Origin of the sequence: Streptomyces sp. CC224B, assembly GCF_030010595.1 — a bacterium.
GTDB lineage: Bacteria > Actinomycetota > Actinomycetes > Streptomycetales > Streptomycetaceae > Streptomyces > Streptomyces longispororuber.
The window spans coordinates 1-57,089 of record NZ_JASCXL010000054.1 but is presented as its reverse complement, the minus strand read 5'-3'; the positions used below and the strand labels follow the sequence as shown (position 1 = coordinate 57,089).

The window sequence follows — 57,089 nt, the reverse complement described above, 5'->3', positions numbered from 1 at the left end:
GCGCCCACCACAGGGCACCGGCCCACACCAGCCACGAGCCGGGCACCCCGGGCACCAGCACCCCGCCGAGGCCGAGCAGCATCACCACACCGACCAGGGCGAGCTCCCACGCTCCCATCTGTTCAGGGTGCAGGAACGGGTGCCCGGCCGCAGGTCGGCGGTTCAGGCCCGGCGGGCCCCGGGGGCACGGGGCGCGCCCGCCTCGCGGGCCACCCAGCCGCGTTCGTACGCGTGCCAGCCCAGCTGGAGGCGCGTGGTCACGCCCGTCAGCTCCATCAGGCGCTTGACCCGGCGCTGCACCGTGCGCAGGCCGAGGTCGAGCTGTTTCGCCACGCTCGCGTCCGTCAGCCCCGCGAGTAGCAGCGACAGGACCTCCAGGTCCGTGCCGTCGGGCCCGTCCGCGGCCTCGCGCACCGCGCCGTCCGCGCCGAGGCGCAGCGGCAGCGCGGTCCGCCACACCGCCTCGAACAGGGCCGCCAGCGAGTCGAGCAGCCCGCTCGCGTGCACCACGAGCGCGGCGGGCTCCGCCGCCCGCGACGTCAGCGGCACCATCGCCAGCGAGCCGTCCGCGAGCACCAGCTTCGTCGGGACGCGGTCCACCACCCGCACCCGCTCGGCCCGGCCCATGGCCTCGGCGATGTCGGCGAGCCCCGTCGGCGCGGCGAGGACCTCCCGCTCGACGACCACGCGGTAGGCCACGCCCCGGTGCGCGGCCTGCTCCTCCGCGTGGTTCTCCGCGCCGCTGACCGCGACCGGCCGGCCCGTCACCAGGGCGCACACCTCGCGGCGCGCGCCCAGCTGGAGCTGGAGGAAGCGCTGCGCGACGGCGGCCGTGCCGGTCACCACCTCGACCAGGTCGTGCACGGTGGGCTCGGCCGCCCGCGCCCGGTACTCCTCGGCGAGCAGCGTCGCCGCCAGCTCCGCCCGGTCCAGCTCGTGCCGCCGCTGGGTGAGCAGCGCGCCGAGGGCCACGCCGGGCGGCGCCGCCACCCAGCGCCCGGCCCGGCCCGAGGACTGCGCCGCGAGCCCGTGGCGCTCCAGGCGGCGCAGCGCGCGCTCCGTCTCCGGCTCGGCGAGGGTGAGCCGGCGCGCCAGGTCCGGCACGTCGGCGGCCCCGACCGACACCAGTGCGCGGTACGCCGCCTCGTGCGTCTCGTCCAGCCCTACGGCGGCCAGCATGCGGCCTCCCTCCCCGGTCGTCACGGCGCGTTCCAGCTGGTCCGGCCGTGGTTGGCGGAAACCGGCCACGGCGTGAACACGCCATGGACATCATCACCGCACCACCCGCCCGTCTGCCAGGGTGGCCGGTGTGCCGGGCGGCCCTCCCGTGGGGGGTGGGACCGTCCGGCACGCCCCGCGCCACCCCGCACCACCCGGCCTCGAATTTCCGGATGCGCCGTTTTCGTACGGCCTGTGCGGTGGACAATGAGGGCATGAGCCAGCAGGGGGAGAGGCCCGCCGGGCCCACGGGTCAGGAGGCCGACTGGTGGGCGCAGTTGTACGACGAGGAGAAGGACGACACGGGGCCCGCGGCCGCGGCCGACTCCCTGGACGACCGGTTCGCCTCGGCCGCGGGGACGGTGGCGGGGGACGGGCCCGCGGCCGGCTCCCCGGACGCCCGGGCGGTGCCCGACCCCCGGAGCGGGCGTTCCGCCCCGGCGGTGGAGCCGCCGACCGCCCCCGACCCCCGCGGCATCCGCTGTTCCCCGGCGGCCGGACCGCCCCGCCCGCCGGACGGCACCACGAGCTTCGCGACGGGCCGCTCCCGGGCGGCGTGGCCCGAGGCTGCCGCATCATCCGACGGGGGAGAGCCGGGGGAGCCCGCTCCGGGCCGTGAGGCAGGGGCGGGGGCCGCCCCTGGCGAGGGAGAGCGGGCGGGGCCCGCCCCGGGCGCTGAGGCCCGGGCAGCGGCCCGGGCGGACGGCCTGGATCCGGCTGAGGGCCCCGCCGACGGGGAGGAACAGGCGGGGGCTTCCTCTGGCGGTGGCGGCCGGGGGGAGGTCGCCTCAGGCACTGAGGCCCGGGCCGGGTCCGGTACAGGCGGCGAAGCCGGGGCCGACCCGGGCGGGCGAGGCACTGCCGGGGCCGACACGGCTGGGCGGGAGCCCGCAAAGCCTGCCCTGGGCGGGAGGGGGGCTGCGGAGCCCGGCCCGGCTGGGCGGGAGGCCGATTCGGCTGGGCGGACGACTGACCCGGCTGGGCGGGAGGCCGATCCGGCCGGGCGGAAGACTGCCCCGGCTGGGCGGGAGGCCGCGGAGTCCGCCTTGGGCGGGCGGAAGGCTGGCCGGGCTGGGCGGGAGCCCGTGCCCGTGCCGCGCCAACGGGGCGCCCGCGCCGAGGAGTTGGCTCCGCGGCGCGCCACCTTCGCAGCCCGGCCGCCACGACCTGCCGAAGCGCCCTCGCCGCCTGCCGAACCGCCCTCACCACCTGCCGGACCGCCCCGGCCGCCCGACGGGGCCCCGGCGGGCGAGTCACCCACACCGCCCGCCGACCCCACGGGCGCCGCCATACCGCCCGCCGCCACCGGGCCAACAGCGGCCGAGCCACCGGCGCCCCCCGCAGGACCGCCCTCGCCGCCCGCCGGGCCCTCGGCGGCCGAGTCACCTACGCCGTCCACCGGCTCCACGGCGGCCGAGCCGCCCCCACCGTCCACCGACCCCATGGCCGCCGCCATACCGCCCGCCGTCACCGGGCCAACGGCGGCCGAGCCACGTACGCCGTCCGCAGGGGCACCCTCGCCGCCTGCCGGGCTCCCGGCGGCCGAGTCACCTACGCCGTCCACCGGCTCCATGGCCGCCGCCACGCCGCCCGCCGTCACCGGGCCAACGGCGGCCGAGCCACCGGCGCCCCCCACCAGGCCACCCGCGCCCCCCGCAGAACCACCAGCGCCCCCCACCAAGCCCCCCACCCCCAAGCCGCCCCCTCCCGAGCGCGCCTCCTTCGAGCGCACCTCCCCCGAGGGCACCCTCCCCGAGGGCCCCCCGCGTTCGGTGCCCCCCACCTATCGCGCCCCCGCCCCCTGGGCCCCCGCGGCCCCCTCCGGGCCCGTCAGTTTCCCCTCGGTGTCCCGGCCGCCCGCCCGGGGCCGGGGCGGCGGTGTCCCGGTGGCGGGCGAGGAGGCGGAGGCGGAGGCGGCGTACGTGGGGGACGGGCCGCCGACCTATGAGCCCGAGCCGACCGGGCTGCCCGCCGCCGACCCGGACGACCTCGGCAGCCTCGTCGCCGACACCGTGCTCGACGGCGCCCGCTACGGCACCAGCACGCTGCGCGCGGTGTCCCTGCGCGGGGACTCGGCGCGGTACCGGGGCGAGCCGCGCCGCGACGCCCTGCTCACCGCCCGGTTCGGGTCCGGCGAGGACGCGCTGGTCCTGGTCGCCATGGCCACCGGCGCCCGCGCCACGGCGGGGGCGCACCGCGCGGCGGCGGACGCCTGCGCGTGGATCGGCGGGGCCGTGGGCCGCAGCCACGCGCGGCTCGCGCGGGACATCCGGGCCGCCCGCCGCGGCGACCTGAAGTCCGGCCTGCACCGGCTCACCGACCGCAGCCTCGGCAGGCTCCGCGCCCGCGCCGCCGACCTCGGCGTCGAGCCGGAGGAGTACACCGCGTCCCTGCGCTGCCTGCTGCTGCCCGCCGACCCGCGCTGCCGCACCCGGGTGTTCTTCGGCGTCGGCTCCGGCGGCCTGTTCCGGCTGCGCGACGGCGCCTGGGAGGACATCGAGCCGCGGGTCGCCACCGCCACCGGCGCCGCCGTGGTCGGCTTCGGCTCGCCGCCGGCGGGCACCCCCGAGGGCGACCGGCTCACCATGGACCTGGGCATCACCACGCCCCCGAGCCCGTACGAGCCCGCGCCCGCGCCGCCGCGCGACCCCTTCCGGTTCCGCGCCTCCGTCGCCCGCCCGGGTGACACCCTGCTGCTGTGCACCGGCGGCCTCGCCGAACCGCTGCGCGGCGAACCCGAGCTCGCCCGGCACCTCACCCGCCGCTGGGCCGGGAGCGGCCCGCCCGGCCTCGCCGCGTTCCTCGCCGACACCCAGGTGCGGGTCAAGGGGTACGCCGATGACCGTACGGCCGCCGCCGTGTGGGAGGCGTGAGCGCGTTCCCTGTGAATTCATGGACCCATAGCGACCGAAGGGGTGCGTGAAGACATGGCCAAGCAGAACGTCGCCGAGCAGTTCGTCGACATCGTCGTCCGCGCCGGGGTGAAACGCCTCTACGGCGTCGTCGGCGACAGCCTCAACCCCGTCGTGGACGCGATCCGGCGCACCAAGGGCATCGAGTGGATCCAGGTCCGGCACGAGGAGACCGCGGCCTTCGCCGCCGGGGCGGAGGCGCAGATCACCGGCTCGCTCGCCGCCTGCGCGGGCTCCTGCGGCCCCGGCAACCTCCACCTCATCAACGGCCTGTACGACGCCCACCGCTCCATGGCCCCGGTCCTCGCCCTGGCCTCGCAGATCCCCTCCTCCGAGATCGGCCTCGGCTACTTCCAGGAGACCCACCCCGACCGGCTGTTCCGCGAGTGCAGCCACTACTGCGAACTGATCTCCAGTCCGCGCCAGATGCCCCGCCTGCTGCACACCGCCATCCAGCACGCCGTGGGCCGGTCCGGCGTCAGCGTCGTCTCGCTGCCGGGCGACCTCGCCTCCGAGCCCGCCCCGGAGAAGGCCGTCGAGAGCGCCCTCGTCACCACCCGCCCCACCGTGCGCCCCGGCGACGCCGAGATCGACGCGCTCGCCGCGATGGTCGACGAGGCCGACAAGGTCACGCTGTTCTGCGGCAGCGGCACGGCCGGGGCGCACGCCGAGGTGATGGCCTTCGCCGAGAAGGTCAAGTCCCCGGTGGGGCACGCCCTGCGCGGCAAGGAGTGGATCCAGTACGACAACCCGTACGACGTGGGCATGAGCGGGCTGCTCGGCTACGGCGCCGCGTACGAGGCGACCCACGGGTGCGACCTGCTCATCCTGCTCGGCACCGACTTCCCGTACAACGCCTTCCTGCCCGACGACGTGAAGATCGCCCAGGTCGACGTGCGCCCCGAGCGCCTCGGCCGCCGCTCGAAGCTGGACCTCGCGGTGTGGGGCGACGTACGCGAGACGCTGCGCTGCCTGACGCCGCGCGTCGCGCCGAAGTCGAACCGCAAGTTCCTCGACAAGATGCTGAAGAAGCACGCCGACGCGCTGGAGGGCGTCGTCAAGGCCTACACCCGCAAGGTCGACAAGCACGTCCCGATCCACCCCGAGTACGTGGCGTCCGTCCTCGACGACGTCGCCGCCGACGACGCGGTGTTCACGGTCGACACCGGCATGTGCAACGTCTGGGCCGCCCGCTACCTCACGCCCAACGGCAGGCGCCGCGTCATCGGCTCCTTCAGCCACGGCTCCATGGCCAACGCGCTGCCGCAGGCCATCGGCGCCCAGTTCACCGACCGCAGGCGGCAGGTCGTGTCGATGTCGGGCGACGGCGGCTTCTCCATGCTGATGGGCGACTTCCTCACCCTGGTGCAGTACGACCTGCCGGTGAAGGTGGTGCTCTTCAACAACTCCGCGCTGGGGATGGTGGAGCTGGAGATGCTGGTCGCGGGCCTGCCCTCGCACGGCACCACCAACCACAACCCCGACTTCGCGGCCGTCGCCCGCGCGGCCGGGGCCTACGGCGTCCGCGTGGAGAAGCCCAAGCAGCTCGCGCGCGCCCTCAAGGACGCCTTCGCCCACAAGGGCCCCGCCCTCGTCGACGTCGTCACCGACCCCAACGCCCTGTCCATCCCGCCCAAGATCAAGTCCGAGATGGTCACCGGCTTCGCGCTCTCCGCCAGCAAGATCGTCCTGGACGGCGGGGTGGGCCGCATGCTCCAGATGGCCCGCTCCAACCTCCGCAACGTGCCCCGGCCCTGACGGCCCATCAGTCCTCGGGGTCGGCGCCCCGGACCCCGAGGACGTCCAGCATCGCCCGCGTCGCCGGGCTCGGGTTGAACCGCCCCCACGCCAGGTACTCGACGCGGCGCGGCCCGTCCGCCACCGGCACCAGGGCCAGCTCCGGATCCCCGGCGGCCAGCGGCCGCACGAACGCCGACGGCAGCAGCGCGACCCCGAGGCCCCGCGCGACGAGCCGGGTGATCAGCTCCGCGACCCCGGCCTCGTACGCGACGTCACGGGCCAGGCCCGCGGCGGCGAACGCCTGGTCGGACTGGGCCCGCCCCGGCGTCCCCGCCGCGAAGTCCACGAACGTCTCCCCGGCGATGTCGAGGAGCGTGACCCGGGCGGCGCCCGCCAGCCGGTGACCGGTGGGCACCACGAGCACATGCTCGTCGCGGTCGAGGGCGAGGGTCTCCACGCCGTGCGGCCGCGCGCCCTCGGGCAGGCCGAGGAAGGCGATGTCCAGGTCGCCCCGCCGCACCGCCGCCGCGAGTTCGTCGCTCCCCCCGGCGCGCAGCAGGACCCGCACGTCCGGGTGGCGGGCCCGGTACCGCTGCAGCAGCTCGGGTACGTCGACGGCGGCCGCGGTCACTATGACGCCGACCGCGAGGGTGCCGCGCACCACGCCCGTCGCGGCGGCGGCGTCGGCCACCGCCCGGTCGGCGGCGGCCAGGCACTCGCGCGCGCCGACGAGGAACGCCTCCCCGGCGCTGGTCAGCTCGACCCGGCGGCTGGACCGGGCGAACAGCTTGACGCCGAGCTCCCGCTCCAGGTTCGCGATCCGGTGGCTGAGCGACGACTGCACCACGAGGCAGCGCTCCGCCGCCCGCGTGAAGTTGCGGGTCTCGGCGACGGCGACGACGTACCGGAGCTGTTGGAGATCCATCGCACCATCGTTGTCGTTCATGGCTGCCATCGCAACCATGCTTTGGATTCATGCCGGACCGGCGCCGAGACTACCGCCATGCAGACCTCGACCCCCCGGCCGCCTGGCCCGCCGCGGACCTCGTCCGCGCAGCGTGCCGCGACCGTCGCACTGACCGCCCTCGCCCCGGCCTCCTGGGGCACCACGTACGCCGTGACCACGGAGCTGCTGCCGCCGGGGCACCCGCTGTTCGCCGGACTGATGCGCGCCCTGCCCGCCGGGCTGCTCGCGCTGGCCCTCACCCGCGTCCTGCCGCGCGGGGACTGGTGGTGGAAGGCCGCCGTCCTCGGCGCGCTCAACATCGGCGCCTTCTTCCCCCTGCTGTTCCTGGCGGCCGAACGGCTGCCGGGCGGGGTCGCCGCCACCCTCGGCGCCGCCCAGCCGCTGCTGGTCGCCGTGCTGGCCGTCGCGGTGCTCCGCGACCGGCCGACGGCCTGGCGGCTGTGCTGGGGCGTCGTCGGCGTGGTCGGCGTCGGCTTCGTCGTGCTCGGGCCGGGGGCCCGCCTCGACGCCGTCGGGGTGCTCGCGGGCCTCGCCGGTACGGCGACCATGGCCCTCGGCCTGGTCCTCGCCAAGCGCTGGGGGCGCCCGGCGGGGGTCGGCCCCATGGCCCTGGCCGGCTGGCAGCTCGCGGTGGGCGGCCTGATGCTACTGCCGCTGACCCTCGCGGTCGAGGGGGTGCCGCAGCGGATCGACGCCGGTGCCGCGGCCGGCTACCTCTGGCTCGGCTCCATGGGCGGGCTCATCGCGTACACCCTGTGGTTCCGCGGGATCGGCAGGCTGCCGGTCGGTGCCTCCGCGCCACTGGTGCTGCTGTCCCCGCTGGTCGCGACCCTCGTCGGCCTCGGCCTCGGCGAGTCCCTCGGCCCGCTCCAGACCCTGGGCTTCGTGCTCGCCCTGGCCGCCCTGCTCGCGGCACAGCTCGACTCCCCGCGGGGGCTCCGCCGCGCACCCGGCGACGGCGTACGGGACCGGGATCCGGCCCCGGACCTGGCCCCGCACCCGGACGGCGGGGCGAGCCCCCGAGACCACCAGCACGACACGCACAAGGCCGAAGAAGACCGGCCCCGCGAAGACCGGCCCCGAGACCCGGTAGCGGGAGGGCCGGCGCGATGAAGGCGACCGGGACGACGACCGAGACGGCGACCGAGACGACGGCAGCCGAGACGACGGCAACCGAGACGAGGACCAAGATGAAGGCGACCGAGATGAAGGCGACCGAGGCGGCGACGGCCGGTGCGACGGCGGCCCGGGCGGCGGGGGCGCGTACGCATGCGGCGGAGAACGGGACGGCGGCGGCCGGTGCGGCGGAGGCACGGGCCACGGAGACCGGACCGGCGGGCACCGCCCCCGGGAAGTCGCGGGCGGGGCTGCGGATCGCGGTGCTCGGCGCCAGCGGGATGGTCGGGAGCCGGGTGACCCGCGAGGCCGCCGCGCGCGGGCACCAGGTGCTCGCCCTGTCCCGCAAGCCCGCGAGCGACGATCCGGCCGTGACGCCGGTGGCGGTGGACGCGCACGACCCCGCGGCCCTGCGCGCGGCGCTCACCGCCTCCGGCGCGGACGCCGTCGTCCTGGCCGTGCGGACCGAGCCTGCCGACCGGGACTTCCTCGTTGGCACCACCCGCACCGTCCTCGACGCCGCCGCCCGGACCGGGGCGCGCGTCCTGGTGGTGGGCGGGGCGGGGGTGCTGCGCAGCCCGGGCCGGCCGGACCTGCTGGTCGCCGACGACCCCGCGTACGTCCCCGACGACCTGCGGCCGGTCGCCGCCGCCGGGGTGGCCCAGCTGCGCGCCGCCCAGGAGCACGCCCACGGCGACTGGGTCTACCTGAGCCCGCCGGCCCTGCTGGAGCCCGGCCTGCGGACCGGCCGCTACCGGCGCGGCGGGGACACCCTGCTCACCGCCGCCGACGGCCGCTCCTGGATCAGCGCCGAGGACCTGGCCGCCGCCGTGGTCGACGAACTGGAGAGCCCCGGCGCCGAGCGCCACCTCACGGTCGTCCACCGCGACGGGCCCCCGGCCGCGTGACTCAGCTCCCGGCGAAGTGCTCCCGCACCAGCGTCTGCACCACGGTCAGATCCCCGGCGGCGAGCGCGTCGAGCAGGGCCGTGTGCTCGGCCGCGTCGGCCACCAGGTCCGCGCGCCGGGCGTGCACCGGGCCGGTGACCAGGGGCCACTGGGAGCGCCGGTGGAGGTCGTCGGCGACCTGCACGAGCTGCTCGTTCCCGCAGAGCCCGAGCAGCGCCCGGTGGAAGGCCCGATCCGTGTCGGCGTACCGGGCGCGGTCCCCGGCGGCCGCGGCCACCACGGTCGCCTCGGCCAGCGGGCGCAGCTCGGCCCAGCGCCCCGCGGGCACGGTCCGCGCCAGGCGCAACACCACCGGCACCTCGATCAGCGCGCGGACCTCGGCCAGCTCCCCGAGCTCCCGCGCGCTGCGCCGGGCGACCCGGAACCCGCGGTTCGGGACCACCTCGACCGCGCCCTCGACAGCGAGCTGCTGCATCGCCTCGCGCACCGGTGTGGCCGAGACGCCGAGGCGCTCGCCGAGGACGGGCGCCGAGTAGACCTCGCCGGGCGTCAGCTCCCCGTCGACGAGGGCCGCGCGCAGGGCGTCGAGGACCTGCCCGCGCACGGAGTTGCGCCGCACGACGGCCCGCGGCGGAGGTCCCGCGTGCGGGTGCTCGCCCCGCGTCACCGCCCGGTCGCCCGGCCCGGCGCCGGGCTGCTCCGGCACTCTCGCGGCGGCGCAGCGGGCGGACCCCTCCGCCGCGCCCGCTCTGGCCCGCTCCACTCGCTACCTCCCGCGTCCCACCCGTCACGTATCGGATCGCACCGGACCGGAAACGTACGATCCGGAACATCCGAGCAGCACCCTAGGCGGACCGCCTCCCAGTTGAAACCTCGATCATGTTGGGTAAGGTTAGGCTTACCTGCAATCGATCGTGATTCGGCGGTCCCCGCATGTCCGTTCCCACCCTGGAATCCGGCGCCCGGCACACGGAGCGCGTCCCCGGCCCGCTCACGGGCGCGTACGCCCGCCTGGCCGAGGTGTACCCCGGGCTGCGGATCCAGGAGCTGGCGCCGGACGAGCCCACCCCGCGGGGCGAGGGCTGGATCACCGCCGAGCGGCTCGCGGCGGCCGGGCCCGAGTTCGAGGAGTTCCTGGCCTGGGACGACGCGCAGGTCCTCAAGGACTACGGGCAGCGGGCCCGCCCCGACGTGGTGGCCAGCTTCGCCCTGCACCGCTACGCCTGGCCCGCCTGCCTGCTGATCACCGTGCCCTGGTTCCTGCACCGCCGCGTGCCGCGCTTCCCGGTCGAGCACGTCGCCTACCAGCGCGTCCTCGGCGCCATGGCCGTGCGCCCGACCACCTTCGCCTGCCTCCCGGACGACCCGGCGGCCACGCTGCCCGGCGCCCGGGTGGTGCCGGACGAGGAGACCCTGCGCGCCGAGGTGCGGGCCGCCGTGGCCGAGCACCTGGGGCCGCTCCTCGACGGCTTCGGGCCGCGCATGCGCCGCCGCGGGCGCGCCCTGTGGGCCATGGCGACCGACGAGATCGTCGAGGGCATCTGGTACGTCGCCCACCTCCTCGGCGAGGAGGGGCGGGCCACCGCCGAGCTGGAGCGGCTCCTGCCCGGCGCCACCAAGCCGTACGTCGGCACCGCCGCCTTCCGCGAGCTGACCGGGCCGAACGGCGAGAAGCTGCCGACCCGCGACCGCGCGAGCTGCTGCATGTTCTACACGCTGCGGCCCGAGGAGACCTGCGTCACCTGCCCGCGTATGTGCGACGCCGACCGCGCGGCCAGGCTCGCGGCCTCGTCCGCCGGGGCCTGACGCCGCGCGGCCCCTCGCCGGGTCCACGCCGGGCCCGCTGCCCGCCTCCCTGCCGGGCCCCGCGGCCGCCACCTGATCGGGGTGATCGCGCCCCGCTCACGCCAGATCACTCTTTCGGGCGAGCGCAATCGAACTCAACTCGCCCCGGTGCCGCTGGAGTTCGAGCGATTCCGGGTGTGTCGCGGCCCGCGCCGCCCACTTGGCTCCTTCTTGCCGGAAAACCCCTTGAGCGCCGTCGGGCGTGGGTCACTATGGCGCCCGAAACGCCCCACCGCGACGCAAGGGACCCCAGATGAGACTGACCGACATATCGCTCGACTGGCTGCTGCCGGGCGGCGTCCTGCTGCTGGGCCTGGCAGTGGCGGTGGCGGTGCTCGCACGGGGCAGGAAGGCCCAGACGAAGGCGACCGCCTCCGCCGACGACACGTGGGAGCGCAGCGAGGAGCGCCGCAGGCGCAAGGAAGTCTTCTACGGCACCGCCTCCTACGTCCTCCTCTTCTGCTGCGCGGCCGTCGCCGCGGCCCTCTCCTTCCACGGCCTGGTCGGCTTCGGCCGGCAGAACCTGAACCTCTCCGGCGGCTGGGAGTACCTGGTGCCGTTCGGGCTCGACGGCGCGGCGATGTTCTGCTCCGTGCTCGCCGTCCGCGAGGCCAGCCACGGGGACGCGGCCCTCGGCTCGCGGCTCCTGGTGTGGACGTTCGCCGGGGCCGCCGCCTGGTTCAACTGGGTGCACGCGCCGCGCGGCCTCGGCCACGCGGGGGCGCCCCAGTTCTTCGCCGGGATGTCCCTGTCGGCCGCCGTCCTCTTCGACCGCGCGCTCAAGCAGACGCGCCGCGCGGCCCTGCGCGAGCAGGGGCTCGTGCCACGGCCGCTGCCGCAGATCCGGATCGTACGGTGGCTGCGGGCGCCCCGGGAGACGTTCGCCGCGTGGTCGCTGATGCTCCTGGAGGGCGTGCGCACCCTCGACGAGGCCGTCGAGGAGGTCCGCGAGGACCGGCGCGAGAAGGAGCAGGCGCGCACGCGCCGCCGCGACAAGGAGAAGCTGGAGCGGGCCCAGCTCAAGGCCCTCAGCCGGGGGCGGCGCTACCACGGCCGGGGCGGCCGGCAGGTGGACGTGGGGGCCGTGCCGCACCAGAGCGGGTCCGCGCAGGCCGGCGCGGACCCCGCCATAGCGGCCGCGCCGCAGCAGGAGCAGTTGCCCGTACGGTCGCGTCCCTCCCTCCAGGCCGTCAGGAACGGGCCCGAGACCGTGACCGTCGACCTCACCGCGGAGGACGACACCCAGACGATTCCCCGGCTGGACTCCTTGGAGCGCAAGCTGAAGGACTTGGAGCAGCAGTTCGGCTGAGCCTGGCGGGGCGCCCCTGACCCGCCCCGTTCCCGAAACCAGGGCCGCCGCCCCCGGCCCCCGCTTTTCGGCGCTCCGCGCCTCGTCCTCAAACGCCGGACGGGCTGCATATCCCTCGTCCCGCCGTCTTCGCCCGTCCGTCCGATCCCGTTCGGAGGCCGGACGGGCTGCATATCCTCGTCCCGCCGCCTTCGTCCGTCCGCTCGGCCCCGTGGAGGGGGCGGGCGGACGAGGAGTCAGGCGCTCGCGTCCAGTTCGAACCAGACCGACTTGCCGACGCCGTGGGCGCTGACCCCCCACGCGTCGGCGAGCGCCTGCACCAGCATCAGGCCGCGGCCGTGCGTGCCGTCGCCGCTGTCGGCGCCGCGCAGCCGGGGGCGGCGGCCCGTGAAGTCGCGCACCTCGACCCGCAGCCGCCGCGGCTCCACCGTGGCCGTGAACACCGCGTCCCGGTCCGTGTGCACCAGCGCGTTCGTCACCAGCTCGCTGGCCAGCAGCTCGGCCGTCTCCGCCGTGCCGGGCCGGCCCCAGTGGCGCAGCAGGTCCCGCAGCGCCCCCCTGACCTCGGACACGGCCCCCAGGTCGGCGCGCCCGAGCCGGCGCCGCAGCCGAACCCCGCCGTCCCCCGTGACGCCGTCGACCGGACCGTCCTCATGTCCCGGTGAGAGTGCCCCCCAATCGATGGCGGCACCTCCTCGCGCGTATCTCGTCATGACCCCCGCCCACCAGACCGTCCTCGAACATGCTCACGGGATGCATGCCCGTCCCGCTTCGCCCCACTCATGTCCATTCGTCAATCAATGAAGTGGGTGCGCGGACGGGTTGCGGGGAAGTGAAGCCCCGTACGACTCCGCACGGACCGGAACGACCGCCCGCCCGACCCCTGACCGACCCCGTGAGCAACCCCTGGAGGAGCCGCCGTGCACGACGACCGACCGCTGGTGGAGGAGCGCCTCGCACGCGCGGTGCGGCAGTTCCTCCGGCCCGCGCAGTACGCGGACCGTGTGCCGCTCGCGCTGTCCGTGTGGCACGCGCCGGGCGAGCCCGTGCCCGTCGCGGACGCGCTCGGGGCGGCGTACGAGCCCTTCACCGCCGGCACCGCCTGGGGAAAGCCCTGGTCGACGAGTTGGTTCCGGCTGGAGGGGCAGGTCCCCGAGGAGTGGCGCGGGCGGCGCGTGGAAGTGGTCGTCGACCCCGGCTTCACCGGCGAGGGGCCCGGCTTCCAGGTCGAGGGCCTGGTGTACGACGCCACCGGCGTCCCGGTGAAGGGCGTTCACCCCCGCAACCGTCACGTACCCGTCGCGGCCCGCGCGCGGGGCGGGGAGCCGGTCCGGCTGCTCCTGGAGGCGGCGGCCAATCCGACGGTCCTGCACGACTTCGTACCGACCCGTCTCGGCGACGTCCTGACCGCGGGCGATCGGCCGATGTACCGATTCGCGGCTGCCGATCTGGCCGTACTCGACGAGACCGTCTGGCAGCTCCTGCTCGACATCGAGGTGCTCACCGAGCTGATGGGTGAGCTGGACCCGGCCCGGCCCCGCCGCCACGAGATCCTGCGGGCCCTGGAGGACATGCTCGACGCGCTCGACCTGCACGACGTGGCGGGCACCGCCGCCGCGGCCCGGGCCGCGCTGACCGAGGTGCTCGCGCGGCCCGCGCACGCCAGCGCCCACCGCGTGTCGGCTGCCGGGCACGCGCATATCGACTCGGCCTGGCTGTGGCCGCTGCGGGAGACGGTGCGCAAGGCGTCCCGGACGTTCGCCAACGTGACGGCGCTCGCGCGTGACTATCCGGAGCTGGTCTTCGCCTGCTCGCAGGCGCAGCAGTACGCGTGGGTGAAGGAACACCAGCCGCACATCTGGGAGCGGATCAAGAAGGCGGTCGCCGACGGCACCTGGGCGCCCGTCGGGTCCATGTGGGTGGAGTCGGACGCCAACATGCCCGGCGGGGAGGCCCTCGCCCGGCAGCTCGTGCACGGCAAGCGGTTCTTCCAGGAGGAGTTCGGCGTCGAGACGGAGGAGATCTGGCTGCCGGACTCCTTCGGGTACACGGCCGCGTTCCCGCAGCTCGCGCGGCTGGCGGGGGTGCGCTGGTTCCTCACCCAGAAGCTGAGCTGGAACCAGTCCAACAAGATGCCCCACCACACGTTCTGGTGGGAGGGCATCGACGGCACCCGGGTCTTCACCCACTTCCCGCCCGTCGACACCTACAACTCCCAGTTCCTCGGCTCCGAACTCGCCCACGCCGAGCGGAACTTCGCCGAGAAGGGCCGCGCGACCCGGTCCCTGGTGCCGTTCGGCTTCGGCGACGGCGGGGGCGGGCCCACGCGCGAGATGCTGGAGCGGGCGCGCCGGCTGCGGTCCCTGGAGGGCTCGCCGCGGGTGGAGATCGAGAAGCCGTCGGCGTTCTTCACCGCGGCCGAGGAGGAGTACGGCGAGCGGGCGCCGGTGTGGTCCGGCGAGCTGTACCTGGAGCTGCACCGGGCGACGTACACCACGCAGGCCGCCACCAAGCGCGGCAACCGGCGCAGCGAACACGCCCTGCGCGAGGCCGAGTTGTGGTGCACCGCGGCCGCGCTGCGCGATCCCGCGTACGCCTACCCGTACGACGCGCTCGACCGGCTGTGGAAGACGGTGCTCCTGCACCAGTTCCACGACATCCTGCCGGGCTCGTCCATCGCGTGGGTGCACCGGGAGGCCCGCGAGACGTACGCGCGCGTGCTCGCCGAGCTGGCGGAGATCACGGCGGAGGCGGTGCGCCACCTGGGCGACGGCGAGGCGTCCGTCCTGAACGCGTCACCGTACGCCCGCGGCGAGGTCGTCGAGCACGAGGGCGCGCTCAGGCACGTGTACGTCGGGCCGCTCGGCACCCGGAGCCTCACCGTCGCCGCCGACCGCGAGCACGGCCCGGAGCCGGTCACCTCGGCGACCCGCACCGGTACCGAGATCATCCTGACCAACGAGCACCTGCGCGTCACCGTCGACGCCGACGGCCTGCTCGCCTCCGTACGGGACCTCGCCCACGACCGCGAGGTCCTCGCGCCCGGCACCCGCGGCAACCTCCTTCAGCTCCACCCCGACCACCCCACGCGCTACGACGCCTGGGACCTGGACCCGCACTACCGCCACCGGCACACCGACCTGACCGCCGCCGAGTCCGTGGAGCTCGTCGAGGACGGGCCGCTGCGCGCGTCCGTGCGCGTCGTACGCTCCTTCGGCGACGGCTCCCGGATCACGCAGGAGCTGCGGCTCGCCGCGGGCAGCCGCCGCCTCGACGTCGTCACGGACGTGGACTGGCGCGAGTCGGAGAAGGTGCTCAAGGCGGCGTTCCCGCTGGACGTGCACGCCGAACGGTCCACCGCCGAGATCCAGTTCGGGCACGTGCACCGGCCGACCCACGCCAACACCGGCTGGGACGCGGCCCGCTTCGAGATCTGCGCGCACCGGTGGCTGCGGGTGGGGGAGGAGGGGTACGGGGTCGCGGTCCTCAACGACTCCACGTACGGGCACGACGTGACGCGCGCCGCGCACGCCGACGGCCTCGGCACCACCGTGCGGCTCACCCTGCTGCGGGCGCCGCACAGCCCCGACCCCGACACGGACCTGGGCACGCACCGGTTCACGTACGCGCTGCTGCCGGGGGCGTCGACGGGGGACGCGGTCGCCGAGGGACTCGCGCTGAACCTGCCGCTGCGGGTGGCGCGGGTGGCGGACGTCGCCCCTGTGGTGCGGGTGGATCATCCGGGGGTGGTGGTGGAGTCCGTGAAGCTGGCGGAGGACCGGAGCGGGGATGTGGTGGTGCGGCTGTACGAGGCCCTCGGCGGGCGGGCCCGCGCCCTCCTCACCACGTCCTTCCCCGTCGCCCAGGCGGACGTCACCGACCTCCTGGAGCGCCCCCTCCACCCCGCCACCACCTCCTCCGCCGGCCTGGCCCTGACCCTGCGCCCCTTCCAGATCCTCACCTTGCGCCTGAGCCCGGCGTAGCCCTGCCGGGGGCTCCCCGATCCCGCCCCTTTCCCGAAACCAGGGGCTGCCGCCCCTGGACCCCGCTTTTCGGCGCTCCGCGCCTCGTCCTCAAACGCCGGACGGGCTGGATACACCCCGCCCACCCGCCCCCGGGAGGGGGCGGGTGGGCGGGGAACATCCGCCGCGGAGCGGTGGATCACCGTCGGCCGACGACGGCGCTGAGGCGCATCCCAGCCCGTCCGGCGTTTGAGGACGAGCGCGCCAGCGCGATTCTCGGGGGTCCAGGGGGCGGAGCCCCCTGGTTACGGGAAAGGGGCGGGTCTGGGGCGCCCCCCGCGAGGGCTACGCCGCCGGGGGCAGGTGGGTGGCCAGCCAGGAGGGGACTCCGCCGAGGAGGCGGAAGAGGCGGGTGGCCTCGGCGCGGAGACGGGACGCCTCGGGCTCCGGCTCGGCGTCGGCGAGCGCGGCCAGCGCGGGCGCCGTACCCACCAGGAAGCCCAACTCCTCCCGCAGCCGCAGCGATTCGGCGAACCCGTGCCGCGCCTCCGCCACCTCCCCCTCCCGCAGCGCGAGCCCCGCCAGGTGCCGCCAGGTGAAGGAGAGCAGCAGGGAGTCGCCCTGCGCCGTGGCCCCGGCGTGGGCGCGCCGGTACGCCGCCCGCGCGGCCTGCGGCGAGTCCGCCAGATGCTCGGCGACGAGCCCGCGCCGGAAGTCGAGCAGGGCCCGCCCGGCCCCGCCGGGCGCGAGCAGCGCGGCGGCCCGCCCGAGCGCGGTCCGGGCCTCGTCGGCCCGGTCGCGCACGCCCAACACGGTCGCGGCGTACGCCAGTTGGCCCCGCTCGCAGGCCGCGGCCCCGCGCGCGTCGTCATCGTCGGCGACGGCCTCCGCCGTGCGCAGGCTGTCCTCGGCCTCGCCCCACCCCTCCCCGGTGAACAGGCAGCGCTCGACGAGCAGCGAGGTTCTCTGGAGCGCGGCGGCCGCGCCCTGCCGGGGCGCCAGGAGCGCCGCCGCGTCGGTCCAGCAGCCGCGCGAGCGCAGCCGCCATACCGCGGTCTGGAGTGGATCGTGCTCGGTGTCCGTTCCGGTACCAGACATGGCGGTAGGCGCCACGTTGCCCTCCCCTAGCGCACCGTTGAGCTGTTGAGTCGTGGGCGAATCTCAGCACGGATCGCGGCACCGGGCCAAGGGGGCGGGTGAAGGATTTCACAAAGTTGGGGGAGGGGACGGGGCGCGGCCGGTGTCCGCCGGCCGCGCCCCGCACGGGCCCCGGGCTCAGCTCATCCGCAGGGCCAGGAAGAAGTCCAGCTTGTCCTCCAGGCGCGACAGGTCACGCCCCGTCAACTGCTCGATCCGCCCGACGCGGTAGCGCAGCGTGTTGACGTGCAGGTGCAGCCGGGTCGCGCAGCGCGTCCAGGAGCCGTCGGAGTCGAGGAACGCCTCCAGGGTCGGGATGAGCTCCGCCCGGTGCCGGCGGTCGTACTCGCGCAGCGGGTCGAGGAGGCGCGCGGTGAACGCCCGGCGCACGTCGTCGGGGACGAAAGGCAGCAGCAGGACGTGCGAGGCCAGCTCCTGGTGGCCCGCCGCGCACACCCGGCCGGGGCGCGCCGCCGCGACCCGGCGCGCGTGCCGGGCCTCCTCCAGGGCGCCGCGCAGGCCCTCCGCGGAGTGCACGGCCGCGCTGACGCCGAGCGTGAGGCGGCCGTCGTCGGCGAGGCCCGCGGACAGCGGCTCGCGCACGGCGGCGAGGAGGGCGTCGGCGAGCAGGCCCGTCCCGTCGCCGTCGGCCTCGGGGGACAACGCGGGCAGCGGCACGAGCGCGATGGCCTCGTCGCCGGTGTGCGCGACGGCGATCCGGTCGGACGGGTCGGGCCCGGCCGTCGCCGGGTCGACGAGGATCTCCTCCAGGAGGGCCTGGGCGACCGGGCCGCCCTCGATCCCCGCCGTCCGCCGCCCGCCGCCGTCCGCTTCCCCCGCCCGTCGAGTGCCACCACCGTCGTACGCGAGCCCCGCGGGCCCGCCCTGCTCGGCGGCCCGGCGTCCGCCGCCCTCGGCCTCGGCCGCCCGGCGCGCGCCGCCCTCGGCCGGGGCGCCCGCGCCCCGCGCGTCGTCCCACTCCACGCGCGCCACCACGACCTGCCAGTGCGGGGCCGCGCCGAGCCCCGGCAGCAGCACCGGCGCCGCGACCCTGAGCCGGGCGGCGATCTCGGCGGGCGGGGCGCCCGTCTGGACCAGTTCGAGCACTTCCTGGGCGAGGCGGCGGCGCACCGTGCGGGCCGCGTCCCTGCGGTCCCGCTCCACGGCGATGAGCTGGGTGACGCCCTGGAGCAGGTCGAGCCGCTCCTCGGGCCAGTCGCCCGCGTCGGCCTCGACGGCGAGCAGCCAGTCCGACAGGACGGTCTCGCGCACGTCCCGGGAGGCACCCGCGGCGCCCCGGCCGCTGGAGCGGATGGGGAACAGGGAGTACGTGACGCCGTCCACGCCCACCCGGTGCGGCCCGCGCCGCCCCGTGCGGGCGGCGGCCAGGTGCTCCCCGGCGAGCCGCGCCCGCACCGGCGCGGGCAGCGGGGACCCGGCGGAGCTCGCCCCGGCGATGGCCCGCCCCGCGGGGGACAGCACCCACGCGCGCAGGTCCAGGTCGGAGCCGAGCAGGTCGAGCACCACGTCCGGGCCGCCGCCCGCGGGCCCCGACGTCATCAGGCGGCGGTGCCGGTCGACGACGGCCGCGAGGTCCCCGGCGCGCTCGCCCGAGACCTGCCGTACGACGTGCTCGGTGATGGTCGCGAACGCCACCGACTCGTGCACCGCGAACAGCGGCAGCCGGTGCCGGGCGCAGGCCTCCACGAGGTCCTCGGGGATGTCGCCGAGCTCGGCCTCGCCCGCGGCGAGCGCCGCCACCCCGGCGGCCGCGAGGATGCGGACGAACGGCTCCGAGTCGGCCGCGTCCCGGCGCCAGGCCAGGCCCGTGAGGACCAGCTCGCCGCCGCCCAGGTACCGGCTGGGGTCGCGCAGGTCCGTGGTCATCACGCCCCGCACGGTGCGGTCGAGCTCGTCCTCTCCGCCGAGCAGCCTGAGGCCCAGGGCGTCGGTGTCAAGGAGTGCGCGCAGCCGCATGGTGTCGTCGCCGCCGATCTGTCTCGATTTCGTGTGTGACCGGCCGCGCCGGGGGTTCCGGGGGCCGCGGAGCCCGTGGGGCCTGGCGGTGTTCCGGGGGAATCCGCGAGGTTACTGGGGCCCGTTCTTCATACGAATCTACAAGACTCACGGCGTGGCCAGCCAACTCCTTCATGGTTTCGGTGACTGACCCCATCGGAGGAGCGGGCGGTGTACTTGCCCCACTCCGCGTTAACAGCACATGAACGACCAGTCGAGAGGCGGACGGCCCCACATGGCCGGATCGATCGCCTCCGCGCCGAAGCGGCGTCTCGCCTCCACCCGGACGGCGTACGGCCGCCTCCCCCGTACGACCCCGGACAGCGCTCACGATCAGCAGCACCGGCGCGGGACGCGGCCACCGGCCCGGGGCCGGGCGGTCCGCCGGCCGCGGCGCCCGGCACACCGGCGGGCGCGACCGCCGGCACGCCCCACGGCACGACACGCACGGCACGGCAGAGCACACGGCGCACGGCACGGCAGAGCGCACGGCGCACGGCACGGCAGGGAGCACAGCACACGGCACGACACGCAGCAGGACACACAGCACGGCAGACAGCACGACCGACAGCACGATTACGAAGAGAGAGCCGCTGATGGACTTCCTTCGCCCCGCAAGCTGGGAGGAGGCGCTCGCCGCGAAGGCCGAGCACCCCACGGCTGTGCCGATCGCGGGTGGCACCGACGTCATGGTCGAGATCAACTTCGACCACCGGCGTCCGGAGTACCTCCTGGACCTCAACCGCATCGGTGAGCTGAGCCAGTGGGAGGTCGGCGAGGACACCGTCCGGCTCGGCGCCTCCGTCCCGTACTCCCAGATCATGGAGCACCTGCGCGCCGAGCTGCCGGGCCTCGCGCTCGCCTCGCACACGGTGGCCTCGCCGCAGATCCGCAACCGCGGCGGCGTCGGCGGCAACCTGGGCACCGCGTCCCCGGCCGGCGACGCCCACCCGGCGCTGCTCGCCGCGGGCGCCGAGGTCGAGGCGGAGTCCGTACGCGGCTCCCGGCGGATCCCCATCGACGACTTCTACACCGGGGTGAAGCGCAACGCCCTCGCGCCCGACGAGCTCATCCGGGCCGTGCACATCAAGAAGGCGGACGGGCCGCAGCAGTACTCCAAGGTCGGCACCCGCAACGCGATGGTCATCGCCGTGTGCGCCTTCGGCATCGCGCTGCACCCCGAGACCCGCACCGTGCGCACCGGCATCGGCTCCGCGGCGCCCACCCCGATCCGCGCCACGGCCGCCGAGGAGTTCCTGGCCGCGGCCCTCGACGAGGGCGGCTTCTGGGACAGCAGGAAGATCATCACGCCGTCGGTCGCCAAGCAGTTCGCGGACCTGGCCGCCGGCGCCGCCAACCCGATCGACGACGTCCGCGGCACGGCGAGCTACCGCCGCCACGCCGTCGGCATCATGGCCCGCCGCACGCTCGGCTGGACCTGGGAGTCCTACCGCGGCGCGGGCCGCGGCACGGAGGGAGTCGCGTAATGCGTGTCAACTTCACGGTCAACGGCCGTCCGCAGGAAGCCGACGACGTGTGGGAGGGCGAGTCCCTGCTGTACGTGCTGCGCGAGCGGCTCGGCCTGCCCGGCTCCAAGAACGCCTGCGAGCAGGGCGAGTGCGGCTCCTGCACGGTCCGCCTCGACGGCGTGCCGGTGTGTTCCTGCCTGGTCGCGGCCGGACAGGTGGAGGGCCGCGAGGTCGTCACCGTCGAGGGCCTCGCCGACTTCGCCAGGCAGCGCGCCGAGCACGGCGGCTGCGCCACCGGCGCCACCGGAGCCTGCGGCACCGAGGGCACCTCCCTCCAGGACGCCCGGCGGTGGAGCGCCAGGCCGCAGGACTCGCAGACGGGCGAGGGCGGCGAACTCGCGCCCGTCCAGCAGGCGTTCATCGACGCCGGCGCCGTCCAGTGCGGCTTCTGCACCCCCGGCCTGCTCGTCGCCGCCGACGAGATGCTGGAGCGCAACCCGTCCCCGACGGACGCCGACATCCGCGAGGCGCTCTCCGGCAACCTGTGCCGCTGCACCGGCTACGAGAAGATCCTGGACGCCGTCCGCCTCGCGGCCGCGCGCCAGGCCGCGCCGGCGGAAGGAGTCTGAGCCATGGGAACCACCGGCACCCCCACGAAGATCACCCAGGGGTCGCAGACCAAGGGCGGCATCGGCGAGTCCACGCTGCGCCCCGACGGCACCCTGAAGGTCACCGGCGAGTTCGCGTACTCGTCCGACATGTGGCACGAGGACATGCTGTGGGGCCAGATCCTGCGCTCCACCGTCGCCCACGCCGAGATCGTCTCCCTCGACACCGGCGAGGCCCTCGCGACCCCGGGCGTCTACGCGGTCCTCACCTACGACGACCTGCCCACCGACGTGAAGAACTACGGCCTGGAGCTCCAGGACACCCCGGTCCTCGCGCACGGCAAGGTCCGCCACCACGGCGAGCCCGTCGCCCTGGTCGCCGCCGACCACCCGGAGACCGCGCGCCGCGCCGCCGCCAAGATCAAGGTCGAGTACCGCGACCTGCCCGTCATCACCGACGAGGCGAGCGCCCTGGCGCCGGACGCGGTCCTCGTGCACGAGGGCCGCGACGACGAGTACGCGGAGATCGTCCCGCACCAGAACATCGTGCACCGCCAGCCCATCGTCCGCGGCGACGCCGACGCGGCCGCCGCGCGGGCCGACGTGATCGTCACGGGCGAGTACACCTTCGGCATGCAGGACCAGGCGTTCCTCGGTCCCGAGTCCGGCCTCGCCGTGCCCGCCGAGGACGGCGGCGTCGACCTGTACATCGCCACCCAGTGGCTGCACAAGGACCTGGACCAGATCGCGCCCGTCCTCGGCCTGCCCAAGGACAAGGTCCGCATGACGCTCTCCGGCGTCGGCGGGGCCTTCGGCGGCCGCGAGGACATCTCGATGCAGATCCACGCGTGCCTGCTCGCGCTGCGCACCGGCAAGCCGGTCAAGATGGTCTACAACCGGTTCGAGTCGTTCTTCGGGCACGTCCACCGCCACCCGGCGAAGCTCTTCTACGAGCACGGGGCCACCAAGGACGGCAAGCTCACCCACATGAAGTGCCGCATCGTCCTGGACGGCGGCGCCTACGCCTCCGCGTCCCCGGCCGTGGTCGGCAACGCCTCGTCCCTGTCCGTGGGCCCGTACGTCGTCGACGACGTGGACATCGAGGCCATCGCCCTCTACACCAACAACCCGCCCTGCGGCGCCATGCGCGGCTTCGGCGCGGTCCAGGCCTGCTTCGCCTACGAGGCCCAGATGGACAAGCTGGCCGCGAAGCTGGGAATGGACCCGGTGGAGTTCCGGCAGCTCAACGCCATGGAGCAGGGCACGCTCCTGCCGACCGGGCAGGTGGTGGACTCCCCGGCGCCCGTCGCCGAGATCCTGCGCCGCGTCAAGGCGCGCCCGCTGCCGCCCGAGCGCCAGTGGGAGAGCTCCGAGGGCGCCGACGTGCGCCAGCTCCCCGGCGGCCTGTCCAACACCACGCACGGCGAGGGCGTCGTCCGCGGTGTCGGCTACGCCGTCGGCATCAAGAACGTCGGCTTCTCCGAGGGCTTCGACGACTACTCCACCGCCCGCGTGCGCATGGAGGTCGTCGCGGGCGAGCCGGTGGTCACCGTGCACACCGCGATGGCCGAGGTCGGCCAGGGCGGCGTCACCGTGCACGCGCAGATCGCCCGTACCGAACTCGGCGTCGCGCAGGTGACGATCCACCCCGCCGACACCCGGGTGGGCAGCGCCGGTTCGACGTCCGCGTCGCGCCAGACGTACGTCACCGGCGGCGCGGTCAAGCACTCCTGCGAGGCGGTGCGCGAGAAGGTCCTGGAGCTCGGGCGCCGCAAGTTCGGCAGCTACCACCCGGCGTGGGCCACCGCCGAGCTGCTCCTCGAGGGCGGCAAGGTCGTCACCGACGGCGGCGAGGTCCTCGCGGACCTCGTCGACGTCCTGGAGGACGACGCCGTCGACATCGAGCTGGAGTGGCGCCACCGGCCCACCGAACCCTTCGACCTGGTCACCGGCCAGGGCAACGGCCACGTCCAGTACTCCTTCGCCGCGCACCGCGCCGTCGTCGAGGTCGACACCGAACTCGGCCTCGTCAAGGTCATCGAGCTGGCCTGCGCGCAGGACGTCGGCAAGGCGCTCAACCCGCTGTCGGTGGTCGGCCAGATCCAGGGCGGCACCACCCAGGGCCTGGGCGTCGCCGTCATGGAGGAGATCGTCGTCGACCCGAAGACGGCGAAGGTCCGCAACCCCTCCTTCACGGACTACCTGATCCCCACCATCCTCGACACCCCGACCATCCCGGTCGACGTGCTCGAACTCGCCGACGACCACGCCCCGTACGGGCTGCGCGGCATCGGCGAGGCCCCGACCCTGTCGTCCACCCCGGCGGTCCTCGCGGCCATCCGGAACGCGACGGGCCTGGAGCTGAACAAGACGCCGGTACGCCCCGAGCACATCACGGGGACCTGACCGGAACCCAGCCCTCCGGGCGGTGCGCGCCTCCCAGGAACGTCACACTTCCCGCGCCCGCACCGCCCGGAGCACCGGCACCCTGTCCGACGCCCCCACCGACCGTCGTACTGACTGACGTACCGACGCGACGTACTGGCGTACCGCACCGCTCGCGGTCCCCGGCAGTGCGCCGCTCCACCTCCGCCGTGCTCCACCGGACTCCAGCGGAGCCCTTCTCGTCTCGGGCCGTCCCCCGGGTCGTGCAGCCAAGCAGCATCCCAAATCCCGCGGTTCGACGCGGGTGCCCCTATGAACCTTGGGAGTAGGCACCATGACCCAGCAGTCGCTGGAGCCCAGAGCCACCCCGGAGGACGCGGGCCACGGCTCGCGCGTCCCCGCCGGGCGGTCCTGGCTCGACCGGTACTTCCACATATCCCACCGGGGATCGACGGTCGCGCGTGAGGTGCGCGGCGGCATCACGACCTTCATGGCGATGGCGTACATCGTCCTGCTCAACCCGCTGATCCTGTCCGGCCAGGACGCCGCGGGCGACACGATGGGCCACAAGGCGCTCATCACCGCGACGGCCTTCGCCGCGGCCGTCACCACCCTGCTCATGGGCTTCGTCGGCAAGGTGCCGCTCGCGCTCGCCGCCGGGCTGTCCGTGTCGGGCGTCATCGCCTCCCAGGTCGCGCCCCAGATGACCTGGCCGCAGGCCATGGGCATGTGCGTGATGTACGGCGTCGTGATCATGCTCCTGGTGGTCACCGGGCTGCGCGAGATGATCATGAACGCGATCCCGCTCGCCCTCAAGCACGGCATCACCATGGGCATCGGCCTGTTCATCGCCATCATCGGCCTGGTCAAGGGCGGCTTCGTCCACCCGGGCAAGGCCACCCCGCTCACCCTCGGCCCCGCCGGCGAACTCTCCGGCTGGCCCGTGCTGCTCTTCGCGGGCACCCTGCTCCTGATCTTCATGCTCCAGGCCCGCGACACGCCCGGCGCGATCCTCATCGGCATCGTCACCGGCACCGTCGTCGCGGTCGTCCTGAACGCGATGGACGTCATCGACCCCAAGCAGTGGGCGAACGGCGCCCCCGAGCTGCACGGCAGCGCGGTGTCGTCGCCCGACTTCTCGCTCTTCGGCGACGTCGAGTTCGGCGGCTGGGGCGAGGTCGGCGCGATGACGGTCGGCATGATCGTCTTCACGCTCGTCCTCGCGGGCTTCTTCGACGCGATGGCCACGATCATCGGCGTCGGCACCGAGGCCAACCTCGCCGACGACAAGGGCCGCATGCCCGGCCTGTCCAAGGCGCTGTTCATCGACGGCGCGGGCGGCGCGATCGGGGGCGTCGCCGGGGGCTCCGGCCAGACGGTCTTCGTCGAGTCCGCCACGGGCGTCGGCGAGGGCGCCCGGACCGGCCTGGCCTCCGTGGTCACCGGCCTGTTCTTCGCCGCCTGCCTCTTCTTCACCCCCCTGACCGCGATCGTGCCGCAGGAGGTCGCGTCCGCCGCGCTGGTCGTCATCGGGGCGATGATGATGATGAACGCGCGGCACGTCGACTGGGCCGACCGGGGCACCGCGATCCCGGTCTTCCTGACCGTGGTCCTGATGCCCTTCACCTACACCATCACCACCGGCGTCGCCGCGGGCGTCATCGCCTGGGTCGCCATCAAGATCGCCCAGGGCAGGGCGCGGGAGATCGGGGCCTTCATGTGGGGCCTGACCGTGATCTTCCTCGTGTACTTCGCCCTCAACCCCATCGAGAGCTGGCTGGGCGTCCACTAGGCGCGCACGCCGCCCGTCCCGATCCGGTGCCGCTCGTACCGCCGGTTCCGCGCGTACCACCGTGATTGCGGGTACCGCTGGTTCTGCTGGTATCGCTGGTACCACTGGTACTGCCAAGGAGGCCGACATGCTGGACATCGCCGAGGAACTGCACCGGTGGGTCGAGCAGGGACGCGACTTCGCGGTCGCCACCGTGGTGGCGACCGGCGGCAGCGCGCCCCGCCAGCCCGGCGCCGCGCTCGCCGTCGCCCGCGACGGCACGGCGATCGGCTCGGTCTCCGGCGGCTGCGTCGAGGGCGCGGTGTACGAGCTGTGCCGGCAGGCCCTGGAGGACGGCTCGTCCGTCGTCGAGCGCTTCGGCTACAGCGACGACGACGCCTTCGCCGTCGGCCTCACCTGCGGCGGCGTCATCGACATCCTGGTCACACCGGTCCGCGCGGACGGTCCCGCGCGGCCGGTGTTCGCCGCCGCCCTCGCCGCGGCCGCTCGCGGCGAGGCGGCGGCCGTCGCCCGTGTGACCTCGGGTCCCGGGGAACTCCTCGGGCGGGTGCTGCTGGTCCGCGGCGCCGCCGGCCACGAGGGCGGCCTCGGCGGCCACCCCGAGCTGGACCGGGCCGTGGCGGGACAGGCCCGGGCGATGCTCGACGCGGGGCGTACCGGCACCGTGGAGATCGGCGCCGACGGCTCCCGCTGCGGGCAGCCGCTGACCGTCCTGGTCGAGTCCTCCGTGCCGCCGCCCCGCATGATCGTCTTCGGCGCGATCGACTTCGCGTCGGCGCTGGTGCGGGTGGGCAAGTTCCTCGGCCACCACGTGACCGTGTGCGACGCCCGGCCCGTCTTCGCCACCCGGGAGCGCTTCCCCGAGGCCGACGAGGTGGTGGTGCGCTGGCCGCACGAGTACCTCGCGGACACGGAGGTCGACGGGCGCACCGTGCTGTGCGTCCTCACCCACGACGCCAAGTTCGACGTGCCGCTGCTGCGCCTCGCGCTGCGCCTGCCCGTCGCGTACGTGGGCGCGATGGGGTCGCGCCGTACCCATCTGGACCGTCAGGCGCGGCTGCGGGAGGTCGGCGTGAGCGAGCTCGAACTGGCCCGGCTGCGGTCGCCGATCGGCCTCGACCTGGGGGCGCGGACGCCCGAGGAGACGGCGCTGTCGATCGCGGCGGAGATCGTGGCGCGGCGGCGTGGCGGGTCGGGGGTGCCCCTGACCGGGGCACACACCCCCATCCACCACGAGGGAACGGCGGGGGGCGTGGGTTCGGTCGCCTGAAGGGCTGCGCCCGCGGCTGTCTTCGCAGGGCCTGGGCACCGCCGCGCCTGGGCCCGCCGCGCCTGGGCGGCTGCCGTGCCTGGGCGGCTGCGCTGCGGGGTTGACCGCGCCGCGCGCTTGTCCTCAAGTGCCGGACGGGCTGTGGGGGTTGCGCTCGTCGGGTGTGTGCCGGTCGTCCGGGGGTGATGGCGCTGCGCGCTCGTCCTCACGTGCCGGGGGCTCGGGTGTTCCGGGTGGTCGCCTCGACGCTCGGACGGCTGCTGCTGCCGAGGCGGTGTCCAGGTCGACGACGACCTTCTCGGCGTCCCAGTGGCCGCGGTCCGCGAGGGCGAGGCCTATCAGGGCCAGTTCGGCGGCCTGGTCCCGTAGCGCGTACTCCTGCCGCGATTCCGGGCCGGGGGCCTCGTCGGTCTCGTCCCGCTGCCACGCGGCGACCGCGGCCTCGGCCAGCGGGTGCGGCAGCCGTACGGTGACGCGGCCGGTCCGCGTCTCGACGCACGCCCCGATCGCCGCCAGCGTCCTCGCGTCCTCCTGGTACCTGGCGTACTGCTCCGCCCTGCTCACAGGGCGAGCGTACGCACGGCAACGGGGCGTGTCGCCCCCTGAGGCCGGCGGGAGAGCTTCCGGGAGAAGCCCCGCGGCTGAAGGCTGTCCCGCAGCGCATCAGCAGTCATGGGGGACTCACTCACCGGTCTGTCCGTCGATGAGTTCGCGTGCGATGTCGAGGTGCCCGGCGTGCCGGGCGTACTCCTGGAGCAGGTGGAAGAGGATCCGCCCGAGGGTGGGTGCTTGCTCGGGCGCCTTGAAGCGGCCTCCGAGCAGTGCCTTGTCGGTCAAGGCAGCCTTCGCCGCCAGGGAGTTCGCCCGGGTGACCTCCGCCTGGTAGGCGGCGATGACCTGGGCGGCGGACGCGCCGGGAGCGACCGTCCACTCCTCCGCGTCTCCGCCGGGTGGGTAGGCGACGACGTCCTGGGCGCCGAACCCCCTGATCATCCACCGGCGTTCGACCCAGCCAAGGTGCTGCAGCAGGCCGAGCGGGGACCAGCCGAGCGGTTCGACGGGTTCACGGAGCTGGTCGTCCGAGAGTCCGTCGAGTTTGCGCATCAGGGCCTCGCGATACCACTTCAGGTAGCCGAGAAGCAGTTCATGGGCGTCGGAGACGTCGACGGCCGGGCCGTCGAGGAGCGCGGGGACCGGGTCCGGAGGCTGCTGCATCCCGCGAACGTAGCGCGGGGCGGAATCGCCTACCAGGCCGCACTCCACCTCGCGGGAATCCTCGGCCGGACCTGACGCCGGCCGAAGAGAGGGAACTCAGCGGCCAAGGAGCCGCGGGTCGACCCCGCCCCGGCGGATGTTGACCTCGGCCACGCCGTGGTCCGTGCCCGCTCCGGCGGACCGGAGGGCTCGGCGCGTCACGGCGACCGCGGTGTCCGCCGCCTCGCCGGGCGTGGCGGCCGTCACCTGGAGGGTGGCGCCGACGGAGAAGATGGCGCCGGTGGGGCTGTTGGACGTGGCCGTCGGCACGATCTCGTAGCGCGGTTCCGCCGCCGGCACGTCGACCATGCCTTCGCGGAGCCGCGCCCACTCGTCGTCGGTGACGTCCAGCAGGAGCTGTACGTCGACTTCCCAGTCACCGGTCATGCCGAGGAACCCTCATCCGCGTGCGTGCGTGTGTGTCCTTCTGCCCGGGTCCGCGTCGGACGCCGGACCTCTTGCCCCACCACAGCGCGACGGCCCCCAGGGCCACGCCCGCGCCGACGGCCCCCAGCGTCGCCGGGTGCTGCTCCACCCACATGCGTCGGCCGTCCGCCAGGGTGACGGAGCCGAACAGGCGGCCGTGGCGCACCGGGACGCAGCAGGCCAGGGCGAGGAACGCGAGGCTCCCCAGGGCCGCGAAGCCGGCGCCGCGCACCCGCCGGCCCCGCTCCAGGGCGGCCCCCGCCGGACCCCAGGCGCAGACGACGGCGCTGCCGCAGAACGCGCCGAAGGCGTAGGCGGCACCCGGGCCGAGCCCGGCCACCCAGCGCCACAGCGGGTCGCCCGCGAAGGCCGACGCGCCCGCGCCGACGAGGAGCAGCCAGGCCAGCTTCGTGGCGTGGCGTTCGAGCAAGGTGAATGTACGGGGCATCGAAGCGAGCCTACGTGGTCGCCGCGCTCGCCCGCACCCGCACCAGCGCTCGCTCGCCCCGGGGCTCTCGCCCGCACCGGGGACCTCACCTGCCCCCGGGCCCTCGCCCGCGAGCGAAGGGGCCAGGTCCGAGGCCCCCGTGCCGCCGCGACGGGCGCTGAACCGGGGGCCGGGGTGGGGGACGGGGCGGGGGAGAAGCGGAGCAGGTCCGCCGGGTTCCGGTGGTGCGGGCGGGGCGTCACCATGGGGAGATGGATCCCCAACGGCACGTGACGCGCGACGAGTTGATGCGTGACCCGTATCCGCTGTACGCGCGGGCCCGGAGGGCGGACGGGCTCACGTACGTGCCCGAGTTCGGTGCCTGGCTCGTCGCCAGGGACGCCGACGTGCGGGAGGTGCTGCGCAGGCCCGACGTGTTCTCGTCGGCGAACGCGGTCCGCGGCGGCGTGCTGCCCTCCCCGGCGGCGCTGGCCGTGCTAGCCGAGGGCGACGGCGGCGGCCCGCGCGGGCGCGTGGTGGTCACCGCGGACGGGCCCGCGCACCGGCGGCTGCGCGCGCCGCTGCTGCGCGGCCTTGCCCCGGCCCGCGTCGCCGCCGTGCTGCCGTACGTGACCGAGCGCGCGGAGGCGCTCGTCGACGCGTTCGCGGACGACGGCCGCGTGGAGGTGATGGGGGCGTACGCCATGCGCCTGCCGGGGCAGGTGATCGGCCGCGTCCTCGGCTTCGACCCCGCCGACGTACCGCTGATCGTGCGCGGCGGACACCGTACCGAGCAACTGCTGCACCGGCCGTCCGACGAGGACGAACAGGTCGCGGCGGCGCGCGACATGGTCGCCCTGCGGCGGCTCCTCGACCGCTATGTACGCGAGCGGTACGCGGCGCCGCGCGACGACCTGTGCAGCGAGCTGGTCACCTCGCTGGTCCGCCCGGACGACGGGGAGGAGGGGGAGCCGGGCGAGCTGACGCTCGACCAGCGCAGGGAGCTGGTCGCCCACCTGAACAACTTCCTGCTCGCCGGGCACCTCACCACCACGGCCCTCATCGGCACGGCGCTGCTGCACCTGGCACGCCACCCGGACCAGTGGCGGCTGGTGTGCGAGCGGCCGGAGCGGATGGTGCCCGCCGCCATCGAGGAGACGGCCCGGTACGACACCGCGCTCCAGGGGTTCCGCCGGGTCACGACGCGGCCGGCGACCCTCGCGGGGACCGAACTGCCCGCGGGCGCCGAGCTGCTCGTCGGGTTCGGCTCGGCGGGGCGCGACGGCGCCCGCCACCCGCGGCCGGACGTCTTCGACATCACGCGGCGGTCCGCCGTCCGGCACATCGCCTTCGGGCTCGGCGCCCACGCCTGTCCCGGGGCGCAGCTCGCCCGGGAGCAGGTGCGGGTGACGCTGGAGCTGTTCGCGCGCCGGTTCCCGGGGCTGCGGATCGACCCGGACCGGCCGCCGGTCACGATGCGGCCCACGCTCATCCACCGCGCCCCGGAGGCGCTGCACCTGACCTGGTGACCGGGGCCTGCCCGGTGGGACGGGCCCTGGCGGTACAAGGCTCTAGCGGTACGGGCCCTGGCGGTACGGGCCCTAGCGGTACACCTTGCCCGGCTCCGCCTTGCCGGGGGCGAGGAGCTGGGGCACGGTGACGAAGACGTACCCGCGCTTCTTCAGGTCCGTGATGATGCCGGGCACGGCGGGCACGGTGCCCTTGTAGATGTCGTGCAGCAGGATGATGCCGTCGCGGCTCGACTGCTCCAGGACCCGCTTGCGTATCAGCGCCGAGTCGTTGGTCGTGTAGTCCTTCGCCGTCACCGTCCACAGGATCTCGGCCAGACCGAGATCGCGGGAGATCTTGTTGACGGTGTCGTTCGTGCGGCCCTGCGGCGGGCGCATCAGCGTCGGCTTCTTGCCGATGAGCTTCTCGATCGCCTCGTTCGGGCGCTGCAGCTCCTTGCGCGCCTCCGCGGGGTCTATCTTCGTGAGGATCTTGTGCGACCAGGTGTGGCTCGCGACCTCGTGCCCCTCGCGGTCCATCTGCTTGACGAGCTCGGGGTACTTCACGATGTGGTTCCTGCCGAGCGTGAAGAAGGTCGCGGGCACCTTCTCCTTCTTGAGGATCCGCAGCAGGCGCGGGGTGTTCTCGCTGGGGCCCGCGTCGAAGGTCAGCGCGATGCACTTGGCCTTGCGGCAGTCGACCGTACCGAACGCCCCCGCGTCCTTCCCCTTCGCGTCCGCGGCGTCCTTGCGGACCGTGCTCGGCGAGACGGTGTCGAGGCTCGCGCACCCGGTGAGGACCAGGGGTGCCGTCAGGCCCAGGGCGAGCGCGGCGGCGCCGAGGAGGGGGCGGCGCGGGCGCAACCTCTTCCCCGGGTTCTTCATCTTGGCAGTGGGACGACGCATGCGGGCACTATACATGTCGTGTATACGCCCTGTTCATAGTGGTCCGGCGGTTCCGTAGGCGGCGCCGGTCCGTCTCGAACGGGTGGTCGGACCGCCGCAGTGGCTGAGGCGGCAGAGGCCGACGGGGCCCCTGGGAGAGGCCGGGAGTCGGCGCAATCTCCTCTATCGGAATGGCCGGATCACACCCCAACATGGCGAGTTGCCTGTGGCCTCGCCAGGGGGCCCCGGGTGTACGAAACGGGGGAACGACCATGCCAGGGACAAGACTGTCATCAGCCATGCCCGCACGCGGGCCGGGGTCGCCGCGACGCGCGGCACCCCGGGAGGAGGAGCCTCCACCGCCGGACCGGCGAGCACCCCTCCAGCAGGGCCGGGGCGTGCTCGCCGGAGCCTTCGCCCTGCTGGAGGCGCTCCGCCGCCGCGGCGGCGAGGCGACCCTCACCGAACTCGCCCTCGCCTGCGCCCTGCCCAAGGGCAGCGCCCACCGCCTCCTCGACCAGCTCGGACTGCTCGGCGCGGTGGAGCGCCGCGGCAACCGCTACGCCGTCGGGCCGCAGCTCTTCCGCCTCGGCCAGGCCTGGGACCCGCACCCGGGGCTGCGGGCCGCCGCCCGCATCCCGCTGCACCGGCTGCGCGCCTCGACCGGGGCCAGCGTCGTCCTCACGGTGCTGCGCGACGAACTCGCCCTCACCGTCGCCTCGGTGCCGGGCCGGGTCGAGGGCCTCGTCCCGGTGCGCAACGGCATGAGCTTCCCGCTGGACACCGCCGCCGGGCGCGTCTTCACCGACGGGCCCCGGGGCCCGGTCCTGGACCGCGAGCAGGTGCAGGAGGGCGTGTCCTGCGTCGCCATGCCCGTGCGGGCGCCGGACGGGCGCACCGTCGCCGCGCTCGCCGCCGTGGTGCCCGCGAGTCAGCGCCTCGCCCAGGTGTCGGCGGCCACGGCCGCCGCGGCGGCCGCCGTCGAGGCTCGCCTCGCGCGCATGCGGCCGCGCGAGCTCTCCGGGCGCCCGGCGGTGCTCCTGTACTGAATTCCCCGCTCTTCCCGCTCCTCTCCGCGGGGGGCCGCGGGGGAGTTCCGGTGAGTGGAACTCCCGTAGCGCGGCCCCCCGCGCCTTCGACATCGTGAGGTCACCCGGAGCCGGGGAATAACCGGCCGGATTCGGGGGCGGCGGACCGCCCGGTCCGCCGCCGGAAGCCCGGACGAGCGACTGCCGAACGATTCTGGGGGAATTCATGTACGGTGCCGAAGGTCCGGAGATCATCATCTGGGACATCACGTACGCGTGTCCCCTCCGCTGCGTCCACTGCTATTCCGAATCCGGCCGGCGGCCCTCGCGGCAATTGCGTTCCCCGGCGGACGGGCTGCGGGTCGCGGACGCCTTCCTCGCGCTGAAGCCGCGGGTGGTGTCCCTCGCGGGCGGTGAGCCGCTGCTGGTCAGGAACCTCCTGGACATCGCCCGGAAGCTGACCGACGCCTCCGTCTCCACCTGCCTGTACACCAGCGGCTGGCTCTTCGACGAGACGCTGCCCGACCGGCTGGCCGAGGTCTTCGGCCAGATCACGGTCAGCGTCGACGGCGCGCGGAAGGCGACCCACGACCTCGTCCGCGGCCGGGCCGGCTCCTTCGACCGGGCCATGACGGCACTGGGCCACCTCGACACCGCGGCCGCGCGCCGCGCCGCGGCCGGGGACAAGCCGCTGAATTTCACCGTGGAATACGTGGTCCTGCGCAGCAACATCGGCGAGCTCGAGGATTTCGTACGCCTCATGGCCGAAAGGTTCCCGCGGCTGACGAGCATCACCTTTAACGCGGCCGCGCCCGCCGGACTCGGCAGCGGCATCGAATTCGGCGAGACGGAACTGCTGTTCGACGACCAGATGGAACTGCTGGTCTCGCCGGAATTCCGCGAACGCCTCCAGCGCGCCGCGGGCGACGGTATCCGCGTCTACACCACCGACAATCTCGGTCTCGTCAGGCCGCCGGACCCGCGCCTGCCGCGCGACGGCTCCCACGTCATGCAGGTCGAGCCCGACGGCGAGGTCCGCTGGATGCCCGTGTACGAGGGCTCCGTCGGCAACCTCCTGCACGACGACCCGCACGCCGTCTGGGCGCGCGCCAAGGAGCGCTGGCTCGACCCGGGCGTCCTGGAGACGCTCGAACCGGTGCGGACCGTACGCCAGTGGGCCCACGCGGTGCGGGAGCTCAACGACCGCTTCGCCGCGGACGCCGACCGGGAGCGGCTCGCCCGCCGCAAGGCGCCGGTGCCGGTCGCGCTCTCGGCCAGGCCGGCCCGATGACCTCGGCGGCCACACCCCCGGCGGCCTCTTCCGCGGCAGGCCCTCCCGCGCCGCCGCCCGCCACCGCGACCCCGCCCTCCCCGGGCCCGGCACCCGCCTCCGCGACCCCACCCGCCCCGGCCCCGCCGCCCGCCTCCGCCCCGATGGCCTCGCCGATGATGACGCCCGAGGACTTCCACCGCTTCTGCCTCGCCGACCCCGACTTCTTCGAGCGGCCCGAGCTGCTCGCCGACGACGCCGAGCGGTTCGCGGCCACGCACCTCCCGCCGCCGCCCGGCTGGCGGCGCACCGCGTCCGACTGGTGGGTGCGGATGCGGCCCGCGCGCCCGGCACTGCCCGCGGAGGGCTGGCTCGTGCACGTCTCCGTCGGCCCCGCCGACCTGGAGAAGGCCGTCGAGATCGTCCGGGGCCACTGCGTCGAGCACGGCGTGCCCTTCGACTTCGTCCGCAGCACCACCACCGCCCGCGAGGTCAACGGCGACCGCGCGGACCGCTTCGGCTGCGGCCGGCTGATCACGGTGTACGCCGCCGACGACGCCGTCCTGACCAGGACGCTCACCGACCTGCACGCTCTCCTGCAGGGCATGGCGGGACCCGGTGTCCTCGGCGCCCTCACCCACCGCGACGGACCCCTGCACGTCCGTCACGGCCCGTACGACGGCCCCGCCCGCCGCGGCGGCGCCGTCTTCACCCCGCTCCGGGACCGGCCCCTGCCGCCCCTCCTCGCCGAGGACCTCGCGGCCCGGCGCGCCGCGCCCGTCGGCGACTTCCCGTACGAGGTCCGCCGTGCTCTGCGGCTCGGCTGCGGCGGCGGCACCTACCTCGCCGACGCCGGAGGCGGCCGCACCGTCGTCCTCAAGGAGGCCCGGCCCGGCGCCGGCCTCGACCCCGGCGGCGACGACGCCGTCGCCCGGCTCGCCCGGGAGGAGGCGAACCTCCGGCACCTCGAAGGCCTGCCGTGCGTCCCGGCGGCGGGGCCCCACCGGGTCGTCTCCGGGCACCACTTCCTGGAGGTCGAGCACGTCGAGGGCACCAACCTGTTCGCCGAGAGCCTCCGCCTGCCCCTGACGGGCCCGGCCGCACACGCCCGCCGGGAAGCCCCGCGGTACGCCCGCCGGGCCCACCGCGTCCTGACCCGGCTGGCCCAGGCCCTGGACGCCGTCCGCGCCCGCGGCCTGCGCCTGGGCGAGTTGAAGCCGCACAACGTCGTCCTGCGCCCGAACGGCGACGTCGTGCTCGTCGACCTCGCCTCCGCGACCGTCCTCGACGACGACCGCCCGCCCGCGCACGGCGACCCCGGCTTCACCGTGCCCCCGGGCCTGACCGCCGCCCAGGCGCACGCCTGCCTGCTCGCCCGCGTACGCGTGGCGCTCCTGCTGCCCGTCGACCACGGCGACCCCGTCAAGGTGCCCACCGTCGTCTCCGCGATCGCCCGCCACTACCCGCTGCCGCCCGGACAGGAGGACCAGATGCTCGCCGCGCTGCTGCCGCACGGCAGACCGGAACGGCCCGACACCGCGGCCGAGTTGTTCGCCGCCGAGCCGTTCGACTGGCCGTTCGTCCGCGACGCGCTCGTCCGGGGCATCCACCTCTCCGCCACGCCGGAGCGCGCCGACCGGCTCTTCCCCTCCACGCCCACCGGGCCGCGGGCCCTCGGCGGCGCCTCGTTCGGGTACGGCGCGGCCGGGGTCCTGTACGCCCTGCACCAGGCGGGCGCGGAGGTCCCCGAGGAGTACGTGCGCTGGCTCGTCGACGCCGCCCGCGCCGTGGCGAACCCGCCGCCCGGCCTCTACGACGGCCTGCACGGCGTCGCCTACACCCTGGACGTGCTCGGCCACCGGGACGAGGCGCTCACCCTCATCGGTCGCTGCCCCGCCGCCCCGGAGGCCGACCTGGCCGGTGGGCGCGCCGGGATCGCCCTGAACCTGCTGCACTTCGCCGCCGCCACGGGCGAACAGCGCCACGCCGACGAGGCCCTGCGCCTGGCCGGGACGCTCTCCGCCGAGGCGCCCGCGCCCGCGCGCCCCGACCGGTACGAACCCGTCGGCCTGCTGCACGGCCCGACGGGCGCCGCCCTCCTGCACTGCCGGCTGCACGAGCTGACCGGGGACGAGGACCACCTCGACCGGGCCGAGCGCCACCTGGCGCACGACCTCGCCCGCTGCGTGACCGCGCCGGACGGCGGCGTCCACCTGCGGCACTCCACCACGATGCTGCCCTACCTGCACGGCGGGAGCTGGGGCCTGGCCGCCGTCCTGCCGTACCTGCTGCGCCACCGCCCCGACGCCGGCCGCGCGGCGCTCCTCGCCGGGGTGTACCGCACCTGCGGCTCCGTGTACGTGCGCTTCCCCGGGCTGCTGCGGGGCCGCGCGGGCGCCATCGCCACGCTCGCGGCGGCGCAGCGCGAGACGGCCCGCGCGGCGGCGGACCGCGCCGCGCACCGCCGGGCACTGGAGGCGCAGATCCGCCTGCTGGCCTGGCACGCCCGCACCTGGCGGGGGGCGCTCGCCTTCCCCGGGCTGCGGATGCCCCGCCTCTCCATGGACCTGGCCACCGGTTCCGCCGGTGTCCTGCTCGCCCTGGCCGCGGCGTTCGACGGGGCGACGGCCCTGCCGCACCTCCAGCCGCGGTCGGCCGCCCGACCGGACATCCGAAAGGAGGTGAACCCATGACCGACATCCTCGAACTCCAGGAGCTGGAGGAGGACACCCTGTCGCTGTGGCCTTGCAACTCCGGCAGCAGCGCGAGCGGTTTCGCGTTCCTCTGAGCGCCACGGCGCCACTGAGATGAGGGGTCGGGCGGCCGACGGCGATGCCCTGGCCGCGACCGCCCGACCCCGGGCACGGAAGGAAGCGCAACGCCCCATGAGCCATCCGGACGCCACCCCGCCGGGCGCCGCCCCGGCCACGGCCCCGCTGTTCGCCGACGGGCCGGAGCACCTCGACGACGCGACCACGTGGTTCGCCCGCACCCGCGCCCCCGCGCCGGACGGCTGGGACCGCCTCGACCGGGGCACCTGGGTCAACCTCCGCCCCACCGGCGCCCGACTGCCCCGGCAGGGCTGGAAGGTGCACGCCTCGGCGACCCTGGCCGACGCCGAGCGGGTCGTCGACACCGTCTGGGAGTACTGCGTCGCCCACCGCATCGCGTTCAAGTTCCTGCGCGGCACGGCCATCCTCCACCAGGTCGACGGCAAGCCCGCGCCCCGCTCCTCCGGCGGCAAGCTCGTCACCCTCTACCCGGCCGACGAGACCGTGCTCGACCTCACCCTCAAGGAGCTGTCCACGCTCCTGCACGGCGTCGAGGGGCCCTACGTCCTCAACGACCTGCGCTGGGGCGCGGGACCGCTGTTCGTGCGCTACGGCGCCTTCGAGGAGCGCTACTGCTTCTCGCCCCAGGGCGCGTACGTGGCCGCGGTGGAGCGGCCCGACGGCACGCTCGTCCCGGACACGCGCGGCGCCTCCTTCCAGGTGCCCGACTGGGTGGAGGTCCCGGCGTTCGTCCAGGAGCAGATCGACGCCGCCCGGGCCGAACGCGCGGGCGAGTTCCCCTTCCGCGTGGAGAAGGTGCTCCGGTTCAGCAACGGCGGCGGGGTCTACCGCGCGGTGGAACGGGACACGGGCCGCACGGTCGTCCTGCGCGAGGCCCGCCCGCACGCCGGCCTCGACCTGCACGGCGCCGACGCCGTGGCCCGGCTCGTCCGCGAACACGCGACGCTGGAGCGCCTTGACGGCCTCGGCGGCCGCGCCCCGAAGGCGTACGGGCGCCTGCGCCACTGGGAACACCACTTCCTCGTCCAGGAGTTCGTCGAGGGCGAGCCGCTGCACGAGGCCGTCGGCCGCCGCCACCCGCTGCTGCGCCCCGGCCCCACCGAGGACGAGGTCGCCGCCTACGCCGCGTGGGCGCACACCACGTACACGCGCGTCGAGGAGGCCCTGGCCGCGCTGCACGCGCGCGGCGTCGTGTTCGGCGACCTCAAGCCCGGCAACGTCATGGTCCGCCCCGACGGCTCGGTGTGCCTCGTGGACTTCGAGACCGCCCACGACGTCCACGAGACCGGTGCCCGGCCCGCCCTGGCCACCGAGGGGTTCAGCGCCCCCTGGGCCCCCACGGGCCTCGCCGCCGACGCGTACGCCCTGGCCTGCGTCCGGCTCGCGCTGTACCTGCCGCTGACGGAACTCCTGCGGTTCGCGCCCGGCGGCTCGCACGACCCCGGCGACCCGGGCAAGCACCGCCAGCTCGTCGCGGCGGCCGCGCGCCGCTTCCCCGTCTCCGACGACTTCGCCCCCGCACTGCTGCGCCGCCTCACACCCCCGCCCAACGCGGAGCCGCCGTACACAGGGGACACGTCGTACCCGCCGCACACAGGAGTGGCGTACGACGACACGCCGCACGCGGGGACACCGGACGCGGCGCAGGCGCCCGGCTGGGGTGAGGACGGCGACCGGGACGCCCTCCTCGACGGCCTGCGCGACGCGATCACCGCCAGTGCGACACCCGACCGGGAGGACCGGCTCTTCCCGGGCGACGTGCGGCAGTTCGACCACCAGGGCGCCGCGTTCGCGTACGGCGCGGCCGGGGTGCTGCACGCCCTGCACCGCACGGGCCGCGCCGGCCACCCCGGCTTCGCGGAGCACACCGCCTGGCTCGTCCGCGCCGCCCGCCGCACCCGGTGGCCGCGCCCCGGCCTGTACGACGGCGTGGCCGGTGTCGCGTACGTCCTCGACGAACTCGGCCTGCGCGCCGAGGCCCGCGCGGCCCTGGACCGGCTCGACGCGTTCGACCTGCGCCGCTGCGGCTCCGGGCTCTTCGGCGGCCTCGCCGGCATCGGCCTCACCCTGCTGCACTTCGACGCCGCGGACGGCGGGCGGGAAAGCGGCACCGGCCGGGCGGTCGCCCTCGGCCGCGAACTGGTCCACCGGCTCGGCGCCGACCCGGGCACCCCCGGCCTGCTGCACGGCTGGTCCGGCCCGGCCCTGTTCCTCACCCGCCTGTACACGGCCACGGGCGACCCCTCCTGGCTGCGGCACGCCGAAACGGCCCTGGCCCGGGACCTCGGCCGCCTGGGCGTCCCCCGGGGGAACCGCCTCCAGGCGCGCAGCGGACCGCGCTGGGACACCGGCCTCGGCCACGGCAGCGCGGGCATCGGCCTCGCCCTCGACGCGTACCTGCGCGTGCGCGACGACCCGCACCTGGCCGGGGTCCGCGACCGCGTCCGGGACGGCCTCGACACCGAACTGCTGCTGAACGCGGGCCTGTTGTCCGGCCAGGCGGGCGTCCTGCTCGCCTGCGCCCACCTCGGCGCGCCCACCGCGCCGCACCTGCGGTCCCTCGCCCTGCACGCCGTGCGCCACCGGAGGCGCCCCGCGTTCGCCCTCGACGGCCGGCTGCGCCTGTCGATGGACCTCGCCACCGGCACCGCGGGCGTCCTGCTCGCCGCCCACGCCGCGCACACCGGCGACACAGCACACGCGCTGCCCTTCCTGACCACGGCCCCGTGACCACCACCGGAACCCCGAAGACGCGCCACCGCCTGCTGCGCAACCGCGACTTCCAGCTCCTGCTGTGGGGGCAGGGCCTGTCCGCGCTCGGCACCGGCGCCGCCGCGCTCACCCTGCCCCTCCTCGTCCTCGCCGAGACCGGGTCACCGCTGCGGGTGGGCCTGGTGGAGGCCGTGTGGACGGGCGCCGTCGCCGTGGCGTGCCTGGCGGCGGGCACCCTCGCCGACCGCTGCGACCGGCGCGCCCTCATGCTGTGGTGCGAGTACGGCCGCGTGGCCGTCAGCGCCGCCTTCGCGGCCGCCGTCGCCCTCGGCCACACCACCCTGCCGGTCCTCTTCGGCGCCGGGGTGCTGCTCGGGCTGCTCACCGCACCGTTCAGCACGGCCGGGCTCGCCTCGCTGCCCAAGCTCGTCCCGGCCGACCGGCTCGCCACCGCGCTCGCCGTCACCCGGGTGCGCGGACAGCTCGCCGCGCTGCTCGGGCCGCTCGCGGGCGGCGCCCTGTTCACCGTCGAGCGGAGCCTGCCGTTCTGGCTGAACGCCGCCTCGTTCCTGGTCTCCGCGGCCACCGTGCACGCCCTGCGCACCCCGCTCGACGCCGCCGAACGGGCAGGCCCGCGCTGGTGGGCGGCGTTCCGCGACGGCGTCCGCTTCCTCTGGCGCGACCAGGTGCTGCGCCGCCTCACCCTCGTCGCCTCCGCACAGGCCTTCGCCGTCGACGGCATCGCCCTCACCGTCGTCGTGGTCAGCCGGGAGCACGGCACCTCCAGCCTCACCATCGGCCTCCTCTACGACTGCTGGGCCGCCGGGGCGCTGGCCGGGGCGCTGCTCGCGCCGCGCCTCGTCGACCGGGTCCCGTACCGCACCGTGCTCCTGGCGAGCGGCGCGGTGTGCTCGCTCGTGGTGCCGCCGATGGCGCTCAGCGCGGCCCCGGCCGCCCTCGCCCCGCTGCTCGCCGTGTGCGCGACCGCCGTCGCCGCGTCCGGCTCCGTCATGACGTACGCCCAGGTCGTGCGCACCCCCGACACCTTGCAGGGCCGTGTGCACAGCGGCATCGCGCTGCTGCTGCTCGCGGCGCCCCCGCTCGGCTCGGCGCTCGCGGGCCTGCTGCTCGAACGGCTCCCGGACGCGGTGCCCTACCTCACCTTCGGCGGGCTGCTCCTGCTGCTCACCCTCGCCACGTCGCGGATGCCGCCGACGTCGACGGTCTCCCCGCGCCCGGCGTAGACCTCCGTGGTCCCGAGGGTCCGCCCCCGCGGCGAGACGCACGCGAGCCGGTACGCCCCTCTGGACCGGCACGTACGGCGCCGGGCGCCGACCGGCGGGAGGTCACCACCGGTCCGCTCCCGGCTCGTCCGCGCGCCCCCCGGCCCCGAGCGGGCCCGTGTCCCGGAACGGCGCTGCCGCCTCGATGCGGGGCACGCGCCGCCGGGCCACCCGCAGCACCACCGGGGGCAGCGCCGCCCGCACCGGCTGCACGAGCCGCAGCCAGCCCGGCACGTACACCGCGGTGCGGCGCCGCTCCACGGCCCGCGCGAGGCGCGCCGCCACGGTGCCCGCGCCCGTGGACCCGCGCGCGGGCGGCGGCATGCTCGCCCGCAGGCCGCGCAGCGCGCCGTGCTCCTCGACGCCGCCCAGCATGGCGGTGTCCACCCAGTTGAGGTAGGCGATGCCCACCGCGACGCCCCGGTGCGCCGTCTCGGCCCGCAGCGTGTGCGCGAAGGCCTCCACCCCGGCCTTGGACACGGAGTAGGCGCTGAGCAGCGGGGCGCCGCCGAACGCGGCCACCGAGGCGATCTGGAGGAAGTAGCCCGACGTGGCGAGCAGGTCGGGAAGGAAGGCGCGGGCCGTGTGGGCGCTGCCCACGACGTTCACGTCGAGCACACGCCGCCAGCCCTCCGGGTCGCTGGCCAGGAAGGGGCCGCCCGCCGCGATCCCGGCGTTGGCGACCACGGCGGACGGGGGAGCCAGGCGCTCGCGCACCTCCCGCGCCGCGGCCCGCAGGGCGCCGAGGTCGGTGACGTCGGCCTCGACGGCCAGGGAGGGGCCCGGCAGGGCGGCGGCCGTGGCCTCCAGGCCCTCCCGCTCGTGGCCGAGCAGGGCGACGTGCGCGCCCCGCCGCGCCAGCTCGTGCGCGAGGGCCGCGCCGATCCCGCGGGCGGCCCCCGTCACCACGACCGTCCGGCCGCGCAGCGGACCGGTGTCCATGAGTTCCCCCTACAGCTTGCGGCCCGTGCGGTCGCGGCGGGCGAGGAGCCGCTGCGTACCGGCCAGGGCGGGGAAGCGGCGGCGGCGGAGCGCGGCCCGCGCGGCGTTGGCGCCGGGCGCGCCGTGCACGCCGCCGCCGGGGTGCGCGCCCGAGGACGCCAGGTACAGCCCCGCCACGGGCGTCTCGGGGCGTCCCGTGCCCGGCAGCGGCCGGAAGAAGAGCTGCTGGTGGAGGGCGGTCGTACCGCCGTTGATGGCGCCCCCGGCGAGGTTGGCGTCCATGGACTGCAGCGTCGGCGGCGCCAGGATCCGCCGGGCGCGGACCAGGTTCCGGAAGCCCGGCGCGAACCGCTCGACCTGGCGCTCGACCCGCTCGGCCATCAGCTCCTGCTCCTTGGCGTCCCAGGCGCCGGTGAGGCCGTCGTCGGCGGCGTCCCCGCGGACCTGGTGCGGCACGTGGGTGTACGCCCAGGCGGACTCGGTGCCCCGCGGGGAGCGGGACGCGTCGGAGGTGGTCATCTGGCCGAACAGCAGGAAGGGGCGGTCCGGGATCCGGCCCATGGAGATCTGGGCGGCGAACCGGGTCAGCTCGTCCACACCGTCGGCCAGGTGGACGGTGCCGGCGCGGGCGGCCTGCTCCGCCTGCCAGGGCACCGGACCGTCGAGCGCCCAGTCCACCTTGAACGTCGCGAAGTCCCACTGGAAGCGGCGCAGGTCCTCCAGGACCTGCCCGGGCAGGTGCTCCGGCTCGACCAGCTCCCCGTACAGGGCGGGCACCGACACGTCCGCGAGCACCGCGCGCCGGGCGGGCACCGCGTCCCCGGCCGCCGTGCGCACGCCCACCGCCCGCCCGTTCCGTACGACGATCCGCTCCACCCGCTGCCCGCAGTGCACGCTGCCGCCGCGGGCGTTCAGGCGCCCGATCAGCGCCTGGGTCAGGGCGCCGGAGCCGCCGACCGGCACGGGGAAGCCGTAGCTCTGCCCGAGCATCGACATGAGCCAGCCGTAGCCGCCGCTGCCGGCCGCCTCGGGCGCGAGGTCGGCGTGCAGCGCGTTGCCGGCCAGGAGCAGCCGCCCGCCCTCCGCGCGGAACTCCTCCTCGCCCAGGCGGCGCACCGGCAGCACCAGGGAGCGCGCCATGCGAAGCCCGCCGCCCGCCCGCAGCTTCAGGGCCAGCCGGGAGCCGGCGCGCACCGGCGGGAAGGGCGTGAACAGGGCGTCGATGAGGGCGGAGCGCAGGTCCTGCCACACGTCGTGCAGCCGGATCCAGGCGGCCCCGTCGCCCGGCGCGAAGGCGTCGAGCGACGCGGCGGTCGTGGCGACGTTCCGGTCGAGCACGGCGCAGCGCCCGTCGGTGAGGGGGTGCGCCAGGACGGCGGGGGCGTGGGACCAGCGCAGCCCGTAGTCCTCCAGGCGCAGCCGGGCCAGCACCGGCGAGGCGGCGGCCAGCGGGTAGAAGGAGCTGAAGAGGTCGCTGACGAAGTCGGGGTCGACGCCGCTGTCGTGGCGCACGGCGCCCCCGGGCTCCGGCTGGGCCTCAAGCACCCGTACGCTCCACCCGGCGTCGGCCAGCAGGTTGGCGGCCACGAGCCCGTTGGGGCCCGCGCCGACGACCACGGCGTCAGGCATGGGCCGGTCCCCTCCCGTGGCCGGTGGCGGCACCGGCGCCCGCGGCGTCCCCGGCGGACCGCCCGTCCCGCGCGTCGTGCTCGCACAGCCGGGCGAGGCGGCCGAGCATCGCACGGTGGCGCAGCTGGATCAGCGCCTCGAACCCGGCGTTGTGCAGCCGCCCGCCCGCGCCCTGCAGCGGGTGCTCGTCGAAGACCACCAGGCAGTGGTCGCCCCACGGGCGCAGCTCTATGGCGATGCGCGCCGTGCCGAGTGGACCGGCCTTGGCCTCCAGCTCCAGGACGGAGCCCTCCTCGCAGCGGCGCACGACCGTCTCGCTGGAGAGCCGGAGGGGGCCGAGGCGCACCTCGTAGGCGATGGCCGCGTCCTTGTGCGGCCACCGGCCGTGCACGGGCCGGGACGACGCGGTCCCCACGACCCACTCGGCGTACCGGTTGCCGTCGGCCAGCACGGCCCAGACGTCGGCCGGCGGGCTCTTGATCAGTCGGTGGCGAACGGCCACAACTACCTCCTGTCGTCCCCCTGGCTCCTGGACATCCCGGGTGCCCCCGCCGCACGGGACCAACCCTCGCGCCGCCCGGCGCCGTGCCGGTGGCGCCCGGCTCCCGGCGGACCGGCGACGAGGACCGCCTCCGGGCAACGTACGTCCGCCCGCGGCGGGGTGCCACACGGTGGCGCCGCGCGGACCCGGCCGCCGTACGCGCCTCCGCGGCACGCGGCAGACTCGTTCCGGCCCTGTACATTTCTGTGGTTGCCCAGCCGTCCTCGGCACGGGGGCGACGCCCGCGCGGGCGCTCCCGCCGCCGGCGCCCGTCCCGGTGGCCGGGCAGCGAGCGCGGGGCCGCTACGAGGCGTGGAGGCACAGGCATGCACGTTCCGTCCGATCCGACCGGCGGCCAGGAGCGCTCCGGCACGGTACGGCGCCTGCTGAGCAGGACCCTGGACCGCCTCGGCGCCGGCGCCTACGCGGTGGACGCCGACGGCGCCGTCCTCGCCGTGAACACGCAGGCCGAGGCCCTCCTCGGCCGCCGTGCGGCGGACATGCTCGGCCGGGACGCGCACGACCTGCTGCACCGGCAGGCCAACGGGATGGCCCTGCCCCGCAGCCGGTGCCCGATGATGGAGGCCTTCGTCACGAGCCGGGCGTGCCAGCGGGACGTGGGCTACTTCGCACGCGGCGACGGCTCGCTGCTGACCGTGTCGTGGCTGGTGGTGCCGCTGCGGCTCACCCCGCACGACACCGGGGCGCTGGCGGTGTTCCACCCGAACGAACCCACCGGCGTTCCGCTGCTGGTGGCGGACTACCAGGGGGGAGGGCTCACCGAACTGGAGCGCCTGGCCCTGCTCGCCGAGACCACCACGCAGCTCACCGCCACCCTGGACATCAACGAGGCCCTGGACCGGCTCGTCCGCCTCGTCGTCCCCCTGCTGGCGGACTGGGTCGTGATCGACTTGATGACCGACAGCGGCGAGGTGCAGCGCGCCCTGGTCGCCTGCGGCGAGGGCGGACGGATCACGCGCAGGGAGGACCTCCAGGGGGCCATGCTGCCGGTGCCGGAGACCTCGCCGCTGCCCCTGTCCCGCGCGCTGCGCGGCGCGGGCTCGACGCTGGCGACCCCGCTGACGTACCAGGGCCCGCCGGACTCCGACGTCGCCGTCGAGCAGCGCAGGCTCTTCGACGTCACCGGCATGCACTCCGCGGTCGTCGCGCCCATCAGCAGTCTGCGCGAGGTGCTCGGCGCCCTCACGCTCGGCCGGTCGAAGCGGCCCGAGCCCTTCACCGTGGCCGAGATCCCGCTCCTGGAGGACATCACCCGCCGGGCCGGTCTCGCGCTGGAGAACGCCCGCCTCTACCAGCGGCAGCGCAAGGTCGCCGAGACCATGCAGCGCCATCTGCTGCCGCAGCTGCCCCGGGTGCCCGGCCTGCGCATGACGGCCCGCTACCTGGCCGCGCCGCACGCCTCCCAGGTGGGCGGCGACTGGTACGACGTCTTCCGCCTGCCGGACCAGGCCCTCGCCCTGGTCATCGGGGACGTCGCCGGACACGACCTGGACGCCGCGGCCGACATGGCCCAGCTCCGCAACATCCTGCGGGCCTACGCCTGGTCGCAGGCGGGCCCGCCCAGCGGCGTCGTCACCCGGTTCGACCAGGCCCTGCCGCACATCACGGACGTCGGCATCGCCACCATGGTCCTCGGCCACCTGACACCCCGGCCCGACGAGGGCTGGGAGCTGCGGTGGACGAACGCCGGGCACCCGCCGCCCCTCCTGGTCACGCCCGACGGCACGGCCCGCTACCTCGGCGGCGGACAGGGCATCCTGCTGGGCACCCACGCCGAAAGCCGCCGCGCCGACGCCACCGTCACGCTGCCGCCGCTGTCGACGCTGGTGCTGTACACGGACGGGCTCGTCGAGTCGCCCCGCAACCCCATCGACGACGGCCTGGAGCGGCTCCGCGGGCACGCCGCGGCCCTCGCCGGGCACTCCCTCGAAACCTTCACCGACGTCCTCCTGGAGCGCGCCCGGCCGCCCGACAACGACGACGACGTCGCCGTCCTCGTCGTGCGCGTGCCGGGCCCGGAGGAGGCCCCGCCGCGCTGAGGCCGAGCCGGTAGGACCGCCCGCCGCGCGCCTCCCGCCGCCTTCCGCAGTCCCGCGCGCCTTCCGCCGCCTGCCAGGCGCTTTCCGTCGGCCCGCGCGCCTCCCGCCGCGTGCCAGGCGCCTTCCACCGCCTGCCTTCCGAAGGCCGCCGCACGCACGGGGCCGCACCGGCCGCTCCCCGGCCACCGGGTGACGACCCCTCACTCACCGTCCGTACGCCTCGCGGCGGGGCAGCGGTCCCACGCCGGTGCGGCGGCCGGGACGGGCGGCCGCGTGCCGCTGTCCGGGGCCGGGGCCGGAGCGGGCGGCGAGGGCGTCCGCGACGGCGCCGGTGGCGAAGGCGTAGACCGCCTTGTGCAGCAGGTCCACCGCCAGTTCCGCGCGCGGCCAGGTCTGCGGCGGCGCGCCGACGCCGGTGGCGTTCTCCAGGATCTGGTCGTTGGTCAGCCGCACCACGGTGAACTTCGCCGACGCCACAGGACCGCGCAGCCCCGCGTGCGCCATCACCGACCGCAGCACCCCGAGCAGCACGCCCTGCCCGTAGTGCATCGCCCAGTTCACCGCCCGCGGCTGCCGGCCGCCCGGCCGCTCGGGCAGGCCCGTCAGGCGCTCCAGGGTGCGCGCGGGCACATGGGAGTCGGGCCGCCCGGTCAGACGCTGCTCCGCCTTCTCGCCCAGCGTCATCACCGCCACGCCGACCGCCCCGGCCGCGAGTCCTTGCCACAGTGCACGTTTGCTCATGCCGCCACGGGTACCCCTGCACCGGGTTCCCCCCGCCCGCCCGGCGCCGCCGCTACCCGCGCGGCTGCGGCCCGCCCCCCGTATGGGGCGCGGGGCCGACGACCGGGGCGCGCCCGGGGTACACGTGCCGACAGCCGGGCGCGCCCCCGGGGGACGCGTGCCGACCCCCGGGGGCGCGCCCCGGGCGCAGGCGCGCGCCCGACGACAGCCGCCCGCGACGAGAGGGAGACCAGCCGCCGATGAGCAGCGAACCGGCCCGCCCCGCCCCCACCGCCGACAGCCCGCTCCCGAGGCGGTCCCTGGCCGTCTGCGCGCTCATCGGCGCGGCCCTGATGGCCGCCCTCGACGAGGTGGTCTTCCACCAGATCCTGCACTGGCACCACTTCTACGACCGCTCCACCCGGGGCGTCGCCCTGCTCTCCGACGGCCTGCTGCACACCGCCGAACTGCTCGGCCTGGTCGCCGGGTTCTTCCTCTACGCCGACCTGCGCCGCCGCCGCGCCCTGGCCCCCGCCCACGGCGTGGCCGGCTTCCTCCTCGGCCTCGGCGCCTTCCAGCTCTTCGACGGGATCGTCGACCACAAGCTGCTGCGCCTGCACCAGGTCCGCTACGGCGTCGACATCACGGGCTACGACGTGGCGTGGAACACCGGCGGCCTCGTCCTGCTCCTCGCCGGTGCCGCCCTGGCCGTACGGGCCGGGCGCCGCGACCGGGACCAGGGGCCGGACCGTGACCCGTACGGGAACCCGGACCGGCCGACGGCATGATCCTCACGCTCGCCCACCCGGACGCCTGCGCACACGCCCACACCCACGCCCTCGCCCAGGCCCCCGCGCACGCCGGTCACGGCGGCACCGGCGTCTTCGGGGCCGTCGTCGCCTCGGTCGCGCTGCTGGCCGCCCTGGCCTATCCGACGGCGGCCGCCCGGCTGCGCGGGCGCGGCGACGCCTGGCCCCGCCACCGGGACCTGTGCTTCACCGCCGGCTGCGCCGCCCTGGCCCTCGCCCTCACCGGCACCCTGCCCGGCGGGCCGTTCACCGCCCACATGGCCCAGCACCTCACGGTCGCCATGGCCGCGCCGCTGCTCCTCGTCCTGGGCCGCCCCCTCACGCTCGTCCTGCGCGCCCTGCCCGGCGGCTCCCCCGCCCGCCGCGCCCTGCTGGCCGTGGCGCACTCCCGGCCCGTCGGCGTACTGCTCTTCCCGCCCCTGGCCGCGGTCCTGGACATCGGGGGCCTGTGGCTGCTGTACCGCACCCCGCTGTCGGCGCAGGCCGCGCACCACCCGCTGCTCGGCGCCCTCGTGCACGCGCACGTCCTGGCCGCCGGGCTGCTCTTCACCTTCGCCGTCTGCCAGCTCGACCCGGTGCGGCGGCGCCGGGGCCCGCTGCGGCGCGGCGCCACGCTGCTGGCCGCGGGCTGGGCCCACGCCGTCCTCGCCAAGAGCCTGTACGCCACGCCGCCGCCGGGCACCGCCTACGCCGCCGGCGACCTGCACACCGGGGCCCAGCTCATGTACTACGGCGGCGACCTCGTCGAGGCCGCCCTCGCCACCGTCATCGCCACGGGCTGGTACGTCGCCACGGGCCGCGCGCGCCGCCGCCGTGCCCGCGGCGCGCCGTACGGCACGGGCCGGTCCCCGGCCGCCGCCGCGTGAGGGGGCCGCGCGGCCGCCGGCGCGGGGGACGCGCGCGACGGCCCGGCGGGAGGGTTCTCCCGCCGGGCCGCCGCTCATGACGGGTGTGCCCGCTCAGCCGTCCTTGCCCATGGCCCGGCGGACGGCGTCCTTCGTCCGGTCCATCAGCGCCGCGACGGGACCGAGCGTCATGTTGGCCGCGCCCGACTCCACCCCGGGGTGGGGCCGGGTGGGCGCCATGGCCTCGGCGGCCTTGACCGCCTTGGCCATCGCGGCCAGGTTCGTGACGTCGGTGCTGCGGCGGATGTGGGTGAACTCGTAGCGCTCCTCGGCCCGGGCGTGCTCCTGCACGTCCGCGCGCAGCGCGAGGAGCTGCGGCATGAACTTCGGGTCGTCGGTGTCCACGTCGTCGAGGGCCGCGAGGGTCTCCTTGGCGGCCTTCTCCTCGGCGAGCCGGTCCTCGACGACCTGCTCGCCGCCTGCGAGCCCCCGGCGGGCGAAGGGGTGGACGACCTCCTCCTCGGCGGTCTCGTGCACGGCGAGCAGCCGCACCAGGCGCCGGAAGGCGTCCCGGCGCTCGTCGCCGACGGACGCCTCGACCTCGTCGAAGAGGTTGCGGATGTCGCCGTGCTGGCGCATCAGCAGGGACACCACGTCGGTGTCCTGGACGTGGTCGTCACCGGCCTGCGGGGTCGTGAGCTCGGCCATGTCGGCAGCCTCCTACTTCTCCCGCAGCGCGGGGTCGGGGTGCTCACCCTCGGTCTGCACGCGGTACTCGCGGCCGAACATGGCGTCGTGTTCCGCCATGACCCGCTCGCTGGGCGGCTCCTCGCCGCCGTGGATCTCCTCCTGCATCTTCTCGAAGCGCTCGTGGGCCTCGCGGACGTAGCCCGCGCCCAGCGTGGTGAGGTCGATCTGCGTGTCGAGCAGTTCGCGCACGTAGGCCTTGTTGGGCTCGAAGGTCAGCACGTTGGGCAGCTCCGGGGCCAGCACCGACTCCGGCTCGCGCCCGTCGTGACGGCGCATCAGGTCGCAGGCCTGGTGCAGGTGTTCCAGCTCCATGTTCAGGTGCAGCTCCCAGACGGCCTTCACCCGGGGGTCGCTCTCCTGCTCCATGAACGAGTAGTAGAGGTAGCACTCGTTGTACTCGTGGTTGACGAGCTGCTCCCACCAGGTCTCACCCGGGTCCACCAGGGACTCGTAGTGCGTGACGTGCTCCTCCTCGATGAGCCCGATCTCCTGGTAGAGCTGGCGGGCGATCGGCTCCATGTAGGTGGGGCCGACGTTCATGTAGAAGTTCATGGTCTGCTGCTCGGCCGACATGATCGTCAGGGCGTGCAGCTTGGAGAGCGGGTTCGTCTCGTCCTTGGCGTACGGGTCGCGCACGTTGTCCACCGGGTCGCGGTGGTGGAACTTGGTCGGGCGGCCCGGGATGACCTCGGTGAGCCCGTCCACGATCGACTCCGCCTTGCGGTGCTCGATCATCTCGTACAGGTTCGCGTACCGGTACAGGTGGTCGAAGTCCTCCAGGACGCCGAACTGGTACGCCTGCTTCAGGTACGGGTCCGGCTCCATGCGCGCCACCCACGCGGTGAGGTCCACGGCGACCTGCTCGTAGGCGATCGTCGTCTCCAGGACCGACGAGACGCCGGGCAGCAGCCAGTTGACCACCTTCTGCTGCTGCGCCTCGATGTAGCGGACGCGGGCGAGCCGGCGCTTGACCTCCGGGTCGACCGTGTTGCGCGCGAGCTGGTGGCTGAAGAGGATCGCCTCCACCTCGATCCCGTTCATGGTGATGATCCGGCAGCGCGTGTACGGATCGCAGTGGTCGGGGTCGATCGGCCTGACGTCGAGCTCGCGCCAGTTGCGGAGCTGGCGGTCCAGCGGGATGCCTCGTTGCTCCAGCGGGTTGAAGGTCACGATCGTTCCTCCTGTGGGGAGTGGGGGATCGGGTGAGCGGAGTACCCCCCTTGGACGCGTCCAGTCCGCGTCATGCGCGGGGGCGCCCCACGCAGGCTTGGCACACCGGTGGGGTCGCGCCACCGCACCGCCGGGGCGCCCGGTCACGCGCCTTCGGGAGCCCGGACCCGGGGCGGGGGATACCGCCGTTCGGGTGAACGCGGGCGCGGGCCGGGCGGCCCGTGGGTGACGCCCCCGGCGCGGGCCCGCCCGGCCCGGATCAGCGGCGTTGACCTACCGCACCTGCTCCCTCGTGCTCACGGTCCGGCTCCCGACGGTCGAGGGCACGGCCGTCACCGGCCCAGGCCGGTCCTGGTGGAACGGCGGGTGAGCAGCGCGCCCAGCGCGATCATGCCGATGCCGAGGGCGAAGTGCAGCCAGTCGTCAGCGTTGTTCAGCGGGACGAAGTTGGCGCTGCTGTGGTGGTCGACGAGCAGCCCGTACAGCCAGAGCACCAGGTAGATGGCGCCTCCCACCAGCAGGAACGTCCGGGCGGTGGAGGCGGTGCGGGCGAGGGCGAGGCCCGCGACACCGAACGCGAGGTGGACCAGGTTGTGCAGGACGGAGATCTGGAAGATCCCCAGGAGTTCGGCGCCGGAGTCGTGGGAGGCGAACTTCATGCTGTCGTAGTCCGTGGTGACCCCGGGGATGAACCCCAGTACCCCCACCAGCAGGAATACCAGCGCGACGAGGAGCGCCGCCTGCTGTACCGGGGTACGGGCCGTGCGGGTCGCGCGTGTACGAGTGCTCATGGTGGTGGCCTTCTTCCTCGGGGCGCGCGTCGTGGTGCGCGCCGTCGTGCGGCGGGTACCCCCACTCCGCTTCACTATCGCCGAGGACGAAGAGTTGTGCAGCCGCAAACATCACCGGTGGCACCGGCCCGGTGCGTCAGGCCGCCTCCCGCGCCGCGGCGTCCTCGCGCCGGGAGCGGTGGCCGCGGCGGGCGTCCGACCCGGACCTCCCCCCGGGGATCAGACGCAGATGTCGCCGGGGCCCCGCATGACGTGCCGCGGTGGGCCTGAGGAGGCTGTCCTCCAGGCGGTCCATCGCGAACAGGAGCAACCCCAGCACGGGCAACAGCAGGATGGCTACCACAAGCACGCCGAACTCCCTTTCGGCTGACGGCTTCAGGACGTGTGCCCGCCCCGCCGCCCCCGATGAGCGCGTCCTTGTGAAGATGGCGCAACGAATGCGAACGCCAGGAAACCGGTGTGGCGCTCACGCGCCGCCGCGCACGCCGCCGGTACTCACCGCTCGGGCCCGGGAGCCCCCGGCCCGGGCTCGGGGGCGTGCCGGGGAGCGGCCCCGGGACCGGACCCGGCGGCCAGTCCGTCCAGGTAGCCGTCCAGGAGCTCCACCTGCCGCCCCGGCGGGAACTCCGCCGGGGCGAACAGCGCCTGCACCACCAGGCCGAGCACGAAGGACTGTGCCGCGGCCGCGACGGAACCGGGGTCGCCGGGGGGCAGTTCGCCCAGCTCCTGGGCCGCGGCCACCCGCTCCCTCAGCCGGTCGCGGCTCGCGGCGTACTTGCGGGCGTACTCGGCGCTCAGCGCGGGGTCGCAGAGCGCGGCGTCCCAGGAGGAGACCCAGATCCGGTTCCGGTCGGTGGCCTCGGGGGTCAGCGGCAGGATGTCGAGCAGCGCGTCCCGCAGGCCGGCCAGACCGGTGCCGGGGCGCCGCCGGGGGCGGGCCAGGGTGCGCTGTTCGAGCAGGTCGAGCGCGTAATCCAGCAGGGCGCGCTTGGTGGGGAAGTAGTGCGTGAGCAGGCCGGTGGTCGCGCCCAGCTCGGTGGCGACGGCGCGCAGCGTCAGACCGGCGAAGCCGCGGGCCGCCATGACCTGCCACACCGCCTCCGAGACGGCACGCCGCCGGGCCTCGTGATCTCCCTTGGTGCGTGGCATGCGGCCACGGTACATTGCCGTAACGCTTGTTATGTGAACAGGGGGTCGACATGTTCTCGCTGGAGCTGCGCGACGGCGCGCGTCTGGGGCCGCTGGAGGTCAGCCACGCCGAGGAGTTCGCCGCGCATCTGGACCGGGCGCGCGAGCACATCAGGCCGTGGGTCGGCGCCGCGTTCGTCACCGACGGCGTCGACGGCGCGCGGGCCACGCTCCGGCGCTACGCCGAGCGGCAGGCGGCCGACGGCGCGCGCCTCTACGGCATCTGGCGGGAGGGGGCCCTGGTGGGCGGGGTGATGTTCACCGCGTTCGACGCCGACGCCGGTTCCTGCGAGGTCGGCTGCTGGCTGGAGCCGTCCGCCGAGGGCCGCGGCCTGGTCACGCGCGCCTGCCACGCGCTGCTGGACTGGGCGTTCACGACCCGGGGGCTGCACCGGGCCGAGTGGCACTGCCGGGCCGACAACGACCGCAGCGCAGCGGCGGCCAAGCGCCTCGGCATGACCCTGGAGGGCGTGCGGCGCGAGGCGTGGCCGTACGGCGGCGAGCGCCACGACGCGCAGGTGTGGGCGGTCCTCGCCACCGAGTGGCGGGACCAGGACCGGTGAGCGGCGAGGACCTCGCCACCCTCGCGGCGGACGGGCCCGCCGCGAGGGTGGACCGGGTCCGCGCGGCGCTGCGCGCGAGCGGTGCCGCCGGAGAGGTCGTGGAGCTCGACGGCCCCGCTCCCACGGCCGCGGCCGCGGCGGCCCGGCTCGGGTGGGCGGTGGGGGCGGTCGCCAACAGCCTCGTCTTCGCCGTCGGCGGCGCGCCGCTGCTCGTCCTCACCAGCGGCGCCCACCGGGTGGACACCCGCCTGCTCGCCGGGCTCCTGGGCGTGGGACGCGGCAGGATCCGCCGGGCCGACCCCGCCTTCGTCCTCGCGGTCACGGGCCAGGAGGTCGGGGGAGTGGCGCCCGTGGGCCACCCCCGCCCGGTGCGCACGCTCGTCGACGCCGCCCTGGCCGGGCACCCGCACGTGTGGGCGGGCGCGGGGGCCGCGCACGCGGTCTTCCGTACGACGTTCGCGGAGCTGGTGCGGCTGACGGGCGGACAGGCCGCGGTGGTCGCCGCCGACGGGCCCGGGGACCGGTGACCGGGGCGCGGCCCGGCGGCCGGCCCGCGGCCCGGTGAGGCCGCGCTAGCCGCAGGCACCGTCCGGGAACCGGCCCCGCACGACGGACGGCTGGGGCAGTCAGACACAGCGCTCGCTGTACCTGGCTGCCCCAGCCGTTCTGCGGGAATCGGGGCTCCCGCCGCCCTCCTGCGGGTCAGGCGCGTCGTCGGGCCCACATGGGCGTGACGAGGGCGATGAGGACCGCCGCGATGCCGATCTGGAGGACGTGGCGGATCCAGTCGATGCCGCCGGTGTCGCGTACACCGAAGGCGCTCGCGAGCGCGTTGCCCCCGACGGCGCCGACGATGCCCAGGAGGACCGTCAGCCACAGGGGAATGGGCTGACGCCCCGGAACGACCAGCTTCGCCAGCAGGCCGACGATGAGCCCCGCGATGATGGCCCAGAGGAACGACACGACAACTCCTTCCGACACTGCCCCGGACTTCGGGGGTGGTGACCTCCGCGTTCCCGCTCCAAGCGGTCGTAAGCCTTCCGTTCGAAGATCGCCGCAGATCAAAGGGCCCGGCGCCGCTGAGGCGACGGCCTAGGCGGGGCCGGCGTCTCCCGGCTGGGACGGCGCGGGACCCCGGTCGCCGTCCCTGACGGCGACGTGCCGGTCGGCGTTCCGCGCCCCGTGCCAGTCCAGGCACAGCACCGTCGCGTCGTCCTGGAGGTGCCCGCCGCAGGCGTCACGGACGGCGGTGACCAGGACCCGGACGGCCTCCCGCGGATGCAGGTGCCGCGTCTCGCGGACGAGCGCGGGCAGGTCCACGTCGGCGGCCGCCCGCTCCTGCATGCCGTCGGTGAGCAGGAGCAGCCGGTCGCCCGGAAGCAGCTCCAGCTCCTGCACCTGGTAGACGACGGGCGTGGGGGAGGCCACGCCGAAGGGCAGATTGGGCCGCAGGGGCAGCTCCTCCACGACACCGTCGCGCAAGAGCAGCGGTCTCGGATGGCCGGCGTTGATCAGCTCGACACGGCCGTCGTCCAGGGTGACACGCAGCAACTGCCCTGTGGCAAGGCCCCGTTTGTGGTCGAGGAGGGCCCGGTGCGCGCTGTGGGCCTGGTCCGCGATGTCGCACCCGGCCCGCCGGGCGCCGCGCAGCGCGCCGAGCAGCAGCGTGGCGAGCAGCGCGGACTCGGTGTCGTGGCCCATGGCGTCCGTTATGGACAGGTGGAGGACCTCGCGGTCCAGGGTGTAGTCGTAGGTGTCGCCGCCGATGTCGTCGGCCGGTACGAGCCCGCCCGCGACGGAGAACTCCGCTCCCTCGCAGCACGCCGCGGACGGCAGCAGGTGGTGCTGGATCTCGGCGGCCAGACTGGTGGTCGTGGTGCGCCGGGCCCGGTGGTACAGGTCGGTGAAGCGCCGGTCGGTGACGATGATGTACGCCAACGCGTGGGCGGCGTCCTCCACTTGGCGCAGGACGGAGTCGTCGGCGAGCGGCAGCGTCGCCTCAAGCACGCCGACGCAGTCACCGCGGTTGGTGACCGGCGCGACGACGAGCTTGCCGCCCCTCCCGTCCGGCTCGACGTGCGGCCGCTGGGACCGCAGAACCTTCTCGTACACGCTGCCCCGCAGGGCCATGCGCTCCATGTCGTGCCCACTCTCCGGCCCGTCGGCCGTGGTGAGCCGTACCAGCTCCTCACCGATCAGGTCGACGAGGAGGAACGACACATGGTCCGCCCCGAACCGCTTCTGCAGGTTTCGCGCCACGACATCGACGGACTCCACCGGCGAGGCCTCTTCCGCCTCCGCCAGGACATCCCCCAAGCCCAGCACATCGCCGTTCATGGCAGCCTCCTTCGATCGCCGCTACTTCTTCCCCGATGGGGTTCGCTCTCACGCGGCGGCTCGGAGGCGGCGGAGCGGAACCGGCTCGCCGTCGGCGCCCCGCCCTGCCGGAAACGCGTGCGCGCGCCCGGGTGGGCCGCGTGGGTCGTACGGGCGGCTGACAGGCGCGAGCGGAATGCGCTCTGTGCTCCCCTCACGCCTGTGACCAGTGCTTGTGCCGGGGAAAACGGGCGAGCGGAATGGGCGGGTGCGCCCGGGGACCGCCACGGCGCGGCCGGCGGGCCGGGGCCCCCGACCGCCGCGGGCGAGGCCCCGCGGGCAGCGCCCCCGTACCGACGAGGCAGTGATGAAGCCCACCTGCCGTTCTTCCCCGGGACACCCGGTCGCCCTGACCTGCTGCGCGTACGGGGCCTACGCGGGGGCCGCCTGGACCGGCCGCGTACCTCAGTCGGCGGCCAGCAGGTGCTCCGCGGCGCCTTCGAGGGCGCGGGCGGTGCGGGCGGAGCGGGGCAGCATGGTCCTCTCGTAGGCGTGGAGGGCGTCGTCGACGGTCGCGGCGCCCGCGAGCGCCAGGGCGAGGTCGCTGGCGTCGAGCAGGGCGAGGTTGACGCCGACGCCCAGCGGCGGCATGAGGTGGGCGGCGTCGCCGAGCAGGGTGACCGTCGGGTCGTGCGCCCAGGTGTGCGGCGCGGGCAGGGCGAAGATCGGGCGGTCGACGTAAGGCCCGTCGTTGTCCGTGATCATCCGCCGCATGCGGGGCGACCAGTGGGCGTAGCTCTTTCGGAGGCGGGCGCGGAGGGCGCCGGTGTCCTCGGCCGTCAGGCCGCTCGCGGTGATCCAGTCGGCGGGGACGCGCTGGACGAGGTAGACGCGGATGTGGCCGCCGCCGTTGCGCTGGGCGAACAGGCCGCGTTCGCCGTCGGCGGCGTGCGCCCCGCCCTGGCCGACCAGGTCGGCGATGCCGGGGTGGCGGGCCTCCACGTCGGTGAACCACGCCTCCAGGAAGCTGACGCCGCTGTACGCGGGGACCGCCGGCGAGACGGCCGGGCGGACGCGCGAGAAGGCGCCGTCCGCCCCGATCACCAGGTCGGCCTCGGCGGTGGTGCCGTCGGTGAAGTGCAGCACGCGCGGCCCCCGGGCGGGCCCGCCGACGCGGTCGAGGCCCTGGCCCCAGCGCACCGTGCCGGGCCGCAGGGAGCCGAGGAGCAGCCCGCGCAGGCGGCCCCGGTCGATCTCCGGTTTGAACAGCGCGCCGGGCGCGGGGAGTTGGTGCGAGAGGAGCGCGCCCGACGGGTCGAGGCGGCGCATCTCCTGTCCCTCCGGGCGGGCCAGCGCGAAGAACTCGTCGAGCAGACCGGCTTCGCGCAGCGCGACCTGGCCGTTGTCGGCACGCAGGTCCAGAGTGCCGCCCTGGTCGCGCGCGTCGGGCCCGGTGTCGCGCTCGTGGACGGTCACGGAGATGCCGTGCCGCTGGAGGATCCGGGCGCAGGCCAGGCCGCCGGGCCCGGCGCCGATGACGTGGATCCGGGCCTGGCGGGGGTGCGGGGATGTCATGAGGGTGTCCTTCGCTGGGGTGGGGCGGGCGGCCGCGACGCCTCGGCGACACGGCGCGGCCCGAGGCCCGCGGGCTCCGGGGAACACGCGGGTCGCCTGACTCGAAAAGTAGAGTATGAAGGAAAGTAGAATGTGACAACTGTTTGTCACGTGGCACCTTCGGGTAGGGTCACGGCATGACCGAGCCCGTTGTCAGCCGCCGCGAGCGCAAGAAGGCCGCCACGCGCCAGGCGATCGCCGACGCCGCCCTCCGGCTCTTCCTGGAGCGCGGCTACGACCAGGTGAGCATCAAGGACATCGCCGAGACCGCGGACGTGTCGACCGCCACGGTCTTCAAGCACTTCCCCGGCAAGGAGGCCCTCGTCTTCGACCAGGAGGAGAGCACGGACGCGGGACTGGTCGCGGCCGTGCGCGAGCGGCCCGCGGGGCAGAGCGTCCTCGACGCCCTGCGCGCCCACGTGCTCAGCACCTGGCTCCCCGTCGCCGCGCATCCCCAGGCGGAGGAGTTCTCCCGGCTGGTCGCCACCACCCCGGCGCTGCGCGCCTACGCCGAACGCATGTGGACCCGGCACACCGACACCCTCGGCGCGGCCGTCGCCGACGAGTACGGCGTGGCCCACGACGACCTGGCCTGCACCGCCCTGGCCCGCTTCGTCCTGGAGGTCCCCACCCTGGCCCAGCACCGGCCGGACCGCGGGGCGGCCGTCGAGCAGCTCTTCGACATCCTCACCCACGGCTGGCGGCCGCCCGTCGCCGACCGCCATGAGGCGGCGCCCGCCGGCGCATGAGCCTCTGTTCGGGGCGCGGAAAGCCGGAACGGGTGCGGGCGGCTCAGTGGCCGCCCGCACCCGTTCCGTAAAGGTGCGTGCCCGTCAGCGGGTCAGCAGGCAGGTGACCGTGCCCGCCAGGGCCGCGGTGCAGGTCATCGCGGCCGCGGAGACGGTGTGCCGG

Annotated in this window: 48 protein-coding genes (1 of these 48 running past the window's edge); 24 read left to right on the top strand and 24 right to left on the bottom strand. The window is 75.4% G+C overall.

Annotated elements, in window-relative coordinates:
• Positions 1-118, bottom strand: the 5' end (the start) of a protein-coding gene (locus QK440_RS21930) for a DUF456 domain-containing protein (protein WP_282794870.1). It extends 368 nt beyond the left edge of the window; 118 of the gene's 486 nt are visible here — the first part of the coding sequence; the start codon lies at positions 116-118; its stop codon lies off the left edge, out of view.
• A 44-nt stretch (positions 119-162) separates the two neighbouring features.
• Positions 163-1,179, bottom strand: a complete 1,017-nt coding sequence (locus tag QK440_RS21925; protein ID WP_282794869.1) for a LuxR family transcriptional regulator — start codon at positions 1,177-1,179, stop codon at positions 163-165.
• Positions 1,180-2,309: 1,130 nt separating this feature from the next.
• Here QK440_RS21925 and QK440_RS21920 point away from each other — a divergent pair.
• Both QK440_RS21920 and QK440_RS21915 read left to right on the top strand, forming a co-directional pair.
• Entirely contained in the window at positions 2,310-4,091 is a 1,782-nt protein-coding gene (locus QK440_RS21920) for a protein phosphatase 2C domain-containing protein (RefSeq protein ID WP_282794868.1), read from the top strand.
• A gap of 54 nt (positions 4,092-4,145) precedes the next feature.
• Positions 4,146-5,888: a pyruvate dehydrogenase gene (locus QK440_RS21915; protein ID WP_282794867.1), complete on the top strand. Its 1,743-nt coding sequence runs from the start codon at positions 4,146-4,148 to the stop codon at positions 5,886-5,888.
• A 7-nt stretch (positions 5,889-5,895) separates the two neighbouring features.
• On the opposite strand, the gene QK440_RS21910 is transcribed toward QK440_RS21915, so the two are convergent.
• Positions 5,896-6,795, bottom strand: coding sequence for a LysR family transcriptional regulator (locus QK440_RS21910; protein ID WP_282794877.1), 900 nt, complete (start codon positions 6,793-6,795; stop codon positions 5,896-5,898).
• A gap of 78 nt (positions 6,796-6,873) precedes the next feature.
• Between QK440_RS21910 and QK440_RS21905 the strand changes: the two genes are divergently transcribed.
• The gene (locus tag QK440_RS21905) at positions 6,874-7,950 is read left to right on the top strand and encodes an EamA family transporter (protein WP_282794866.1); all 1,077 of its coding nucleotides are present in this window, start codon (positions 6,874-6,876) and stop codon (positions 7,948-7,950) included.
• A gap of 254 nt (positions 7,951-8,204) precedes the next feature.
• Complete coding sequence (locus QK440_RS21900; RefSeq protein ID WP_282794876.1) at positions 8,205-8,861, top strand: NAD(P)H-binding protein; 657 nt, start codon at positions 8,205-8,207, stop codon at positions 8,859-8,861.
• A 1-nt stretch (position 8,862) separates the two neighbouring features.
• On the opposite strand, the gene QK440_RS21895 is transcribed toward QK440_RS21900, so the two are convergent.
• Entirely contained in the window at positions 8,863-9,567 is a 705-nt protein-coding gene (locus tag QK440_RS21895; RefSeq protein WP_282794875.1) for a GntR family transcriptional regulator, read from the bottom strand.
• A gap of 227 nt (positions 9,568-9,794) precedes the next feature.
• On the opposite strand from QK440_RS21895, the gene QK440_RS21890 reads away from it, so the two are divergent.
• Both QK440_RS21890 and QK440_RS21885 read left to right on the top strand, forming a co-directional pair.
• Complete coding sequence (locus tag QK440_RS21890; protein WP_282794865.1) at positions 9,795-10,667, top strand: (2Fe-2S)-binding protein; 873 nt, start codon at positions 9,795-9,797, stop codon at positions 10,665-10,667.
• 292 nt (positions 10,668-10,959) lie between these two features.
• Positions 10,960-12,015, top strand: a complete 1,056-nt coding sequence (locus QK440_RS21885; RefSeq protein WP_282794864.1) for a DUF2637 domain-containing protein — start codon at positions 10,960-10,962, stop codon at positions 12,013-12,015.
• A gap of 236 nt (positions 12,016-12,251) precedes the next feature.
• On the opposite strand, the gene QK440_RS21880 is transcribed toward QK440_RS21885, so the two are convergent.
• The gene (locus QK440_RS21880; RefSeq protein WP_282794874.1) at positions 12,252-12,623 is read right to left on the bottom strand and encodes an ATP-binding protein; all 372 of its coding nucleotides are present in this window, start codon (positions 12,621-12,623) and stop codon (positions 12,252-12,254) included.
• Between the two features lie 312 nt (positions 12,624-12,935).
• On the opposite strand from QK440_RS21880, the gene QK440_RS21875 reads away from it, so the two are divergent.
• Positions 12,936-15,998 (top strand): glycoside hydrolase family 38 C-terminal domain-containing protein, encoded by a 3,063-nt coding sequence (locus tag QK440_RS21875; RefSeq protein ID WP_282794863.1) that lies wholly within the window; start codon positions 12,936-12,938, stop codon positions 15,996-15,998.
• A 324-nt stretch (positions 15,999-16,322) separates the two neighbouring features.
• On the opposite strand, the gene QK440_RS21870 is transcribed toward QK440_RS21875, so the two are convergent.
• The gene (locus QK440_RS21870; RefSeq protein WP_282794862.1) at positions 16,323-17,075 is read right to left on the bottom strand and encodes a hypothetical protein; all 753 of its coding nucleotides are present in this window, start codon (positions 17,073-17,075) and stop codon (positions 16,323-16,325) included.
• 177 nt (positions 17,076-17,252) lie between these two features.
• Positions 17,253-19,091 carry a PucR family transcriptional regulator gene (locus QK440_RS21865; RefSeq protein WP_282794861.1) on the bottom strand — a complete coding sequence of 613 codons (1,839 nt, stop codon included), beginning with the start codon at positions 19,089-19,091 and terminating at the stop codon, positions 17,253-17,255.
• Between the two features lie 635 nt (positions 19,092-19,726).
• Between QK440_RS21865 and QK440_RS21860 the strand changes: the two genes are divergently transcribed.
• From QK440_RS21860 to QK440_RS21840, 5 genes are all read left to right on the top strand, one after another.
• Positions 19,727-20,617: an FAD binding domain-containing protein gene (locus QK440_RS21860; protein ID WP_190135786.1), complete on the top strand. Its 891-nt coding sequence runs from the start codon at positions 19,727-19,729 to the stop codon at positions 20,615-20,617.
• Positions 20,617-21,228: a (2Fe-2S)-binding protein gene (locus QK440_RS21855; protein WP_282794860.1), complete on the top strand. Its 612-nt coding sequence runs from the start codon at positions 20,617-20,619 to the stop codon at positions 21,226-21,228. Before QK440_RS21860 ends, QK440_RS21855 begins: the two co-directional genes overlap by 1 nt.
• 3 nt (positions 21,229-21,231) lie before the next feature.
• Positions 21,232-23,613, top strand: coding sequence for a molybdopterin cofactor-binding domain-containing protein (locus QK440_RS21850; protein ID WP_282794859.1), 2,382 nt, complete (start codon positions 21,232-21,234; stop codon positions 23,611-23,613).
• Between the two features lie 313 nt (positions 23,614-23,926).
• Complete coding sequence (locus QK440_RS21845; protein WP_282794858.1) at positions 23,927-25,384, top strand: NCS2 family permease; 1,458 nt, start codon at positions 23,927-23,929, stop codon at positions 25,382-25,384.
• A gap of 127 nt (positions 25,385-25,511) precedes the next feature.
• Positions 25,512-26,654, top strand: a complete 1,143-nt coding sequence (locus QK440_RS21840) for an XdhC/CoxI family protein (protein ID WP_282794857.1) — start codon at positions 25,512-25,514, stop codon at positions 26,652-26,654.
• 123 nt (positions 26,655-26,777) lie between these two features.
• Here QK440_RS21840 and QK440_RS21835 read toward each other — a convergent pair whose 3' ends face one another.
• The 4 genes from QK440_RS21835 to QK440_RS21820 form a co-directional block, all read right to left on the bottom strand.
• The gene (locus QK440_RS21835) at positions 26,778-27,218 is read right to left on the bottom strand and encodes a hypothetical protein (RefSeq protein ID WP_282794856.1); all 441 of its coding nucleotides are present in this window, start codon (positions 27,216-27,218) and stop codon (positions 26,778-26,780) included.
• Between the two features lie 117 nt (positions 27,219-27,335).
• Complete coding sequence (locus tag QK440_RS21830; RefSeq protein WP_282794855.1) at positions 27,336-27,869, bottom strand: DinB family protein; 534 nt, start codon at positions 27,867-27,869, stop codon at positions 27,336-27,338.
• 96 nt (positions 27,870-27,965) lie between these two features.
• Positions 27,966-28,295, bottom strand: coding sequence for a hypothetical protein (locus QK440_RS21825; protein WP_282794854.1), 330 nt, complete (start codon positions 28,293-28,295; stop codon positions 27,966-27,968).
• On the bottom strand, positions 28,285-28,782 hold the full coding sequence (locus QK440_RS21820; protein ID WP_282794853.1) for a hypothetical protein: 498 nt from the start codon (positions 28,780-28,782) through the stop codon (positions 28,285-28,287). Before QK440_RS21820 ends, QK440_RS21825 begins: the two co-directional genes overlap by 11 nt.
• A 251-nt stretch (positions 28,783-29,033) precedes the next feature.
• On the opposite strand from QK440_RS21820, the gene QK440_RS21815 reads away from it, so the two are divergent.
• The gene (locus QK440_RS21815) at positions 29,034-30,290 is read left to right on the top strand and encodes a cytochrome P450 (protein ID WP_282794852.1); all 1,257 of its coding nucleotides are present in this window, start codon (positions 29,034-29,036) and stop codon (positions 30,288-30,290) included.
• 72 nt (positions 30,291-30,362) lie between these two features.
• Here QK440_RS21815 and QK440_RS21810 read toward each other — a convergent pair whose 3' ends face one another.
• Positions 30,363-31,175, bottom strand: a complete 813-nt coding sequence (locus QK440_RS21810; RefSeq protein ID WP_282794851.1) for a polysaccharide deacetylase family protein — start codon at positions 31,173-31,175, stop codon at positions 30,363-30,365.
• Between the two features lie 377 nt (positions 31,176-31,552).
• On the opposite strand from QK440_RS21810, the gene QK440_RS21805 reads away from it, so the two are divergent.
• The 5 genes from QK440_RS21805 (at position 31,553) to QK440_RS21785 (ending at position 40,200) form a co-directional block, all read left to right on the top strand.
• On the top strand, positions 31,553-32,203 hold the full coding sequence (locus QK440_RS21805; RefSeq protein ID WP_282794850.1) for a helix-turn-helix domain-containing protein: 651 nt from the start codon (positions 31,553-31,555) through the stop codon (positions 32,201-32,203).
• Positions 32,204-32,408: 205 nt separating this feature from the next.
• Positions 32,409-33,473, top strand: coding sequence for a radical SAM protein (locus tag QK440_RS21800; RefSeq protein WP_282794849.1), 1,065 nt, complete (start codon positions 32,409-32,411; stop codon positions 33,471-33,473).
• Positions 33,474-33,616: 143 nt separating this feature from the next.
• Positions 33,617-36,145, top strand: a complete 2,529-nt coding sequence (lanKC, locus tag QK440_RS21795) for a class III lanthionine synthetase LanKC (protein ID WP_282794848.1) — start codon at positions 33,617-33,619, stop codon at positions 36,143-36,145.
• A 192-nt stretch (positions 36,146-36,337) separates the two neighbouring features.
• Positions 36,338-38,974 carry a class III lanthionine synthetase LanKC gene (gene lanKC / locus QK440_RS21790; RefSeq protein WP_282794847.1) on the top strand — a complete coding sequence of 879 codons (2,637 nt, stop codon included), beginning with the start codon at positions 36,338-36,340 and terminating at the stop codon, positions 38,972-38,974.
• A complete protein-coding gene (locus QK440_RS21785; RefSeq protein WP_282794846.1) occupies positions 38,971-40,200 on the top strand; it encodes an MFS transporter in 1,230 nt (409 codons plus the stop codon). The genes lanKC (QK440_RS21790) and QK440_RS21785 overlap by 4 nt, the downstream gene beginning before the upstream one ends.
• Positions 40,201-40,302: 102 nt before the next feature.
• Here the strand turns inward: QK440_RS21785 and QK440_RS21780 are convergent, their stop codons facing one another.
• Genes QK440_RS21780 through QK440_RS21770 form a run of 3 tightly spaced genes read right to left on the bottom strand, consistent with a single transcriptional unit; the run spans position 40,303 to position 43,312 of the window.
• Positions 40,303-41,181 (bottom strand): SDR family oxidoreductase, encoded by an 879-nt coding sequence (locus tag QK440_RS21780; protein WP_282794845.1) that lies wholly within the window; start codon positions 41,179-41,181, stop codon positions 40,303-40,305.
• Positions 41,182-41,190: 9 nt separating this feature from the next.
• On the bottom strand, positions 41,191-42,810 hold the full coding sequence (locus tag QK440_RS21775) for an NAD(P)/FAD-dependent oxidoreductase (RefSeq protein WP_282794844.1): 1,620 nt from the start codon (positions 42,808-42,810) through the stop codon (positions 41,191-41,193).
• Complete coding sequence (locus QK440_RS21770; RefSeq protein ID WP_282794843.1) at positions 42,803-43,312, bottom strand: SRPBCC family protein; 510 nt, start codon at positions 43,310-43,312, stop codon at positions 42,803-42,805. Before QK440_RS21770 ends, QK440_RS21775 begins: the two co-directional genes overlap by 8 nt.
• A 365-nt stretch (positions 43,313-43,677) precedes the next feature.
• Between QK440_RS21770 and QK440_RS21765 the strand changes: the two genes are divergently transcribed.
• Complete coding sequence (locus QK440_RS21765) at positions 43,678-45,411, top strand: SpoIIE family protein phosphatase (protein WP_282794842.1); 1,734 nt, start codon at positions 43,678-43,680, stop codon at positions 45,409-45,411.
• Positions 45,412-45,615: 204 nt separating this feature from the next.
• On the opposite strand, the gene QK440_RS21760 is transcribed toward QK440_RS21765, so the two are convergent.
• Positions 45,616-46,152, bottom strand: coding sequence for a hypothetical protein (locus tag QK440_RS21760; RefSeq protein ID WP_282794841.1), 537 nt, complete (start codon positions 46,150-46,152; stop codon positions 45,616-45,618).
• 239 nt (positions 46,153-46,391) lie between these two features.
• On the opposite strand from QK440_RS21760, the gene QK440_RS21755 reads away from it, so the two are divergent.
• Positions 46,392-46,919, top strand: coding sequence for a DUF2243 domain-containing protein (locus QK440_RS21755; protein ID WP_282794840.1), 528 nt, complete (start codon positions 46,392-46,394; stop codon positions 46,917-46,919).
• On the top strand, positions 46,916-47,806 hold the full coding sequence (locus QK440_RS21750; RefSeq protein WP_282794839.1) for a cytochrome c oxidase assembly protein: 891 nt from the start codon (positions 46,916-46,918) through the stop codon (positions 47,804-47,806). The genes QK440_RS21755 and QK440_RS21750 overlap by 4 nt, the downstream gene beginning before the upstream one ends.
• 93 nt (positions 47,807-47,899) lie before the next feature.
• Here QK440_RS21750 and QK440_RS21745 read toward each other — a convergent pair whose 3' ends face one another.
• From QK440_RS21745 to QK440_RS21725, 5 genes are all read right to left on the bottom strand, one after another.
• On the bottom strand, positions 47,900-48,493 hold the full coding sequence (locus tag QK440_RS21745) for a hemerythrin domain-containing protein (protein ID WP_282794838.1): 594 nt from the start codon (positions 48,491-48,493) through the stop codon (positions 47,900-47,902).
• Between the two features lie 12 nt (positions 48,494-48,505).
• Entirely contained in the window at positions 48,506-49,705 is a 1,200-nt protein-coding gene (locus QK440_RS21740; RefSeq protein ID WP_282794837.1) for a hypothetical protein, read from the bottom strand.
• Positions 49,706-50,037: 332 nt separating this feature from the next.
• Positions 50,038-50,496, bottom strand: a complete 459-nt coding sequence (locus tag QK440_RS21735; RefSeq protein ID WP_282794836.1) for a DUF4383 domain-containing protein — start codon at positions 50,494-50,496, stop codon at positions 50,038-50,040.
• 136 nt (positions 50,497-50,632) lie between these two features.
• The gene (locus tag QK440_RS21730) at positions 50,633-50,845 is read right to left on the bottom strand and encodes a hypothetical protein (RefSeq protein ID WP_282794835.1); all 213 of its coding nucleotides are present in this window, start codon (positions 50,843-50,845) and stop codon (positions 50,633-50,635) included.
• Positions 50,846-50,991: 146 nt separating this feature from the next.
• Positions 50,992-51,645: a TetR/AcrR family transcriptional regulator gene (locus QK440_RS21725; RefSeq protein ID WP_282794834.1), complete on the bottom strand. Its 654-nt coding sequence runs from the start codon at positions 51,643-51,645 to the stop codon at positions 50,992-50,994.
• 50 nt (positions 51,646-51,695) lie between these two features.
• Between QK440_RS21725 and QK440_RS21720 the strand changes: the two genes are divergently transcribed.
• Positions 51,696-52,247, top strand: coding sequence for a GNAT family protein (locus QK440_RS21720; protein WP_282794833.1), 552 nt, complete (start codon positions 51,696-51,698; stop codon positions 52,245-52,247).
• Positions 52,244-52,774 (top strand): YbaK/EbsC family protein, encoded by a 531-nt coding sequence (locus QK440_RS21715; protein ID WP_282794832.1) that lies wholly within the window; start codon positions 52,244-52,246, stop codon positions 52,772-52,774. Before QK440_RS21720 ends, QK440_RS21715 begins: the two co-directional genes overlap by 4 nt.
• A 175-nt stretch (positions 52,775-52,949) precedes the next feature.
• On the opposite strand, the gene QK440_RS21710 is transcribed toward QK440_RS21715, so the two are convergent.
• From QK440_RS21710 to QK440_RS21700, 3 genes are all read right to left on the bottom strand, one after another.
• Positions 52,950-53,210: a GlsB/YeaQ/YmgE family stress response membrane protein gene (locus tag QK440_RS21710; protein ID WP_190135813.1), complete on the bottom strand. Its 261-nt coding sequence runs from the start codon at positions 53,208-53,210 to the stop codon at positions 52,950-52,952.
• A 129-nt stretch (positions 53,211-53,339) separates the two neighbouring features.
• Complete coding sequence (locus QK440_RS21705) at positions 53,340-54,584, bottom strand: PP2C family protein-serine/threonine phosphatase (RefSeq protein WP_282794831.1); 1,245 nt, start codon at positions 54,582-54,584, stop codon at positions 53,340-53,342.
• A gap of 444 nt (positions 54,585-55,028) precedes the next feature.
• Positions 55,029-56,138: an FAD-dependent monooxygenase gene (locus QK440_RS21700; protein WP_282794830.1), complete on the bottom strand. Its 1,110-nt coding sequence runs from the start codon at positions 56,136-56,138 to the stop codon at positions 55,029-55,031.
• Between the two features lie 176 nt (positions 56,139-56,314).
• On the opposite strand from QK440_RS21700, the gene QK440_RS21695 reads away from it, so the two are divergent.
• Complete coding sequence (locus tag QK440_RS21695; protein ID WP_282794829.1) at positions 56,315-56,926, top strand: TetR/AcrR family transcriptional regulator; 612 nt, start codon at positions 56,315-56,317, stop codon at positions 56,924-56,926.
• Positions 56,927-57,089: the final 163 nt, after the last annotated feature.

Bases quoted from the DNA above. Each gene is read 5' to 3' on its own strand.
- QK440_RS21925 (WP_282794869.1), bottom strand. From the start codon at position 1,179: ATGCTGGCCGCCGTAGGGCTGGACGAGACGCACGAGGCGGCGTACCGC.
- QK440_RS21915 (WP_282794867.1), top strand. From the start codon at position 4,146: ATGGCCAAGCAGAACGTCGCCGAGCAGTTCGTCGACATCGTCGTCCGC.
- QK440_RS21910 (WP_282794877.1), bottom strand. From the start codon at position 6,795: ATGGATCTCCAACAGCTCCGGTACGTCGTCGCCGTCGCCGAGACCCGC.
- QK440_RS21905 (WP_282794866.1), top strand. From the start codon at position 6,874: ATGCAGACCTCGACCCCCCGGCCGCCTGGCCCGCCGCGGACCTCGTCC.
- QK440_RS21890 (WP_282794865.1), top strand. From the start codon at position 9,795: ATGTCCGTTCCCACCCTGGAATCCGGCGCCCGGCACACGGAGCGCGTC.
- QK440_RS21885 (WP_282794864.1), top strand. From the start codon at position 10,960: ATGAGACTGACCGACATATCGCTCGACTGGCTGCTGCCGGGCGGCGTC.
- QK440_RS21870 (WP_282794862.1), bottom strand. From the start codon at position 17,075: ATGTCTGGTACCGGAACGGACACCGAGCACGATCCACTCCAGACCGCG.
- QK440_RS21865 (WP_282794861.1), bottom strand. From the start codon at position 19,091: ATGCGGCTGCGCGCACTCCTTGACACCGACGCCCTGGGCCTCAGGCTG.
- QK440_RS21860 (WP_190135786.1), top strand. From the start codon at position 19,727: ATGGACTTCCTTCGCCCCGCAAGCTGGGAGGAGGCGCTCGCCGCGAAG.
- QK440_RS21855 (WP_282794860.1), top strand. From the start codon at position 20,617: ATGCGTGTCAACTTCACGGTCAACGGCCGTCCGCAGGAAGCCGACGAC.
- QK440_RS21850 (WP_282794859.1), top strand. From the start codon at position 21,232: ATGGGAACCACCGGCACCCCCACGAAGATCACCCAGGGGTCGCAGACC.
- QK440_RS21845 (WP_282794858.1), top strand. From the start codon at position 23,927: ATGACCCAGCAGTCGCTGGAGCCCAGAGCCACCCCGGAGGACGCGGGC.
- QK440_RS21840 (WP_282794857.1), top strand. From the start codon at position 25,512: ATGCTGGACATCGCCGAGGAACTGCACCGGTGGGTCGAGCAGGGACGC.
- QK440_RS21830 (WP_282794855.1), bottom strand. From the start codon at position 27,869: ATGCAGCAGCCTCCGGACCCGGTCCCCGCGCTCCTCGACGGCCCGGCC.
- QK440_RS21825 (WP_282794854.1), bottom strand. From the start codon at position 28,295: ATGACCGGTGACTGGGAAGTCGACGTACAGCTCCTGCTGGACGTCACC.
- QK440_RS21820 (WP_282794853.1), bottom strand. From the start codon at position 28,782: ATGCCCCGTACATTCACCTTGCTCGAACGCCACGCCACGAAGCTGGCC.
- QK440_RS21815 (WP_282794852.1), top strand. From the start codon at position 29,034: ATGGATCCCCAACGGCACGTGACGCGCGACGAGTTGATGCGTGACCCG.
- QK440_RS21810 (WP_282794851.1), bottom strand. From the start codon at position 31,175: ATGCGTCGTCCCACTGCCAAGATGAAGAACCCGGGGAAGAGGTTGCGC.
- QK440_RS21800 (WP_282794849.1), top strand. From the start codon at position 32,409: ATGTACGGTGCCGAAGGTCCGGAGATCATCATCTGGGACATCACGTAC.
- lanKC (WP_282794848.1), top strand. From the start codon at position 33,617: ATGGCCTCGCCGATGATGACGCCCGAGGACTTCCACCGCTTCTGCCTC.
- lanKC (WP_282794847.1), top strand. From the start codon at position 36,338: ATGAGCCATCCGGACGCCACCCCGCCGGGCGCCGCCCCGGCCACGGCC.
- QK440_RS21780 (WP_282794845.1), bottom strand. From the start codon at position 41,181: ATGGACACCGGTCCGCTGCGCGGCCGGACGGTCGTGGTGACGGGGGCC.
- QK440_RS21775 (WP_282794844.1), bottom strand. From the start codon at position 42,810: ATGCCTGACGCCGTGGTCGTCGGCGCGGGCCCCAACGGGCTCGTGGCC.
- QK440_RS21765 (WP_282794842.1), top strand. From the start codon at position 43,678: ATGCACGTTCCGTCCGATCCGACCGGCGGCCAGGAGCGCTCCGGCACG.
- QK440_RS21760 (WP_282794841.1), bottom strand. From the start codon at position 46,152: ATGAGCAAACGTGCACTGTGGCAAGGACTCGCGGCCGGGGCGGTCGGC.
- QK440_RS21755 (WP_282794840.1), top strand. From the start codon at position 46,392: ATGAGCAGCGAACCGGCCCGCCCCGCCCCCACCGCCGACAGCCCGCTC.
- QK440_RS21750 (WP_282794839.1), top strand. From the start codon at position 46,916: ATGATCCTCACGCTCGCCCACCCGGACGCCTGCGCACACGCCCACACC.
- QK440_RS21745 (WP_282794838.1), bottom strand. From the start codon at position 48,493: ATGGCCGAGCTCACGACCCCGCAGGCCGGTGACGACCACGTCCAGGAC.
- QK440_RS21735 (WP_282794836.1), bottom strand. From the start codon at position 50,496: ATGAGCACTCGTACACGCGCGACCCGCACGGCCCGTACCCCGGTACAG.
- QK440_RS21725 (WP_282794834.1), bottom strand. From the start codon at position 51,645: ATGCCACGCACCAAGGGAGATCACGAGGCCCGGCGGCGTGCCGTCTCG.
- QK440_RS21720 (WP_282794833.1), top strand. From the start codon at position 51,696: ATGTTCTCGCTGGAGCTGCGCGACGGCGCGCGTCTGGGGCCGCTGGAG.
- QK440_RS21705 (WP_282794831.1), bottom strand. From the start codon at position 54,584: ATGAACGGCGATGTGCTGGGCTTGGGGGATGTCCTGGCGGAGGCGGAA.
- QK440_RS21700 (WP_282794830.1), bottom strand. From the start codon at position 56,138: ATGACATCCCCGCACCCCCGCCAGGCCCGGATCCACGTCATCGGCGCC.
- QK440_RS21695 (WP_282794829.1), top strand. From the start codon at position 56,315: ATGACCGAGCCCGTTGTCAGCCGCCGCGAGCGCAAGAAGGCCGCCACG.